This is a genomic window from Bacillus sp. R45, from assembly GCF_021729365.1.
GTDB classification, from domain to species: domain Bacteria; phylum Bacillota; class Bacilli; order Bacillales; family Bacillaceae; genus Bacillus; species Bacillus velezensis.
The window spans coordinates 95,172-151,235 of record NZ_CP091421.1; the positions used below are offsets into that span (position 1 = coordinate 95,172).

General features: G+C 45.5%; 63 protein-coding genes, 9 tRNA genes, 5 rRNA genes, 1 pseudogene and 2 other annotated features (2 of these 80 running past the window's edge). All 78 genes and pseudogenes read left to right on the top strand.

Annotation, left to right across the window (positions count from 1 at the left end; all coding sequences use genetic code 11):
* A 23S ribosomal RNA gene (locus L3V45_RS00495) occupies positions 1-596 on the top strand; it begins 2,334 nt to the left of the window's first position.
* A 50-nt stretch (positions 597-646) separates the two neighbouring features.
* A 5S ribosomal RNA gene (gene rrf, locus L3V45_RS00500) occupies positions 647-762 on the top strand.
* Positions 763-785: 23 nt separating this feature from the next.
* Positions 786-861: transfer RNA gene (locus L3V45_RS00505), tRNA-Val, on the top strand.
* A gap of 5 nt (positions 862-866) precedes the next feature.
* Positions 867-942 (top strand) — tRNA-Thr (locus L3V45_RS00510).
* 36 nt (positions 943-978) lie between these two features.
* Positions 979-1,054: transfer RNA gene (locus L3V45_RS00515), tRNA-Lys, on the top strand.
* 6 nt (positions 1,055-1,060) lie between these two features.
* Positions 1,061-1,142 (top strand) — tRNA-Leu (locus tag L3V45_RS00520).
* A gap of 24 nt (positions 1,143-1,166) precedes the next feature.
* Positions 1,167-1,241: transfer RNA gene (locus tag L3V45_RS00525), tRNA-Gly, on the top strand.
* 14 nt (positions 1,242-1,255) lie between these two features.
* Positions 1,256-1,341, top strand: a tRNA-Leu gene (locus L3V45_RS00530).
* A gap of 11 nt (positions 1,342-1,352) precedes the next feature.
* Positions 1,353-1,429 (top strand) — tRNA-Arg (locus tag L3V45_RS00535).
* 16 nt (positions 1,430-1,445) lie between these two features.
* Positions 1,446-1,522: transfer RNA gene (locus L3V45_RS00540), tRNA-Pro, on the top strand.
* Between the two features lie 4 nt (positions 1,523-1,526).
* Positions 1,527-1,602, top strand: a tRNA-Ala gene (locus L3V45_RS00545).
* Between the two features lie 166 nt (positions 1,603-1,768).
* A 16S ribosomal RNA gene (locus tag L3V45_RS00550) occupies positions 1,769-3,318 on the top strand.
* A 175-nt stretch (positions 3,319-3,493) separates the two neighbouring features.
* Positions 3,494-6,423, top strand: a 23S ribosomal RNA gene (locus L3V45_RS00555).
* 50 nt (positions 6,424-6,473) lie between these two features.
* Positions 6,474-6,589: ribosomal RNA gene (gene rrf, locus L3V45_RS00560) — 5S ribosomal RNA — on the top strand.
* The 16S, 23S and 5S rRNA genes sit together here with 9 tRNA genes alongside, the layout of an rRNA operon.
* Positions 6,590-6,816: 227 nt before the next feature.
* Complete coding sequence (gene ctsR, locus L3V45_RS00565) at positions 6,817-7,281, top strand: transcriptional regulator CtsR (protein ID WP_003156396.1); 465 nt, start codon at positions 6,817-6,819, stop codon at positions 7,279-7,281.
* A 13-nt stretch (positions 7,282-7,294) separates the two neighbouring features.
* On the top strand, positions 7,295-7,852 hold the full coding sequence (locus L3V45_RS00570; protein WP_003156397.1) for a protein-arginine kinase activator protein McsA: 558 nt from the start codon (positions 7,295-7,297) through the stop codon (positions 7,850-7,852).
* Positions 7,852-8,943: a protein-arginine kinase McsB gene (locus L3V45_RS00575; protein ID WP_003156398.1), complete on the top strand. Its 1,092-nt coding sequence runs from the start codon at positions 7,852-7,854 to the stop codon at positions 8,941-8,943. The genes L3V45_RS00570 and L3V45_RS00575 overlap by 1 nt, the downstream gene beginning before the upstream one ends.
* Positions 8,940-11,372 carry an ATP-dependent protease ATP-binding subunit ClpC gene (gene clpC, locus L3V45_RS00580; protein ID WP_007410388.1) on the top strand — a complete coding sequence of 811 codons (2,433 nt, stop codon included), beginning with the start codon at positions 8,940-8,942 and terminating at the stop codon, positions 11,370-11,372. The genes L3V45_RS00575 and clpC overlap by 4 nt, the downstream gene beginning before the upstream one ends.
* A gap of 93 nt (positions 11,373-11,465) precedes the next feature.
* A complete protein-coding gene (gene radA, locus L3V45_RS00585; RefSeq protein ID WP_014304212.1) occupies positions 11,466-12,845 on the top strand; it encodes a DNA repair protein RadA in 1,380 nt (459 codons plus the stop codon).
* A 3-nt stretch (positions 12,846-12,848) separates the two neighbouring features.
* A complete protein-coding gene (disA, locus tag L3V45_RS00590) occupies positions 12,849-13,931 on the top strand; it encodes a DNA integrity scanning diadenylate cyclase DisA (protein WP_003156401.1) in 1,083 nt (360 codons plus the stop codon).
* A gap of 113 nt (positions 13,932-14,044) precedes the next feature.
* Entirely contained in the window at positions 14,045-15,145 is a 1,101-nt protein-coding gene (locus L3V45_RS00595; RefSeq protein WP_003156403.1) for a PIN/TRAM domain-containing protein, read from the top strand.
* A 12-nt stretch (positions 15,146-15,157) separates the two neighbouring features.
* Positions 15,158-15,856, top strand: a complete 699-nt coding sequence (gene ispD / locus L3V45_RS00600; protein WP_003156405.1) for a 2-C-methyl-D-erythritol 4-phosphate cytidylyltransferase — start codon at positions 15,158-15,160, stop codon at positions 15,854-15,856.
* Entirely contained in the window at positions 15,849-16,325 is a 477-nt protein-coding gene (gene ispF, locus L3V45_RS00605; RefSeq protein WP_003156407.1) for a 2-C-methyl-D-erythritol 2,4-cyclodiphosphate synthase, read from the top strand. Before ispD ends, ispF begins: the two co-directional genes overlap by 8 nt.
* Positions 16,326-16,416: 91 nt before the next feature.
* The gene (gene gltX / locus L3V45_RS00610; RefSeq protein ID WP_003156409.1) at positions 16,417-17,868 is read left to right on the top strand and encodes a glutamate--tRNA ligase; all 1,452 of its coding nucleotides are present in this window, start codon (positions 16,417-16,419) and stop codon (positions 17,866-17,868) included.
* 2 nt (positions 17,869-17,870) lie between these two features.
* Positions 17,871-18,104: a binding site (T-box leader), on the top strand.
* Positions 18,105-18,179: 75 nt separating this feature from the next.
* Positions 18,180-18,833 carry a serine O-acetyltransferase gene (gene cysE / locus L3V45_RS00615; RefSeq protein ID WP_003156410.1) on the top strand — a complete coding sequence of 218 codons (654 nt, stop codon included), beginning with the start codon at positions 18,180-18,182 and terminating at the stop codon, positions 18,831-18,833.
* Positions 18,830-20,230, top strand: coding sequence for a cysteine--tRNA ligase (gene cysS, locus L3V45_RS00620; RefSeq protein ID WP_003156411.1), 1,401 nt, complete (start codon positions 18,830-18,832; stop codon positions 20,228-20,230). The genes cysE and cysS overlap by 4 nt, the downstream gene beginning before the upstream one ends.
* Positions 20,231-20,234: 4 nt before the next feature.
* Positions 20,235-20,666 (top strand): Mini-ribonuclease 3, encoded by a 432-nt coding sequence (locus tag L3V45_RS00625; protein WP_003156412.1) that lies wholly within the window; start codon positions 20,235-20,237, stop codon positions 20,664-20,666.
* The gene (gene rlmB, locus L3V45_RS00630) at positions 20,650-21,399 is read left to right on the top strand and encodes a 23S rRNA (guanosine(2251)-2'-O)-methyltransferase RlmB (RefSeq protein ID WP_003156413.1); all 750 of its coding nucleotides are present in this window, start codon (positions 20,650-20,652) and stop codon (positions 21,397-21,399) included. The genes L3V45_RS00625 and rlmB overlap by 17 nt, the downstream gene beginning before the upstream one ends.
* 6 nt (positions 21,400-21,405) lie before the next feature.
* The gene (gene rae1 / locus L3V45_RS00635; protein ID WP_003156414.1) at positions 21,406-21,918 is read left to right on the top strand and encodes a ribosome-dependent mRNA decay endonuclease Rae1/YacP; all 513 of its coding nucleotides are present in this window, start codon (positions 21,406-21,408) and stop codon (positions 21,916-21,918) included.
* A 62-nt stretch (positions 21,919-21,980) separates the two neighbouring features.
* Positions 21,981-22,637, top strand: coding sequence for an RNA polymerase sporulation sigma factor SigH (gene sigH / locus L3V45_RS00640; RefSeq protein ID WP_003156415.1), 657 nt, complete (start codon positions 21,981-21,983; stop codon positions 22,635-22,637).
* Between the two features lie 85 nt (positions 22,638-22,722).
* Positions 22,723-22,872, top strand: a complete 150-nt coding sequence (gene rpmG, locus L3V45_RS00645; protein ID WP_003156421.1) for a 50S ribosomal protein L33 — start codon at positions 22,723-22,725, stop codon at positions 22,870-22,872.
* Between the two features lie 32 nt (positions 22,873-22,904).
* Positions 22,905-23,084 carry a preprotein translocase subunit SecE gene (secE, locus tag L3V45_RS00650; protein ID WP_003156422.1) on the top strand — a complete coding sequence of 60 codons (180 nt, stop codon included), beginning with the start codon at positions 22,905-22,907 and terminating at the stop codon, positions 23,082-23,084.
* Between the two features lie 164 nt (positions 23,085-23,248).
* Positions 23,249-23,782 carry a transcription termination/antitermination protein NusG gene (gene nusG / locus L3V45_RS00655; RefSeq protein ID WP_003156423.1) on the top strand — a complete coding sequence of 178 codons (534 nt, stop codon included), beginning with the start codon at positions 23,249-23,251 and terminating at the stop codon, positions 23,780-23,782.
* A 167-nt stretch (positions 23,783-23,949) separates the two neighbouring features.
* Positions 23,950-24,375 (top strand): 50S ribosomal protein L11, encoded by a 426-nt coding sequence (gene rplK, locus L3V45_RS00660; RefSeq protein WP_003156430.1) that lies wholly within the window; start codon positions 23,950-23,952, stop codon positions 24,373-24,375.
* Between the two features lie 94 nt (positions 24,376-24,469).
* Positions 24,470-25,168: a 50S ribosomal protein L1 gene (gene rplA / locus L3V45_RS00665; protein WP_003156431.1), complete on the top strand. Its 699-nt coding sequence runs from the start codon at positions 24,470-24,472 to the stop codon at positions 25,166-25,168.
* A gap of 48 nt (positions 25,169-25,216) precedes the next feature.
* Positions 25,217-25,359: a sequence feature (ribosomal protein L10 leader region), on the top strand.
* Positions 25,360-25,422: 63 nt separating this feature from the next.
* Positions 25,423-25,923 (top strand): 50S ribosomal protein L10, encoded by a 501-nt coding sequence (rplJ, locus tag L3V45_RS00670; RefSeq protein ID WP_003156433.1) that lies wholly within the window; start codon positions 25,423-25,425, stop codon positions 25,921-25,923.
* A 41-nt stretch (positions 25,924-25,964) separates the two neighbouring features.
* On the top strand, positions 25,965-26,336 hold the full coding sequence (rplL, locus tag L3V45_RS00675; RefSeq protein ID WP_003156436.1) for a 50S ribosomal protein L7/L12: 372 nt from the start codon (positions 25,965-25,967) through the stop codon (positions 26,334-26,336).
* Positions 26,337-26,427: 91 nt separating this feature from the next.
* The gene (locus L3V45_RS00680) at positions 26,428-27,033 is read left to right on the top strand and encodes a class I SAM-dependent methyltransferase (RefSeq protein WP_003156438.1); all 606 of its coding nucleotides are present in this window, start codon (positions 26,428-26,430) and stop codon (positions 27,031-27,033) included.
* Positions 27,034-27,277: 244 nt separating this feature from the next.
* Positions 27,278-30,859 carry a DNA-directed RNA polymerase subunit beta gene (gene rpoB / locus L3V45_RS00685; RefSeq protein WP_003156440.1) on the top strand — a complete coding sequence of 1,194 codons (3,582 nt, stop codon included), beginning with the start codon at positions 27,278-27,280 and terminating at the stop codon, positions 30,857-30,859.
* Between the two features lie 62 nt (positions 30,860-30,921).
* Positions 30,922-34,521, top strand: coding sequence for a DNA-directed RNA polymerase subunit beta' (rpoC, locus tag L3V45_RS00690; RefSeq protein WP_003156441.1), 3,600 nt, complete (start codon positions 30,922-30,924; stop codon positions 34,519-34,521).
* Between the two features lie 168 nt (positions 34,522-34,689).
* Positions 34,690-34,938 carry a 50S ribosomal protein L7ae-like protein gene (locus L3V45_RS00695; protein ID WP_003156443.1) on the top strand — a complete coding sequence of 83 codons (249 nt, stop codon included), beginning with the start codon at positions 34,690-34,692 and terminating at the stop codon, positions 34,936-34,938.
* Between the two features lie 115 nt (positions 34,939-35,053).
* Positions 35,054-35,470 (top strand): 30S ribosomal protein S12, encoded by a 417-nt coding sequence (gene rpsL, locus L3V45_RS00700; protein WP_003156445.1) that lies wholly within the window; start codon positions 35,054-35,056, stop codon positions 35,468-35,470.
* A 40-nt stretch (positions 35,471-35,510) separates the two neighbouring features.
* Entirely contained in the window at positions 35,511-35,981 is a 471-nt protein-coding gene (gene rpsG / locus L3V45_RS00705; protein ID WP_003156447.1) for a 30S ribosomal protein S7, read from the top strand.
* Positions 35,982-36,033: 52 nt separating this feature from the next.
* Positions 36,034-38,112: an elongation factor G gene (gene fusA / locus L3V45_RS00710; protein ID WP_007410399.1), complete on the top strand. Its 2,079-nt coding sequence runs from the start codon at positions 36,034-36,036 to the stop codon at positions 38,110-38,112.
* 119 nt (positions 38,113-38,231) lie between these two features.
* The gene (gene tuf, locus L3V45_RS00715; RefSeq protein WP_003156451.1) at positions 38,232-39,422 is read left to right on the top strand and encodes an elongation factor Tu; all 1,191 of its coding nucleotides are present in this window, start codon (positions 38,232-38,234) and stop codon (positions 39,420-39,422) included.
* Between the two features lie 103 nt (positions 39,423-39,525).
* Positions 39,526-40,491, top strand: coding sequence for an alpha/beta fold hydrolase (locus tag L3V45_RS00720; protein ID WP_024084801.1), 966 nt, complete (start codon positions 39,526-39,528; stop codon positions 40,489-40,491).
* Between the two features lie 248 nt (positions 40,492-40,739).
* Positions 40,740-41,048, top strand: a complete 309-nt coding sequence (rpsJ, locus tag L3V45_RS00725) for a 30S ribosomal protein S10 (RefSeq protein WP_003156464.1) — start codon at positions 40,740-40,742, stop codon at positions 41,046-41,048.
* Between the two features lie 39 nt (positions 41,049-41,087).
* On the top strand, positions 41,088-41,717 hold the full coding sequence (rplC, locus tag L3V45_RS00730; RefSeq protein WP_003156465.1) for a 50S ribosomal protein L3: 630 nt from the start codon (positions 41,088-41,090) through the stop codon (positions 41,715-41,717).
* Between the two features lie 27 nt (positions 41,718-41,744).
* Positions 41,745-42,368 carry a 50S ribosomal protein L4 gene (rplD, locus tag L3V45_RS00735; protein WP_003156466.1) on the top strand — a complete coding sequence of 208 codons (624 nt, stop codon included), beginning with the start codon at positions 41,745-41,747 and terminating at the stop codon, positions 42,366-42,368.
* On the top strand, positions 42,368-42,655 hold the full coding sequence (gene rplW / locus L3V45_RS00740; RefSeq protein WP_003156467.1) for a 50S ribosomal protein L23: 288 nt from the start codon (positions 42,368-42,370) through the stop codon (positions 42,653-42,655). Before rplD ends, rplW begins: the two co-directional genes overlap by 1 nt.
* 31 nt (positions 42,656-42,686) lie before the next feature.
* Positions 42,687-43,520: a 50S ribosomal protein L2 gene (gene rplB / locus L3V45_RS00745; protein ID WP_003156470.1), complete on the top strand. Its 834-nt coding sequence runs from the start codon at positions 42,687-42,689 to the stop codon at positions 43,518-43,520.
* Between the two features lie 57 nt (positions 43,521-43,577).
* Entirely contained in the window at positions 43,578-43,856 is a 279-nt protein-coding gene (gene rpsS, locus L3V45_RS00750) for a 30S ribosomal protein S19 (protein WP_003156472.1), read from the top strand.
* Positions 43,857-43,872: 16 nt separating this feature from the next.
* Positions 43,873-44,214, top strand: coding sequence for a 50S ribosomal protein L22 (gene rplV, locus L3V45_RS00755; protein ID WP_003156475.1), 342 nt, complete (start codon positions 43,873-43,875; stop codon positions 44,212-44,214).
* A 3-nt stretch (positions 44,215-44,217) separates the two neighbouring features.
* Positions 44,218-44,874 carry a 30S ribosomal protein S3 gene (gene rpsC / locus L3V45_RS00760; RefSeq protein WP_003156476.1) on the top strand — a complete coding sequence of 219 codons (657 nt, stop codon included), beginning with the start codon at positions 44,218-44,220 and terminating at the stop codon, positions 44,872-44,874.
* Position 44,875: 1 nt separating this feature from the next.
* A complete protein-coding gene (rplP, locus tag L3V45_RS00765) occupies positions 44,876-45,310 on the top strand; it encodes a 50S ribosomal protein L16 (protein WP_003156478.1) in 435 nt (144 codons plus the stop codon).
* Positions 45,300-45,500, top strand: a complete 201-nt coding sequence (gene rpmC, locus L3V45_RS00770) for a 50S ribosomal protein L29 (RefSeq protein WP_003156482.1) — start codon at positions 45,300-45,302, stop codon at positions 45,498-45,500. The genes rplP and rpmC overlap by 11 nt, the downstream gene beginning before the upstream one ends.
* A gap of 22 nt (positions 45,501-45,522) precedes the next feature.
* Entirely contained in the window at positions 45,523-45,786 is a 264-nt protein-coding gene (gene rpsQ, locus L3V45_RS00775; protein ID WP_003156484.1) for a 30S ribosomal protein S17, read from the top strand.
* Between the two features lie 40 nt (positions 45,787-45,826).
* Positions 45,827-46,195 carry a 50S ribosomal protein L14 gene (gene rplN / locus L3V45_RS00780; protein WP_003156485.1) on the top strand — a complete coding sequence of 123 codons (369 nt, stop codon included), beginning with the start codon at positions 45,827-45,829 and terminating at the stop codon, positions 46,193-46,195.
* A 36-nt stretch (positions 46,196-46,231) separates the two neighbouring features.
* Positions 46,232-46,543, top strand: coding sequence for a 50S ribosomal protein L24 (gene rplX / locus L3V45_RS00785; RefSeq protein ID WP_003156486.1), 312 nt, complete (start codon positions 46,232-46,234; stop codon positions 46,541-46,543).
* Positions 46,544-46,569: 26 nt separating this feature from the next.
* Entirely contained in the window at positions 46,570-47,109 is a 540-nt protein-coding gene (rplE, locus tag L3V45_RS00790) for a 50S ribosomal protein L5 (protein ID WP_003156487.1), read from the top strand.
* Positions 47,110-47,131: 22 nt separating this feature from the next.
* The gene (gene rpsN / locus L3V45_RS00795) at positions 47,132-47,317 is read left to right on the top strand and encodes a 30S ribosomal protein S14 (protein WP_003156488.1); all 186 of its coding nucleotides are present in this window, start codon (positions 47,132-47,134) and stop codon (positions 47,315-47,317) included.
* Between the two features lie 31 nt (positions 47,318-47,348).
* Positions 47,349-47,747, top strand: coding sequence for a 30S ribosomal protein S8 (gene rpsH, locus L3V45_RS00800; RefSeq protein ID WP_003156489.1), 399 nt, complete (start codon positions 47,349-47,351; stop codon positions 47,745-47,747).
* 30 nt (positions 47,748-47,777) lie between these two features.
* On the top strand, positions 47,778-48,317 hold the full coding sequence (gene rplF, locus L3V45_RS00805; RefSeq protein WP_003156490.1) for a 50S ribosomal protein L6: 540 nt from the start codon (positions 47,778-47,780) through the stop codon (positions 48,315-48,317).
* 34 nt (positions 48,318-48,351) lie between these two features.
* Positions 48,352-48,714, top strand: a complete 363-nt coding sequence (rplR, locus tag L3V45_RS00810; protein WP_003156492.1) for a 50S ribosomal protein L18 — start codon at positions 48,352-48,354, stop codon at positions 48,712-48,714.
* A 24-nt stretch (positions 48,715-48,738) separates the two neighbouring features.
* The gene (gene rpsE, locus L3V45_RS00815; protein WP_003156493.1) at positions 48,739-49,239 is read left to right on the top strand and encodes a 30S ribosomal protein S5; all 501 of its coding nucleotides are present in this window, start codon (positions 48,739-48,741) and stop codon (positions 49,237-49,239) included.
* Between the two features lie 13 nt (positions 49,240-49,252).
* A complete protein-coding gene (rpmD, locus tag L3V45_RS00820; protein ID WP_003156497.1) occupies positions 49,253-49,432 on the top strand; it encodes a 50S ribosomal protein L30 in 180 nt (59 codons plus the stop codon).
* Between the two features lie 30 nt (positions 49,433-49,462).
* Positions 49,463-49,903 (top strand): 50S ribosomal protein L15, encoded by a 441-nt coding sequence (gene rplO / locus L3V45_RS00825; RefSeq protein WP_003156499.1) that lies wholly within the window; start codon positions 49,463-49,465, stop codon positions 49,901-49,903.
* Position 49,904: 1 nt separating this feature from the next.
* Positions 49,905-51,200 (top strand): preprotein translocase subunit SecY, encoded by a 1,296-nt coding sequence (secY, locus tag L3V45_RS00830; RefSeq protein WP_003156501.1) that lies wholly within the window; start codon positions 49,905-49,907, stop codon positions 51,198-51,200.
* A gap of 51 nt (positions 51,201-51,251) precedes the next feature.
* Complete coding sequence (locus L3V45_RS00835; RefSeq protein ID WP_007410407.1) at positions 51,252-51,905, top strand: adenylate kinase; 654 nt, start codon at positions 51,252-51,254, stop codon at positions 51,903-51,905.
* Positions 51,902-52,648 carry a type I methionyl aminopeptidase gene (map, locus tag L3V45_RS00840; protein WP_139887003.1) on the top strand — a complete coding sequence of 249 codons (747 nt, stop codon included), beginning with the start codon at positions 51,902-51,904 and terminating at the stop codon, positions 52,646-52,648. The genes L3V45_RS00835 and map overlap by 4 nt, the downstream gene beginning before the upstream one ends.
* A 64-nt stretch (positions 52,649-52,712) precedes the next feature.
* Positions 52,713-52,995, top strand: a pseudogene (locus L3V45_RS00845) (KOW domain-containing RNA-binding protein).
* Complete coding sequence (gene infA / locus L3V45_RS00850) at positions 52,973-53,191, top strand: translation initiation factor IF-1 (RefSeq protein WP_003156508.1); 219 nt, start codon at positions 52,973-52,975, stop codon at positions 53,189-53,191. The pseudogene L3V45_RS00845 and the gene infA overlap by 23 nt, the downstream one beginning before the upstream one ends.
* 33 nt (positions 53,192-53,224) lie before the next feature.
* Entirely contained in the window at positions 53,225-53,338 is a 114-nt protein-coding gene (gene rpmJ / locus L3V45_RS00855; RefSeq protein WP_003156543.1) for a 50S ribosomal protein L36, read from the top strand.
* Positions 53,339-53,360: 22 nt separating this feature from the next.
* Entirely contained in the window at positions 53,361-53,726 is a 366-nt protein-coding gene (gene rpsM / locus L3V45_RS00860) for a 30S ribosomal protein S13 (RefSeq protein WP_003156545.1), read from the top strand.
* A 20-nt stretch (positions 53,727-53,746) separates the two neighbouring features.
* Positions 53,747-54,142, top strand: coding sequence for a 30S ribosomal protein S11 (gene rpsK, locus L3V45_RS00865; RefSeq protein ID WP_003156547.1), 396 nt, complete (start codon positions 53,747-53,749; stop codon positions 54,140-54,142).
* A 176-nt stretch (positions 54,143-54,318) separates the two neighbouring features.
* Positions 54,319-55,263 (top strand): DNA-directed RNA polymerase subunit alpha, encoded by a 945-nt coding sequence (locus tag L3V45_RS00870; RefSeq protein WP_003156549.1) that lies wholly within the window; start codon positions 54,319-54,321, stop codon positions 55,261-55,263.
* Positions 55,264-55,340: 77 nt separating this feature from the next.
* Complete coding sequence (gene rplQ, locus L3V45_RS00875) at positions 55,341-55,703, top strand: 50S ribosomal protein L17 (protein ID WP_003156550.1); 363 nt, start codon at positions 55,341-55,343, stop codon at positions 55,701-55,703.
* A 131-nt stretch (positions 55,704-55,834) separates the two neighbouring features.
* Positions 55,835-56,064, top strand: the 5' portion of a protein-coding gene (locus L3V45_RS00880) for an energy-coupling factor ABC transporter ATP-binding protein (RefSeq protein WP_236837216.1). Its footprint extends 616 nt past the window's final position; the window shows 230 of its 846 coding nt (coding positions 1-230); the start codon lies at positions 55,835-55,837; its stop codon lies off the right edge, out of view.

Below are 56,064 nucleotides of genomic sequence, written 5' to 3' on the forward strand. Positions count from 1 at the left end.
GTTGGAAATCATTCGCAGAGTGTAAAGGCACAAGGGAGCTTGACTGCGAGACCTACAAGTCGAGCAGGGACGAAAGTCGGGCTTAGTGATCCGGTGGTTCCGCATGGAAGGGCCATCGCTCAACGGATAAAAGCTACCCCGGGGATAACAGGCTTATCTCCCCCAAGAGTCCACATCGACGGGGAGGTTTGGCACCTCGATGTCGGCTCATCGCATCCTGGGGCTGTAGTCGGTCCCAAGGGTTGGGCTGTTCGCCCATTAAAGCGGTACGCGAGCTGGGTTCAGAACGTCGTGAGACAGTTCGGTCCCTATCCGTCGCGGGCGCAGGAAATTTGAGAGGAGCTGTCCTTAGTACGAGAGGACCGGGATGGACGCACCGCTGGTGTACCAGTTGTTCTGCCAAGGGCATCGCTGGGTAGCTATGTGCGGACGGGATAAGTGCTGAAAGCATCTAAGCATGAAGCCCCCCTCAAGATGAGATTTCCCATTCCGCAAGGAAGTAAGATCCCTGAAAGATGATCAGGTTGATAGGTCTGAGGTGGAAGTGTGGCGACACATGGAGCTGACAGATACTAATCGATCGAGGACTTAACCAATTTGAATGTATGCTTACTGTTATCTAGTTTTGAGAGAACACTCTCAATGGTTTGGTGGCGATAGCGAAGAGGTCACACCCGTTCCCATGCCGAACACGGAAGTTAAGCTCTTCAGCGCCGATGGTAGTCGGGGGTTTCCCCCTGTGAGAGTAGGACGCCGCCAAGCCATTACACGCAAGTGTAATATACGGAGGATTAGCTCAGCTGGGAGAGCATCTGCCTTACAAGCAGAGGGTCGGCGGTTCGAGCCCGTCATCCTCCACCATATTTGCCGGCCTAGCTCAATTGGTAGAGCAACTGACTTGTAATCAGTAGGTTGGGGGTTCAAGTCCTCTGGCCGGCACCATTTTTGGACAAGATAATAACACAAGTCTTTTAAAAAGAGCCATTAGCTCAGTTGGTAGAGCATCTGACTTTTAATCAGAGGGTCGAAGGTTCGAGTCCTTCATGGCTCACCATGTTACGCGGGTGTGGCGGAATTGGCAGACGCGCTAGACTTAGGATCTAGTGTCTTATGACGTGGGGGTTCAAGTCCCTTCACCCGCATTATACAGGATAGTTATCCTGTATGCGGAAGTAGTTCAGTGGTAGAACACCACCTTGCCAAGGTGGGGGTCGCGGGTTCGAATCCCGTCTTCCGCTCCAACTATACCATCCACGCCGGGGTGGTGGAATTGGCAGACACACAGGACTTAAAATCCTGCGGTAGGTGACTACCGTGCCGGTTCAAGTCCGGCCCTCGGCATTCATTATTATGCGCCCGTAGCTCAATTGGATAGAGCGTTTGACTACGGATCAAAAGGTTAGGGGTTCGACTCCTCTCGGGCGCGCCATAATATTTTTAAAAATCGGGAAGTAGCTCAGCTTGGTAGAGCACATGGTTTGGGACCATGGGGTCGCAGGTTCGAATCCTGTCTTCCCGACCACTTCGGGGCCTTAGCTCAGCTGGGAGAGCGCCTGCTTTGCACGCAGGAGGTCAGCGGTTCGATCCCGCTAGGCTCCACCATTTATAAAAAAACATGTTGACTTTAAGAGAAACTTATTATATACTTAACAAGTTGCTTGAGAAAGTAAACAAAATGATCTTTGAAAACTAAACAAGACAAAACGTACCTGTTAATTCAAAGTTTTAAATAAATCGCACAGCGATGTGCGTAGTCAGTCAAACTACTTTATCGGAGAGTTTGATCCTGGCTCAGGACGAACGCTGGCGGCGTGCCTAATACATGCAAGTCGAGCGGACAGATGGGAGCTTGCTCCCTGATGTTAGCGGCGGACGGGTGAGTAACACGTGGGTAACCTGCCTGTAAGACTGGGATAACTCCGGGAAACCGGGGCTAATACCGGATGGTTGTCTGAACCGCATGGTTCAGACATAAAAGGTGGCTTCGGCTACCACTTACAGATGGACCCGCGGCGCATTAGCTAGTTGGTGAGGTAACGGCTCACCAAGGCGACGATGCGTAGCCGACCTGAGAGGGTGATCGGCCACACTGGGACTGAGACACGGCCCAGACTCCTACGGGAGGCAGCAGTAGGGAATCTTCCGCAATGGACGAAAGTCTGACGGAGCAACGCCGCGTGAGTGATGAAGGTTTTCGGATCGTAAAGCTCTGTTGTTAGGGAAGAACAAGTGCCGTTCAAATAGGGCGGCACCTTGACGGTACCTAACCAGAAAGCCACGGCTAACTACGTGCCAGCAGCCGCGGTAATACGTAGGTGGCAAGCGTTGTCCGGAATTATTGGGCGTAAAGGGCTCGCAGGCGGTTTCTTAAGTCTGATGTGAAAGCCCCCGGCTCAACCGGGGAGGGTCATTGGAAACTGGGGAACTTGAGTGCAGAAGAGGAGAGTGGAATTCCACGTGTAGCGGTGAAATGCGTAGAGATGTGGAGGAACACCAGTGGCGAAGGCGACTCTCTGGTCTGTAACTGACGCTGAGGAGCGAAAGCGTGGGGAGCGAACAGGATTAGATACCCTGGTAGTCCACGCCGTAAACGATGAGTGCTAAGTGTTAGGGGGTTTCCGCCCCTTAGTGCTGCAGCTAACGCATTAAGCACTCCGCCTGGGGAGTACGGTCGCAAGACTGAAACTCAAAGGAATTGACGGGGGCCCGCACAAGCGGTGGAGCATGTGGTTTAATTCGAAGCAACGCGAAGAACCTTACCAGGTCTTGACATCCTCTGACAATCCTAGAGATAGGACGTCCCCTTCGGGGGCAGAGTGACAGGTGGTGCATGGTTGTCGTCAGCTCGTGTCGTGAGATGTTGGGTTAAGTCCCGCAACGAGCGCAACCCTTGATCTTAGTTGCCAGCATTCAGTTGGGCACTCTAAGGTGACTGCCGGTGACAAACCGGAGGAAGGTGGGGATGACGTCAAATCATCATGCCCCTTATGACCTGGGCTACACACGTGCTACAATGGACAGAACAAAGGGCAGCGAAACCGCGAGGTTAAGCCAATCCCACAAATCTGTTCTCAGTTCGGATCGCAGTCTGCAACTCGACTGCGTGAAGCTGGAATCGCTAGTAATCGCGGATCAGCATGCCGCGGTGAATACGTTCCCGGGCCTTGTACACACCGCCCGTCACACCACGAGAGTTTGTAACACCCGAAGTCGGTGAGGTAACCTTTATGGAGCCAGCCGCCGAAGGTGGGACAGATGATTGGGGTGAAGTCGTAACAAGGTAGCCGTATCGGAAGGTGCGGCTGGATCACCTCCTTTCTAAGGATTTTAACGGAATATAAGACCTTGGGTCTTATAAACAGAACGTTCCCTGTCTTGTTTAGTTTTGAAGGATCATTCGATTCTTCGAGATGTTGTTCTTTGAAAACTAGATAACAGAAGTAATTCACATTCAATTAGTAATGCAAGATATCACGTAGTGATTCTTTTTAACGGTTAAGTTAGAAAGGGCGCACGGTGGATGCCTTGGCACTAGGAGCCGATGAAGGACGGGACGAACACCGATATGCTTCGGGGAGCTGTAAGCAAGCTTTGATCCGGAGATTTCCGAATGGGGAAACCCACCACTCGTAATGGAGTGGTATCCATATCTGAATACATAGGATATGAGAAGGCAGACCCGGGGAACTGAAACATCTAAGTACCCGGAGGAAGAGAAAGCAAATGCGATTCCCTGAGTAGCGGCGAGCGAAACGGGACCAGCCCAAACCAAGAGGCTTGCCTCTTGGGGTTGTAGGACACTCTGTACGGAGTTACAAAGGAACGAGGTAGATGAAGAGGTCTGGAAAGGCCCGCCATAGGAGGTAACAGCCCTGTAGTCAAAACTTCGTTCTCTCCTGAGTGGATCCTGAGTACGGCGGAACACGTGAAATTCCGTCGGAATCCGGGAGGACCATCTCCCAAGGCTAAATACTCCCTAGTGACCGATAGTGAACCAGTACCGTGAGGGAAAGGTGAAAAGCACCCCGGAAGGGGAGTGAAAGAGATCCTGAAACCGTGTGCCTACAAGTAGTCAGAGCCCGTTAACGGGTGATGGCGTGCCTTTTGTAGAATGAACCGGCGAGTTACGATCCCGTGCAAGGTTAAGCAGAAGATGCGGAGCCGCAGCGAAAGCGAGTCTGAATAGGGCGAATTGAGTACGTGGTCGTAGACCCGAAACCAGGTGATCTACCCATGTCCAGGGTGAAGTTCAGGTAACACTGAATGGAGGCCCGAACCCACGCACGTTGAAAAGTGCGGGGATGAGGTGTGGGTAGGGGTGAAATGCCAATCGAACCTGGAGATAGCTGGTTCTCTCCGAAATAGCTTTAGGGCTAGCCTCAAGGTAAGAGTCTCGGAGGTAGAGCACTGATTGGACTAGGGGCCCCTACCGGGTTACCGAATTCAGTCAAACTCCGAATGCCGATGACTTATCCTTGGGAGTCAGACTGCGAGTGATAAGATCCGTAGTCGAAAGGGAAACAGCCCAGACCGCCAGCTAAGGTCCCAAAGTATACGTTAAGTGGAAAAGGATGTGGAGTTGCTTAGACAACCAGGATGTTGGCTTAGAAGCAGCCACCATTTAAAGAGTGCGTAATAGCTCACTGGTCGAGTGACTCTGCGCCGAAAATGTACCGGGGCTAAACGTATCACCGAAGCTGCGGACTGTTCTTCGAACAGTGGTAGGAGAGCGTTCTAAGGGCTGTGAAGCAAGACCGGAAGGACTTGTGGAGCGCTTAGAAGTGAGAATGCCGGTATGAGTAGCGAAAGAGGGGTGAGAATCCCCTCCACCGAATGCCTAAGGTTTCCTGAGGAAGGCTCGTCCGCTCAGGGTTAGTCGGGACCTAAGCCGAGGCCGAAAGGCGTAGGCGATGGATAACAGGTTGATATTCCTGTACCACCTCCTCACCATTTGAGCAATGGGGGGACGCAGGAGGATAGGGTAAGCGCGGTATTGGATATCCGCGTCCAAGCAGTTAGGCTGGGAAATAGGCAAATCCGTTTCCCGTGAAGGCTGAGCTGTGATGGCGAGCGAATTATAGTAGCGAAGTTCCTGATTCCACACTGCCAAGAAAAGCCTCTAGCGAGGTGAGAGGTGCCCGTACCGCAAACCGACACAGGTAGGCGAGGAGAGAATCCTAAGGTGATCGAGAGAACTCTCGTTAAGGAACTCGGCAAAATGACCCCGTAACTTCGGGAGAAGGGGTGCTCTGTTAGGGTGCAAGCCCGAGAGAGCCGCAGTGAATAGGCCCAGGCGACTGTTTAGCAAAAACACAGGTCTCTGCGAAGCCGTAAGGCGAAGTATAGGGGCTGACGCCTGCCCGGTGCTGGAAGGTTAAGAGGAGCGCTTAGCGTAAGCGAAGGTGCGAATTGAAGCCCCAGTAAACGGCGGCCGTAACTATAACGGTCCTAAGGTAGCGAAATTCCTTGTCGGGTAAGTTCCGACCCGCACGAAAGGCGCAACGATCTGGGCACTGTCTCAACGAGAGACTCGGTGAAATTATAGTACCTGTGAAGATGCAGGTTACCCGCGACAGGACGGAAAGACCCCGTGGAGCTTTACTGCAGCCTGATATTGAATGTTGGTACAGCTTGTACAGGATAGGTAGGAGCCTTGGAAACCGGAGCGCCAGCTTCGGTGGAGGCATCGGTGGGATACTACCCTGGCTGTATTGACCTTCTAACCCGCCGCCCTTATCGGGCGGGGAGACAGTGTCAGGTGGGCAGTTTGACTGGGGCGGTCGCCTCCTAAAAGGTAACGGAGGCGCCCAAAGGTTCCCTCAGAATGGTTGGAAATCATTCGCAGAGTGTAAAGGCACAAGGGAGCTTGACTGCGAGACCTACAAGTCGAGCAGGGACGAAAGTCGGGCTTAGTGATCCGGTGGTTCCGCATGGAAGGGCCATCGCTCAACGGATAAAAGCTACCCCGGGGATAACAGGCTTATCTCCCCCAAGAGTCCACATCGACGGGGAGGTTTGGCACCTCGATGTCGGCTCATCGCATCCTGGGGCTGTAGTCGGTCCCAAGGGTTGGGCTGTTCGCCCATTAAAGCGGTACGCGAGCTGGGTTCAGAACGTCGTGAGACAGTTCGGTCCCTATCCGTCGCGGGCGCAGGAAATTTGAGAGGAGCTGTCCTTAGTACGAGAGGACCGGGATGGACGCACCGCTGGTGTACCAGTTGTTCTGCCAAGGGCATCGCTGGGTAGCTATGTGCGGACGGGATAAGTGCTGAAAGCATCTAAGCATGAAGCCCCCCTCAAGATGAGATTTCCCATTCCGCAAGGAAGTAAGATCCCTGAAAGATGATCAGGTTGATAGGTCTGAGGTGGAAGTGTGGCGACACATGGAGCTGACAGATACTAATCGATCGAGGACTTAACCAATTTGAATGTATGCTTACTGTTATCTAGTTTTGAGAGAACACTCTCAATGGTTTGGTGGCGATAGCGAAGAGGTCACACCCGTTCCCATGCCGAACACGGAAGTTAAGCTCTTCAGCGCCGATGGTAGTCGGGGGTTTCCCCCTGTGAGAGTAGGACGCCGCCAAGCTATCATTACGGTAAAGGCAGCTCATCATGAGCTGCCTTTTTTGTGTTTTTCTGCATACGTTATATAGTATGAGAAAAGTAACGATATGGCTTTTTGCAAAAGCAGGTTTTATGCTTGTGTAAAGTGGAAATAATAGAGATAGAGCGATACAGTTGAAAAATTTTGCGAAACACCTTATAGTAAGATTAAAGTCAAATATAGTCAAAGTCAATAAAGGAGGGGGTTGAGTGGGACATAATATTTCTGACATCATTGAACAGTACTTGAAACAAGTATTAGATCAAAATGGCAAAGAAATTTTAGAGATCAAACGCAGTGAAATCGCTGATAAATTTCAATGTGTTCCTTCCCAAATAAATTATGTCATCAACACCAGATTTACAAGTGAAAGAGGATATATTGTTGAAAGTAAACGGGGAGGCGGCGGTTATATTCGTATTATCAAAATTAAAATGAATAACGAAGTCGTCCTCATCAATAATATTATTTCGCAGATTCATACCCACTTGTCCCAGGCAGCCTCTGATGACATTATTCTCAGACTGTTAGAGGACGGAGTTATTTCGGAAAGAGAAGCTAAAATGATGGTGAGTGTAATGGATCGTTCAGTTCTATATATTGATTTGCCCGAACGGGATGAACTAAGAGCCAGAATGATGAAAGCAATGCTCACATCTTTAAAACTAAAGTAAGCGGGTGAAAAGATTGATTTGTCAAGAATGCAATGAGAGACCGGCCACTTTTCACTTTACGAAAGTTGTTAATGGAGAAAAGCAAGAAGTTCATATTTGTGAACAATGTGCAAAAGAAAATAGCGATTCATACAGTATAAGTGGAAACCAAGGGTTCTCGATTCATAATTTATTATCAGGGCTGCTGAATATGGAGTCCTCATTTCAAAACACCGGTTCTCAAATGTTCGGCTACTCAGAGCAAGGCACAGCTTGTAAGAAATGCGGTATGACGTTTCAGCAGCTGAGAAAAACAGGGCGTTTCGGCTGTGCGGAATGTTACGATACGTTCTACAGCCAAATTACGCCGATCTTGCGAAAAGTTCACAGCGGGAATACGGTGCATGCCGGGAAAATTCCAAAACGAATAGGCGGAAACCTGCATGTAAGACGGCAAATGGAAATGTTAAAAAAAGAACTTGAATCTTTAATACACCACGAAGAGTTTGAAAGAGCAGCGGAGGTCAGGGATCAGATCCGATCGTTAGAGCAGGAATTAAAAAGTACAGACAGTGAGGGGGAACAAGGGTAATGTCGCTCAAGCATTTTATTCAGGACGCACTAAGCAATTGGATGAAGCAAAAGGGACCTGAAAGTGACATTGTACTCAGCAGCCGTATACGGTTGGCCCGAAACTTTGAAAATATAAAGTTTCCCGCCCGGTATACGAATGAAGAAGCCTCATCCATCATTCAGCAATTCGAAGATCATTTTTCAGGTAAGGAACTGCCTGATATCGGTCAATTTCATTTAATCAGAATGAGTGAAGCTCAGCCTTTGGAAAAACGGGTGCTGATGGAGAAACATCTGATCAGCCCGAATTTAACAGAATCTCCTTTTGGCGGCTGTCTGCTTTCTGAAAATGAAGAAGTCAGCATTATGTTAAATGAAGAAGATCATATCAGAATTCAATGCCTCTTCCCCGGCTTCCAGCTTCTCAATGCCATAAAAGCGGCAAACCAGGTTGATGACTGGATTGAGGAGAAAGTGGATTACGCCTTTGGAGAGAAGAGAGGGTACTTAACAAGCTGTCCTACAAATGTAGGGACGGGACTAAGGGCTTCAGTCATGATGCATTTGCCGGGCCTTGTATTAACTAGGCAAATGAATCGAATTATACCGGCAATTAACCAATTAGGCTTAGTTGTTAGAGGAATTTACGGTGAAGGCAGCGAAGCATTAGGAAATATCTTTCAAATTTCAAATCAAATCACACTCGGAAAATCAGAACAGGACATTGTAGATGATTTAAACAGTGTGGCTGCCCAGCTGATTGAGCAGGAACGTTCAGCCCGAGAAGCGCTTTACCAAACTTCGAAAATTGAATTGGAGGACCGGGTATTCAGATCTTACGGCGTTTTATCCAACTGCCGTATGATTGAATCAAAGGAAACGGCGAAATGCCTTTCTGACGTTCGGCTGGGGATAGACCTTGGGATCATCAAAGGGCTATCAAGCAATATACTTAATGAACTGATGATTTTGACACAGCCGGGTTTTCTCCAGCAATATTCGGGCGGTGCATTACGGCCGAACGAAAGAGACGCGAGAAGAGCGGCGCTTATCAGGGAAAGGCTGCATTTAGAAATGAGTGCAAATAGACAGGAGGATGATTCGATATGATGTTTGGAAGGTTTACAGAGCGAGCTCAAAAGGTATTGGCACTGGCACAGGAGGAAGCACTGCGCTTAGGCCATAACAATATTGGAACTGAACATATCTTATTAGGTCTGGTTCGTGAAGGAGAAGGGATTGCGGCTAAAGCACTCCAAGCACTCGGACTCGGTTCGGATAAAATTCAGAAAGAAGTGGAGAGCTTAATCGGACGGGGACAGGAAATGTCTCAAACGATTCATTATACGCCAAGAGCAAAAAAAGTCATTGAGCTCAGCATGGATGAAGCCAGAAAGCTAGGACATTCTTATGTGGGAACAGAACACATACTTCTCGGATTGATCCGTGAAGGAGAAGGCGTGGCGGCGAGAGTTCTGAATAATCTCGGTGTCAGCTTGAATAAAGCGAGACAGCAAGTGCTGCAGCTTCTGGGAAGCAATGAGACGGGGTCTTCTGCATCCGGTACCAACAGCAATGCAAACACGCCGACGCTTGACAGTCTGGCGCGTGATTTAACTGCGATTGCGAAGGAAGACAGTCTTGATCCGGTTATCGGGCGAAGCAAAGAAATTCAGCGTGTTATTGAGGTATTAAGCCGCAGAACGAAAAATAATCCCGTTCTTATCGGAGAACCGGGTGTAGGTAAAACTGCGATTGCTGAAGGCCTCGCACAGCAGATCATCAATAATGAAGTGCCGGAAATTTTACGTGATAAACGCGTAATGACGTTAGACATGGGTACGGTTGTAGCCGGTACGAAATACCGCGGAGAATTTGAAGACCGCTTGAAAAAAGTAATGGATGAAATACGTCAGGCCGGCAATATTATTTTATTCATTGACGAACTGCATACACTGATCGGAGCGGGGGGAGCAGAAGGTGCGATTGATGCATCGAATATCTTAAAACCTTCACTGGCCCGCGGAGAGCTTCAATGCATCGGTGCCACAACGCTTGATGAATACCGTAAATATATCGAAAAAGACGCGGCTCTCGAGCGCCGTTTCCAGCCGATTCAGGTGGATCAGCCGTCAGCCGATGAAAGCATTCAAATTTTAAAAGGGCTCCGTGACCGCTATGAAGCGCATCACCGCGTATCCATTACCGATGAAGCGATCGAAGCCGCGGTTAAATTGTCCGACCGTTATATTTCTGACCGCTTCCTTCCGGATAAAGCGATCGATTTAATTGATGAAGCCGGTTCAAAAGTGCGTCTCCGTTCTTTCACAACGCCTCCGAACTTAAAAGAGCTTGAGCAGAAACTCGATGAAGTTCGCAAGGAAAAAGACGCTGCCGTTCAGAGCCAGGAGTTTGAAAAAGCGGCTTCCCTTCGTGATACGGAGCAGCGCCTGAGAGAACAGGTGGAAGACACGAAAAAAACCTGGAAAGAAAAACAAGGCCAGGAGAACTCCGAAGTTTCTGTAGAGGATATCGCGATGGTTGTATCCAGCTGGACCGGGGTGCCCGTATCTAAAATTGCCCAAACGGAAACAGATAAGCTTCTCAATATGGAAAGCATTCTGCATTCCCGCGTCATCGGCCAGGATGAAGCCGTTGTAGCCGTGGCAAAGGCTGTCAGACGTGCAAGAGCCGGACTGAAGGACCCGAAACGTCCGATTGGTTCATTCATCTTCTTAGGCCCTACAGGCGTTGGGAAGACAGAGCTGGCAAGAGCGCTGGCGGAATCCATTTTCGGTGATGAGGAAGCGATGATCAGAGTGGATATGTCCGAATACATGGAGAAACACTCGACTTCACGTCTTGTCGGTTCTCCTCCGGGATATGTCGGCTATGATGAAGGCGGCCAGCTGACAGAAAAAGTGAGAAGAAAACCTTACTCTGTCGTATTGCTTGATGAAATTGAAAAAGCACACCCTGATGTGTTTAACATTCTCCTGCAAGTGCTTGAAGACGGACGCTTGACTGATTCAAAAGGACGCACTGTGGATTTCCGCAACACGATCCTGATTATGACGTCAAACGTCGGGGCGAGCGAGCTGAAGCGCAACAAATATGTGGGCTTCAATGTCCAGGATGAATCACAAAACCATAAAGACATGAAAGACAAAGTCATGGGAGAGCTGAAGCGTGCCTTCAGACCTGAGTTTATCAACCGGATTGACGAAATTATCGTCTTCCACTCCCTTGAGAAAAAACATCTTACAGACATCGTGTCGCTTATGTCTGATCAGTTAACAAAACGTCTGAAAGAACAAGATCTCTCTATCGAGCTGACGGATGCTGCCAAAGCAAAAGTAGCAGAAGAGGGCGTCGATTTGGAATACGGCGCACGCCCGTTAAGAAGAGCGATTCAAAAGCATGTGGAGGACCGGTTATCAGAAGAACTCCTCAGAGGCAATATTGATAAAGGCCAGCACATTGTTCTTGATGTTGAGGACGGCGAATTTGTCGTAAAAACAACTGCTAAAACGAACTAATATAGTGACAAACATGAGGCATACGTAAGCGAGTGTATGCCTCACTTTGTTATATAGAGAAATATTCGATAAGGAAGAGGTCTTACAACATATATGGCTAAATCAAAAACAAAATTCATCTGCCACTCATGCGGTTATGAATCCGCAAAATGGATGGGAAAGTGCCCGGGCTGCGGGGCTTGGAATACAATGGTGGAAGAAACCATAAAAAAAGCGCCGGCGAATCGGCGGGCGGCTTTCTCCCACTCCGTTCAAACCGTCCAGAAACCATCACCCATTACATCAATTGAAACATCAGAAGAACCCCGCGTTCAAACAAAGCTCGAAGAATTCAACAGAGTGCTTGGCGGCGGCGTTGTGAAAGGCTCGTTAGTATTGATCGGCGGCGATCCCGGGATCGGAAAATCCACGCTCCTTCTCCAAGTATCCGCACAATTAGCAGATACGGCCGGCAGCGTGCTTTACATTTCAGGGGAAGAATCCGTGAAGCAAACGAAGCTGCGCGCCGACAGACTTGGCATCAACAGCCAAATGTTACATGTTTTATCTGAAACCGATATGGAGTATATTTCGTCTGCTATACAAGAGATGAAACCCGCATTTGTTGTCGTAGACTCCATTCAGACCGTTTACCAAAGTGATATCACCTCGGCTCCCGGCAGTGTATCACAAGTAAGAGAGTGTACGGCCGAATTGATGAAAATCGCGAAAACAAACGGCATACCTATTTTTATCGTCGGACACGTCACAAAAGAAGGATCGATCGCAGGGCCGAGATTGCTTGAGCACATGGTCGATACCGTTCTATACTTTGAAGGAGAGCGGCATCATACATTCCGTATTTTGCGGGCCGTAAAAAACCGTTTCGGCTCAACAAATGAAATGGGCATCTTTGAAATGCGGGAAGAGGGGCTTACGGAAGTGCTCAACCCTTCTGAAATTTTCTTGGAAGAGCGTTCTGCCGGGGCATCGGGTTCGAGTATCGTTGCGTCAATGGAAGGAACGAGACCGATTCTGGTTGAAATCCAGGCGCTCATATCACCGACCAGTTTTGGAAACCCGCGCCGCATGGCTACAGGCATTGACCACAACAGGGTATCGTTAATTATGGCTGTGCTTGAGAAGCGGGTGGGTCTTTTGCTTCAAAATCAAGATGCATATTTAAAAGTCGCCGGCGGGGTCAAACTGGATGAACCGGCGATTGATTTGGCAGTAGCCGTCAGCATTGCCTCAAGCTTCAGAGATACACCGCCGAATCCCGCAGATTGCTTTATCGGTGAAGTGGGACTGACAGGAGAAGTCCGCAGGGTGTCAAGAATCGAACAGCGCGTAAAAGAAGCGGCGAAACTCGGCTTCAAGCGCATGATCATACCTGAGGCGAATGCAGACGGGTGGACAATACCAAAAGGGATTGAGGTTGTCGGAGTAGCAAATGTTGCAGAAGCGCTTCGTACTTCATTAGGAGGATCATAATAGATGGAAAAAGAGAAAAAAGGGGCGAAACAAGAGCTTGACCTGTCTGCAATTCTGCAGTTCGTTGCACCGGGCACCCCGCTCAGAGCCGGGATAGAGAATGTACTTCGGGCAAATACAGGCGGCCTGATTGTTGTCGGATACAATGATAAGGTAAAGCAAGTCGTGGATGGCGGTTTTCATATTAATACATCATTTGCGCCCGCTCACTTATACGAGTTGGCCAAAATGGACGGTGCCATTATTTTAAGTGATTCCGGCCAGAAAATTCTTTATGCGAATACGCAGCTTATGCCGGAGGCGACCATTTCTTCTTCAGAAACGGGAATGAGGCACCGTACGGCGGAACGGGTGGCGAAGCAGACCGGCTGTCTCGTCATCGCCATTTCTGAGCGCAGAAATGTCATTACGTTATATCAGGACAGCATGAAGTACACACTAAAGGACATAGGTTTTATTTTAACAAAGGCAAATCAGGCCATTCAAACGCTCGAGAAGTATAAAACCATTTTAGACAAAACAATTACGGCTCTAAACGCATTAGAGTTTGAGGAGCTTGTGACATTCAGTGACGTGCTGTCTGTCATGCATCGGTATGAAATGGTGCTCCGAATAAAAAATGAAATCAATATGTATATTAAAGAACTCGGAACGGAAGGCCACTTAATCCGTCTGCAGGTGATTGAACTGATTACGGACATGGAAGAAGAGGCGGCACTTTTCATCAAAGACTATGTCAAAGAAAAAATCAAAGATCCGTTCGTGCTGTTAAAAGAGCTCCAGGATATGTCCAGCTATGATCTGCTGGATGATTCCATTCTGTTTAAACTGCTTGGATACCCGGCTTCTACGAATCTTGATGATTATGTGCTCCCGAGAGGCTACAGGCTGCTGAACAAAATTCCGCGTCTGCCGATGCCGATTGTTGAAAATGTGGTTGAAGCGTTCGGATTTTTGCCCAGCATAACGGAAGCCACTGTAGAAGAGCTTGATGATGTCGAGGGTATCGGCGAAGTGCGCGCCCAAAAAATCAAAAAAGGCTTAAAACGCCTTCAGGAAAAACACTATATAGATAGACAGCTTTAAGTATCGCTTAAACCTGTCGGAATCCGGGTATATTATTGTTAGTTTTTGTTTATTCTGAATTTGTAGGCTCTGACAGTCTGCTGAAAAAATGCTACTTAAAAGGAGGTGGAGGTATGTTAAAACGAATAGTTCAGGCGTTCTTCATTATTGTGGGCGGCGTTGTCGGGATCTTTTTAATACCTGAATTGTTTGTGCTGTCAAATATACAGGACATACCTTTAATAACAAACGCATATACGTCTGCTGCAATTGGTGCTATTATCTTTTTTCTCATCAGTATATGGACGACAGAATATGTGATTAATTGGGTAAAATGGATTGAAGATTCTTTGCTGAGAGCTCCGGTGCCGGATCTGTTATTCGGGAGTCTCGGATTGGTTTTTGGACTTATCATCGCATACCTCATTGTAAACGTGATTCCGTTGGACAATATTCCGTACCGTATATTCAGCACCATCATTCCGGTCTTTCTGGCTTTCTTTCTCGGTTATCTGGGCTTCCAAGTCGGATTTAAGAAAAAGGATGAACTGATCAGTCTTTTCTCCATTTCTGCAAGAATGCAGAAGAAAAAGGGAAGTGCTGATGAGGAGCAGGAAGAACAGGATAAAAGGCTGAAAATCTTGGATACAAGTGTTATTATTGATGGGAGAATTGCAGATATTTGTCAGACGGGCTTTTTAGAAGGCGTCATTGTCATTCCTCAATTTGTGCTGGAGGAATTACAGCATATCGCTGATTCTTCAGATGTTTTAAAACGTAACAGAGGACGCCGCGGACTGGATATCTTGAATCGCATTCAAAAGGAACTGGATATTACGGTTGAAATTTATGAAGGCGACTTCGAAGACATTCAGGAGGTTGACAGCAAGCTTGTCAAACTTGCGAAGCTGACATCCGGTGTCGTTGTGACGAATGATTTTAATTTAAATAAAGTATGCGAGCTTCAAAAGGTTGCGGTACTGAATATTAATGACCTTGCAAACGCGGTGAAGCCGGTTGTGCTTCCGGGCGAAGAGATGAATGTGCAGGTGATTAAGGACGGGAAAGAGCATAATCAAGGTGTGGCTTACTTGGATGACGGCACGATGATTGTTGTGGAAGAAGGCCGCAATTATATAGGGAAACATATTGATGTGCTCGTAACCAGCGTACTGCAGACAGCGGCGGGACGAATGATTTTTGCCAAGCCCAAGCTGCTTGAGAAAGCTCTTTAAGAGGGAGTTCATATGGAGTATGTTGTCGTTATTCCGGCTGCCGGACAAGGAAAACGGATGAAGGCCGGGAAAAATAAGCTGTTCATCAGCTTAAAAGGTGCGCCCGTTATTATACACACACTGCGGGTTTTTGAAAGCCACGCACCCTGTCAGAAAATAATCCTGGTGATAAACGAGAGTGAACGGGAAGATTTTCGCCAGCTGCTGGCCCAATTTCCGATTCAGACGGAAATTGAGCTTGTTACCGGAGGTGCGGAGCGTCAGCACAGTGTATACGAAGGACTGAAAGTGATTGATAAGGAATCGGTCGTCCTTGTTCATGACGGAGCGCGCCCGTTTGTCACACATCAGCATATCGATAAGCTCGTTGAAACAGCAGAGGAGGCGGGAGCGGCTGTCCTGGCTGTTCCTGTGAAAGACACGATAAAACGGGCGGAAGGCTCCCGGGCTGCGGAGACCTTTGATCGTTCAAGCTTGTGGGCCGTTCAAACGCCGCAAGCTTTTCGTCTTTCTTTATTGAAGACGGCGCATATGGAAGCGGAAAACAAAGGCTTCTTAGGTACGGATGACGCCAGCCTCGTCGAGCGTCTTGATGGATATCAGGTGAGTATCGTTGAAGGCAGCTATACCAATATTAAGCTGACAACGCCGGATGACCTGATATTTGCGGAAGCAATCATGAAAGCGGAAAGTGGGAATCATAATGTTTAGAATCGGACAAGGATTTGATGTGCATCAATTAACGGAAGGCCGTCCGCTCATCATCGGCGGAATTGAAATTCCTTATGAAAAGGGACTGCTCGGACATTCAGATGCTGATGTATTGCTGCATACAGTCGCAGACGCGTGTCTCGGAGCGGCAGGTGAAGGAGATATCGGCAAGCATTTCCCGGATACTGATCCGGAATTCAAGGATGCTGATTCTTTTAAGCTGCTTCAGCATGTCTGGAACATTGTAAAAGAAAAAGGGTACGTACTCGGAAATATAGACTGCACGATTATTGCGCAAAAGCCGAAAATGGCGCCGCATATTGATGCTATGAGAAAACGGATAGCGGAAGGCCTTGAGGCGGACGTCTCTCAAGTAAACGTAAAAGCGACGACGACTGAAAAGCTCGGGTTTACCGGAAGAGCCGAAGGAATTGCCGCTCAGGCAACCGTTCTGATTCAAAAAGCCTGATCATTGTTTTGATGCCGGGTCTATTTGGTGGTAGAATAGATACATATATTCGGCTAGAGGCTACAGACGAGATGAAAGGAAGTATTTGAACATGGGAAATGAAGTACGCGTTCGTTATGCACCGAGTCCGACCGGACATTTGCATATCGGTAACGCCAGAACGGCGCTTTTTAACTATTTATTTGCCCGCAGCCAAGGCGGAAAGTTTATTATCCGGATTGAGGATACGGACAAAAAGCGAAATATTGAAGGCGGAGAGCAAAGTCAGCTCAATTATTTGAAATGGCTCGGCATGGACTGGGATGAAAGTGTGGATGTCGGCGGAGAATACGGCCCGTACCGCCAGTCTGAGCGTAACGACATTTACAAAGAGTACTATGAAGAGCTTCTTGAAAAAGGGCTTGCTTATAAATGTTTCTGTACGGAAGAAGAACTTGAAAAAGAACGTGAAGAGCAAATCGCCCGCGGGGAAATGCCGCGCTATTCCGGCAAACACAGAAACCTGACTCAGGAAGAGCAGGAGCAGTTTTTAGCCGAAGGCAGACAGCCGAGCATCCGTTTCCGCGTGCCGGAAGGGAAAATCATCTCATTTAACGATATCGTAAAAGGCGAGATTTCTTTTGAATCAGACGGCATCGGCGACTTTGTCATCGTCAAAAAAGACGGAACACCGACGTATAACTTTGCCGTCGCGATTGACGATTACTTAATGAAAATGACGCACGTGCTCCGCGGTGAGGATCACATTTCAAATACACCGAAACAGATCATGATTTTCCAGGCATTCGGCTGGGATATTCCTGTCTTCGGACATATGACGCTTATCGTAAACGAAAGCCGCAAAAAATTAAGTAAACGTGATGAATCAATTATCCAGTTTATTGAGCAGTATGATGAGCTGGGTTACCTGCCTGAAGCGCTGTTTAACTTTATCGGACTTCTCGGCTGGTCTCCCGTCGGTGAAGAAGAGCTTTTCACAAGAGAACAATTCATTGAAATTTTTGATGTAAATCGTTTGTCTAAGTCACCGGCTCTGTTTGATATGCATAAACTGAAATGGGTCAACAACCAATACGTCAAAGCGCTGGATCTTGATCAAGTGGTTGAGCTGACCCTGCCGCACCTGCAAAAAGCAGGAAAAGTCGGCACTGAGCTTTCTGCCGAAGAACAGGAATGGGTTCGTAAATTAATCTCTCTTTACCATGAGCAATTGAGCTACGGCGCTGAAATTGTCGAGCTTACTGATTTGTTCTTTAAAGATGAGATCGAGTATAATCAAGAGGCAAAAGCCGTTCTGGAAGAAGAACAGGTGCCTGAAGTGCTCAGCGTATTTGCTGCGAAGCTTGAAGAGCTTGAAGAATTTACGCCTGAGCTGATCAAAGCCTCAATCAAAGCTGTTCAGAAAGAAACAGGCCATAAAGGCAAAAAGCTGTTCATGCCGATTCGTGTAGCGGTTACCGGTCAGACACACGGTCCGGAGCTTCCGCAGGCCATTGAGCTGATCGGCAGAGAAACAGCCGTCAGACGCCTGAAAAGCATTTAAATATACGATTGTTGACAGGGAAGAGTATAAAACAATGACCATTACAGAAAGAATCTTCATCGGCTGAGAGAGATTCATGCGTCATGTTTTAGAAGTGCGCCCTTAAGACCTTTGAAGAACATTTCTGCGGAAATCAGTATTTAAAGGCGGCCGCCGCCGTTACCGGCTTTTAAGTTGGGAAAACAGTGACTTGTTTTTCAAACAGAGTGGAACCGCGCGGTAAAAGCGTCTCTGTCATGTTTACATGCAGAGGCGCTTTTTTTTATAGGCGGAAAAACAGACTGGAGCGGGGAGAGAATGGGGGGAAGCATGTGTTTTTTAAAATGCTAAAAGAAGACATAGATACAGTGTTCGATCAAGATCCGGCAGCAAGAAGCTATTTCGAAGTTGTTTTAACTTATTCTGGTTTACATGCTATATGGGCGCATCGGATTGCACATGCTTTATATAAACGGAGATTTTTCTTCCTGGCGCGCCTGATATCACAGATTGCCCGTTTCTTTACCGGAATTGAAATCCATCCCGGCGCGACCATCGGGAGAAGGTTTTTCATTGACCACGGTATGGGGGTCGTCATAGGGGAAACGTGTGAAATCGGCAATAACGTGACGGTATTCCAAGGTGTCACTCTCGGGGGAACGGGAAAAGAAAAGGGGAAGCGGCATCCGACCATAAAAGATGATGCTTTAATTGCAACCGGAGCGAAGGTGCTCGGCTCTATTACGGTCGGGCAGGGTTCTAAAGTAGGGGCCGGCTCCGTTGTGCTTCGTGATGTTCCCGACTTTTCGACCGTTGTCGGCATACCGGGGAAAGTCGTCATTCAGAACGGAAGAAAAATCAAACGCGATCTCAATCACCAAGACTTGCCCGATCCGGTTGCTGACCGGTTTAGAGCATTGGAGCAGCAGATTTTTGAACTGCAGGCTGAACTGGAAGATAAAAAAGAAAGGATCAACCAAAAATGACCATTACACTTTATAATACATTGACACGGAAAAAGGAAACATTTGTTCCTCTTGAGGAAGGCAAAGTAAAAATGTACGTGTGCGGACCTACTGTATACAACTATATTCATATCGGAAACGCTCGTCCGGCGATTGTGTATGATACCGTACGCAACTATTTGGAGTATAAAGGATACGATGTTCAATACGTATCGAATTTCACCGATGTTGACGACAAACTGATTAAAGCGGCCAACGAGCTCGGCGAGGACGTCCCGACCGTTTCTGAACGGTTCATTAAAGCGTATTTTGAAGACGTGGGCGCCCTCGGATGCCGGAAAGCGGATCTTCACCCCCGGGTCATGGAAAACATGGACGCCATTATTGAATTTGTCAGCGAGCTGATTAAAAAAGGCTACGCTTATGAATCAGAAGGCGACGTCTATTTCAAAACAAGGGCCTTCGAAGGCTACGGCAAGCTATCTCAACAATCAATTGATGAACTCAGATCAGGCGCGCGTATTCGTGTCGGCGAGAAGAAAGAGGATGCGCTGGACTTTGCGCTTTGGAAAGCTGCTAAGGACGGAGAAATTTCATGGGATAGCCCTTGGGGAAAAGGCCGCCCGGGCTGGCATATTGAATGCTCCGCAATGGTGAAAAAGTATTTGGGTGACGAAATCGATATTCACGCCGGCGGTCAGGACCTGACATTCCCGCACCATGAAAACGAAATCGCGCAATCTGAAGCATTAACAGGCAAGACATTCGCAAAATACTGGCTTCACAACGGATATATCAATATCGATAATGAGAAAATGTCAAAATCGCTCGGCAACTTTGTTTTGGTGCACGATATCATTAAGCAATATGACCCGCAGCTTTTGAGATTTTTCATGCTGTCCGTTCATTACCGCCACCCGATCAACTATTCGGAAGAGCTGCTTGAGAAAACAAAAAACGCGTTTAACCGCCTCAAGACGGCATACAGTAATTTAAACCATCGTTTGATTAGCAGCACGAATCTGACTGACAATGATGAGGAATGGCTCGCTAAAATCGAAGAGCACCGCACTGCGTTTGAAGAAGCAATGGATGATGATTTTAATACGGCGAATGCGATTTCCGTTTGGTTTGATCTGGCGAAGCTCGCCAATTACTACATGCAGGAAGACAATACGGCGGATCACGTCATTAAAGCCTTTATCAGCATGTTTGACAGAATCGGATCTGTTCTCGGACTTACGCTCGGCGAAGAAGAGCTTGTCGACGAAGAGATTGAAGAGTTGATTGAGAAGAGAAATGAAGCCCGCCGCAATCGCGATTTCGCTTTGTCAGACCAGATTCGCGATCAGCTGAAAAGCATGAATATCATTCTTGAAGATACAGCCCAGGGAACTCGCTGGAAGCGGGGAGAATAAGCGGATGCTTCAATTTGAACAAATCAAAGATTCAAAGCAGTTAAACGGTCTTGCGCTTGCTTATATGGGTGATGCCATTTTTGAAATATACGTCCGGCATCACCTGCTTAAGCAGGGCTTTACGAAACCGAATGACCTTCATAAGAAGGCGAGCCGGATTGTATCGGCAAAATCACAAGCAGACATATTGTTCCGCCTTCAGGACGAATCCTTTTTCACGGAGGAAGAGGAAGCCGTGCTGAGAAGAGGCAGAAACGCGAAATCAGGGACGACGCCTAAAAACACAGATGTACAGACGTACCGCCATAGTACAGCTTTTGAGGCTTTACTCGGATACCTTTTTCTTGAGAAAAGAGAAGAAAGACTGAATCAGCTGATTGCTGAGGCTATACAAGTCGGGACGTCAGGGAGGAAAACAAATGAGTCAGCAACATGATTACGTCATAGGAAAAAACGCTGTGATTGAGACGTTAAAGTCAGATCGCAAGCTGTATAAGTTATGGATGGCGGAAAACACAGTAAAAGGACAGGCGCAGCAAGTTATGGAGCTTGCTAAAAAGCGCGGCGTCACCATTCAATTTGTACCGAGGAAAAAACTCGATCAGATGGTGGAGGGGCAGCATCAGGGTGTTGTCGCCCAGGTGGCGGCATATGAATATGCACAATTAGACGAATTATATAAAAGAGCGGAAGAGAGAAACGAACAGCCTTTCTTTCTCATATTGGACGAGCTGGAAGACCCTCATAATCTCGGTTCCATCATGAGAACGGCTGACGCTGTCGGTGCACACGGCATTGTGATTCCGAAACGCAGAGCGGTCGGACTGACATCGACGGTCGCAAAAGCTTCGACCGGTGCGATTGAACACATTCCCGTCGTGAAGGTGACCAACCTTGCCCGGACACTTGATGAAATGAAGGAGCGGGGGATTTGGGTCGTCGGAACGGATGCATCCGCCCGGGAAGACTACCGCTCTATGGACGGCAAGATGCCTTTGGCGCTCGTTATCGGAAGCGAAGGCAGAGGAATGGGCCGGCTTGTGAAAGAGAAATGTGATTTTCTCATTAAACTTCCGATGGCCGGAAAAGTCACGTCTCTGAATGCGTCGGTAGCGGCCGGCCTTCTCATGTATGAAGTCTACCGGAAGCGCAATCCTTTAGGGGAATAAAGACAGATGGACATCCTGTTAGTAGACGGATACAACATGATTGGAGCTTGGCCGCAGCTAAAGGATTTAAAAGCGAACAGTTTTGAAGAAGCGAGAGATGTACTGATCCAGAAGATGGCGGAATATCAGTCCTACACGGGAATCAGAGTCATTGTGGTGTTTGACGCACATCTGGTAAAAGGCATAGAGAAAAAACAAACGAATCACAGAGTCGAAGTGATTTTTACAAGGGAGAATGAGACGGCGGATGAGCGGATCGAGAAGCTTGCCCAGGCGCTGAATAATATTGCGACACAGATTCATGTCGCAACCTCCGATTATACGGAGCAGTGGGCGATTTTCGGACAAGGGGCTCTCCGTAAATCCGCCCGGGAGCTTCTGAGGGAAGTGGATACGATAGAACGGCGGATTCAAAGGCGGGTTTCAAAGATCACTTCTGAAAAACCACCGGGTAAAATCGAGCTGTCCGAAGAGGTTTTGAAAACGTTTGAAAAGTGGCGCCGAGGCGGTCTGGATTAGGTTGACGCTTTTTCGCCCATTAATGTATAATATTTCTATCTACGTGCGCCGGGGGGATCGCAGTGAATCTACAGAACAGCAAGGGAAAGTTCAACAAAGTGCAATTTTGCCAGTTGGAGGACGAGCAGGTCATTGAAAAGGTTCATGTTGGGGATAGTGATGCGTTAGATTACTTGATTACGAAGTACCGTAATTTTGTACGGGCGAAAGCAAGGTCTTATTTTTTAATAGGGGCCGACAGAGAAGATATTGTACAGGAAGGGATGATAGGCTTATATAAGTCTATCCGAGACTTTAGAGAAGACAAGCTTACTTCATTTAAAGCTTTTGCAGAATTATGCATTACCCGCCAGATTATTACCGCAATAAAGACAGCTACCCGTCAGAAACACATTCCTTTAAATTCCTATGTTTCTTTAGACAAACCTATTTTTGATGAAGAATCTGACAGAACACTGCTTGATGTCATTTCAGGCGCTAAAACGTTAAATCCTGAAGAGATGATTATTAATCAGGAAGAATTTGATGATATCGAAATGAAAATGGGAGAACTGCTGAGCGATCTGGAGAGAAAGGTGCTTGTTCTGTACTTGGACGGAAGAAGTTACCAGGAAATTTCAGATGATTTAAACCGACACGTAAAATCAATCGATAATGCCCTGCAGCGCGTGAAGCGCAAGCTTGAAAAGTATTTGGAAATAAGAGAAATCAGTCTGTAGCGGGTATCTGTGTCATATTGACAGAATTTTTCTGACTGTGCTATTTTATTAAGATAAATGATTGTTTAGGAAAAGGTGTAACGACATGAGAAAAAAGATTACGCTGGCATGCAAAACATGCGGAAATCGTAATTATACGACAATGAAAAGCTCTGCATCAGCGGCTGAGCGGTTAGAAGTTAAGAAGTACTGCAGCACTTGCAATTCACATACAGCTCATTTAGAAACAAAATAGTGTTCGCTTTTTAAATTGTGGAGGTCTTTTACATGCGCATGATGAGTTTCTTTAAAGATGTTGGGAAAGAAATGAAAAAGGTTAGCTGGCCTAAAGGCAAAGAGTTAACGCGCTATACGATCACGGTGATTTCAACGGTTATCTTTTTTGTTATCTTTTTTGCCCTCCTTGATACAGGAATTTCTCAATTAATTCGTTTAATAGTTGAATAATGATCAGCAATACGTGCTATAATAGATCATAATATCGTTTGCCAAAACCCGTTCAGCGGGTTTTTTATTGTGTTGAAAAAAGGATTCATAGGCTCTGAGCCTATTTTTTGTTTTACACTTCATTTTTAAATGCGGGGAGGGAAGGACTGCAGAGTCCTGATAGAATGGAAAAGAATTGGTATGTTGTTCATACGTATTCCGGTTATGAAAACAAAGTAAAAGCGAACCTTGAAAAACGTGTGGAATCAATGGGAATGCAGGATAAAATTTTCCGCGTTGTCGTCCCTGAAGAGGAAGAGACTGATATTAAGAACGGCAAGAAAAAAGTAGTCAAAAAGAAAGTGTTCCCGGGTTATGTGCTTGTTGAAATCGTCATGACTGATGATTCCTGGTATGTGGTCCGCAACACGCCGGGCGTTACCGGATTCGTCGGATCAGCCGGTTCAGGCTCAAAGCCGACTCCGCTTCTTCCTGGCGAAGCAGAAACCATCTTAAAGCGGATGGGCATGGATGAGCGGAAAACCGACATTGATTTTGAATTGAATGAGACAGTCAAAGTCATAGACGGACCTTTCGCCAACTTTACAGGATCAATTGAAGAGATTGATTATGATAAGAGCAAAGTGAAAGTATTCGTTAACATGTTCGGCCGTGAAACGCCGGTTGAGCTGGAATTTACCCAGATCGACAAATTGTAATGTGAAAAAACTTGAAATTGCTATATATTAATGATAATATAGCAAAGGTACGTCTTGGACTAATCCAAGGCAGCTAGCTTGATATTTCGTCATTCATATAAAGAATGAAACCTTGAGTGGGAGGGTTTACCCTATTACCACATCACGGACTTAAGGAGGTGTGTCTCGTGGCTAAAAAAGTAGTAAAAGTTGTAAAATTGCAAATTCCTGCTGGAAAAGCTAACCCAGCGCCGCCAGTTGGACCTGCACTAGGTCAAGCCGGTGTAAATATCATGGGATTCTGTAAGGAGTTTAACGCTCGTACAGCTGACCAAGCTGGTTTAATCATTCCTGTTGAAATTTCGGTTTACGAAGACCGTTCATTTACATTTATTACAAAAACTCCGCCTGCTGCAGTATTGCTTAAAAAAGCAGCTGGAATTGAGTCTGGTTCTGGTGAACCAAACCGTAATAAAGTGGCAACCGTTAAGCGCGATAAGGTTCGCGAAATCGCTGAAACGAAAATGCCTGACTTAAACGCAGCAGACGTTGAAGCGGCAATGCGCATGGTTGAAGGTACTGCCCGCAGTATGGGTATCGTTATCGAGGATTAATTTGTTTCTTGTCGGGTTGCGAGTTTTCACAAGTTCGCAACCCTTATTCGTGGGAGGTTATTCCGCTATAACCACATAAGGAGGAAATTTTAAAATGGCTAAAAAAGGTAAAAAGTACGTTGAAGCTGCGAAGCTTGTAGACCGTGCGAAAGCTTACGACGTCGCTGAAGCAGTGGCGCTTACTAAAAAAACAAACACAGCTAAATTCGACGCTACAGTTGAAGTTGCTTTTCGTTTAGGGGTTGACCCTCGTAAAAACGATCAGCAAATCCGCGGTGCAGTTGTACTTCCTAACGGAACTGGTAAAACTCAGCGCGTGCTTGTATTCGCTAAAGGCGAAAAAGCAAAAGAAGCTGAAGCTGCCGGTGCAGACTACGTCGGCGATTCTGATTACATCGCGAAAATCCAGCAAGGCTGGTTCGAATTCGATGTAATCGTTGCGACTCCTGACATGATGGGTGAAGTCGGTAAAATCGGCCGTGTGCTTGGACCAAAAGGTCTTATGCCAAACCCTAAAACAGGAACTGTTACATTCGAAGTAGAAAAAGCAATCGGCGAAATCAAAGCTGGTAAAGTAGAATACCGCGTTGACAAAGCTGGTAACATCCATGTTCCGATCGGAAAAGTTTCTTTCGAGGATGAAAAACTTGTTGAGAACTTCACAACAATGTATGATACAATCCTGAAAGCAAAACCGGCTGCGGCTAAAGGTGTTTACGTGAAAAACGTTGCCGTTACTTCTACTATGGGCCCTGGTGTCAAAGTAGACGCTTCTACTTTCAACGTAAAATAATATTTGACTTTAGATCAGCATTCTGATATGATTCAAAATGTTGTAAAATATAATATGTCATTTATACCGTAGACAGCAGGGGCCGTTGAGGCTTAATATCCTGCCGAGGTGTATATATATCACAGCTATTACGTTACGTATGCTTGTATATACAGCCTCCATGTCCACATGGAGGCTTTTTATATGAAATCGTCGTCACAGTCGTGATCACCTAGCGGTATAAGTGTTACACAAAATCTACAGGAGGTGTAACCATGAGCAGCGCAATTGATACAAAAAAAGTTGTTGTTGAAGAGATTGCTTCTAAACTGAAAGAAAGCAAATCAACGATCATCGTTGACTACCGCGGACTTAACGTTTCTGAAGTAACTGAACTCCGTAAACAGCTTCGCGAAGCTAACGTAGAGTTCAAAGTGTACAAAAACACAATGACTCGCCGTGCGGTTGAACAAGCTGAACTTGATGGTTTGAATGATGTCTTAACTGGACCGAATGCGATCGCATTCAGTACTGAAGATGTTGTCGCTCCGGCAAAAGTTCTTAACGAGTTCGCGAAAAATCACGAAGCTCTGGAAATCAAGGCGGGCGTTATCGAAGGAAAAGTATCTTCTGTTGAAGAAGTGAAAGCTCTTGCTGAACTTCCTTCACGCGATGGCTTACTTTCTATGTTGCTTAGCGTACTTCAAGCTCCAGTTCGCAACCTTGCACTTGCAGCTAAAGCAGTTGCAGACCAAAAGGAAGAACAAGGCGCTTAATCTGATTTTACCCTAAAATAAAACAAATGGAGGAATTTCAAATGGCTTTAAATATCGAAGAAATCATTGCTTCCGTTAAAGAAGCAACTGTACTTGAATTGAACGACCTAGTAAAAGCAATCGAAGAAGAATTTGGCGTAACTGCTGCTGCTCCTGTAGCTGTAGCTGGCGGAGCTGCTGCTGGCGGAGCTGCTGAAGAGCAAAGCGAATTCGACCTTATCCTTGCTGGTGCAGGTTCTCAGAAAATCAAAGTTATCAAAGTTGTTCGTGAAATCACTGGTCTTGGCTTGAAAGAAGCTAAAGAACTTGTTGACAACACTCCAAAACCACTTAAAGAAGGTATTGCGAAAGAAGAAGCTGAAGAGCTTAAAGCTAAACTTGAAGAAGTTGGCGCTTCTGTAGAAGTTAAGTAATCTTCACTTGCCTGTAGGGGAAGCTCGCTTTTATGAGGCGGGCTTTTTCTTTGCTTTTCTTTAAGTGCAATTAAAAAAGGAGGTTCTAATAATGAGTGAACACTATTATTCAGAAAAACCTTCAGTTAAAAGCGATAAACAGACATGGTCATTTACACTGCGGAACAGATCTTATACATTCACAAGTGACAGCGGCGTTTTCTCGAAAAAGGAAGTTGATTTCGGTTCGCGTGTCTTAATTGAAGCGTTTGAAGAGCCGGAGATCGATGGTGACTTCCTGGATGCAGGCTGCGGTTACGGCCCGATCGGTCTGTCGCTCGCCGGTGCATTTACAGACCGGACCGTGCACATGATTGACGTGAATGAAAGAGCCGTAGAGCTGTCAAATGAAAATGCAGAAAAAAACGGAATAAAAAACGTTCGGATTTATCAGAGTGATTTATTTTCAAATATTGATTCTGCTCAAACATTTGCTTCTATTCTTACAAACCCCCCAATCCGCGCCGGAAAAAAAGTTGTCCATGCCATTTTTGAAAAAAGCGCTGAGCATTTAAGGGCTTCAGGTGAATTGTGGATCGTTATACAGAAAAAACAGGGCGGGCCTTCTGCCATTGAAAAACTGAAGGAGCTTTTTGACGAAGTTTCTGTGGTTCAAAAAAAGAAAGGCTATTATATCATAAAAGCAAAAAAAGTTTGACTTGAATTTTCAGCTATGTTAATATTGTAAAATGCCAATGTATATATTTTGCATGATATGCTCAAATAATCATAGTGCATGTATAAATTATACAAACATGGAAATGCTAATAAAATCGGTATTTGTTTTTGGATGTGGTTTTCTTAATTAGAAACCCTTTTTTCTTTTGTCTTGTAAAAGTATTTCTTTATCGTAAGAGATGCTTATTACACATATAATACGCATGATTTGAGGGGTGAATCAGTTGACAGGTCAACTAGTTCAGTATGGACGACACCGCCAGCGCAGAAGCTATGCTCGCATTAGCGAAGTGTTAGAATTACCAAATCTCATTGAAATTCAAACCTCTTCTTATCAGTGGTTTCTTGATGAGGGTCTTAGAGAGATGTTTCAAGACATATCACCAATTGAGGATTTCACTGGTAACCTCTCTCTAGAGTTCATTGACTACAGTTTAGGAGATCCTAAGTATCCCGTTGAAGAGTCAAAAGAACGTGATGTGACTTACTCAGCTCCGCTAAGAGTGAAGGTTCGTTTAATTAACAAAGAAACTGGAGAGGTAAAAGACCAGGATGTCTTCATGGGTGATTTCCCTATTATGACAGATACCGGTACTTTTATCATCAACGGTGCAGAACGTGTTATCGTATCTCAGCTTGTTCGGTCTCCAAGTGTATATTTCAGTGGTAAAGTAGACAAAAACGGTAAAAAAGGTTTTACCGCGACTGTCATTCCAAACCGTGGCGCATGGTTAGAATACGAAACTGATGCGAAAGATGTTGTGTATGTCCGCATTGATCGCACACGTAAGTTGCCGGTTACGGTTCTTTTGCGTGCTCTCGGCTTCGGTTCCGACCAAGAGATTCTCGATCTCATTGGTGAGAACGAATATCTCCGCAATACACTGGATAAGGACAACACCGAAAACAGTGACAAAGCGCTTCTTGAAATCTATGAGCGCCTTCGTCCCGGAGAGCCGCCTACAGTAGAAAACGCAAAAAGCTTGCTGGATTCCCGTTTCTTCGATCCGAAGCGATACGACCTTGCGAATGTAGGACGCTATAAAATTAATAAAAAGCTTCATATCAAGAACCGCCTGTTTAACCAGCGCCTTGCAGAAACACTGGTGGATCCGGAAACCGGTGAAATTCTCGCTGAAAAAGGGCAGATTCTTGACAGAAGAACACTTGATAAAGTATTGCCATACTTAGAAAATGGAATCGGCTTCAGAAAACTTTATCCTAACGGCGGCGTTGTCGAGGATGAAGTGATGCTTCAATCCATTAAAATCTATGCTCCTACTGATGCAGAAGGAGAGCAGACGATCAATGTGATCGGCAATGCTTACATCGAAGAGGCGATTAAAAACATTACGCCTGCTGATATTATTTCTTCTATCAGCTACTTCTTCAACCTCCTGCACGGAGTGGGCGACACTGATGATATCGACCACCTCGGAAACCGCCGTCTGCGTTCTGTAGGTGAGCTCCTGCAAAACCAATTCCGTATCGGTTTAAGCCGGATGGAACGTGTCGTACGTGAAAGAATGTCTATTCAAGACACGAATACAATTACGCCGCAGCAGCTGATTAACATCAGACCTGTTATTGCGTCTATTAAAGAGTTCTTCGGAAGCTCACAGCTTTCTCAATTCATGGATCAGACGAACCCGCTTGCTGAATTGACGCACAAACGCCGTCTGTCAGCTCTCGGACCGGGCGGTTTGACGCGTGAGCGCGCAGGTATGGAAGTACGTGACGTTCACTACTCTCACTACGGCCGTATGTGTCCGATTGAAACGCCTGAGGGCCCGAACATCGGTTTGATCAACTCATTGTCATCATTTGCGAAAGTAAACCGCTTTGGTTTCATTGAGACGCCATACCGACGCGTTGATCCTGAAACAGGAAAAGTAACGCCTAGAATCGACTACCTGACTGCTGATGAAGAGGATAACTATGTCGTAGCCCAAGCGAATGCTAAGCTGAGCGATGACGGTTCTTTCTTGGATGACAGCATCGTAGCGCGTTTCAGAGGGGAAAACACCGTTGTAGCCCGCAACCGCGTGGATTACATGGACGTATCTCCTAAACAGGTTGTTTCTGCTGCGACAGCATGTATTCCGTTCTTGGAAAACGATGACTCGAACCGCGCCCTCATGGGAGCGAACATGCAGCGTCAGGCTGTGCCTTTGATGCAGCCGGAAGCTCCGATCGTCGGAACGGGTATGGAATACGTATCCGGTAAAGACTCCGGTGCAGCCGTTATTTGTAAACACCCCGGTATCGTAGAACGGGTGGAAGCGAAAAACGTATGGGTGCGCCGCTATGAAGAAATTGACGGCCAAAAAGTAAAAGGCAACCTGGATAAGTACAGCTTGCTGAAATTTGTCCGCTCCAACCAAGGTACGTGCTACAACCAGCGTCCGATTGTAAGTGTCGGCGATGAAGTAGTCAAAGGAGAAATCCTTGCTGACGGACCTTCAATGGAGCTTGGTGAACTTGCTCTCGGCCGCAACGTAATGGTCGGCTTCATGACATGGGACGGTTACAACTATGAGGATGCCATCATCATGAGTGAACGCCTTGTGAAAGATGATGTATACACATCTATTCACATTGAAGAATATGAATCAGAAGCACGTGATACAAAGCTTGGGCCGGAAGAGATCACCCGCGATATTCCAAACGTAGGGGAAGACGCGCTTCGCAACCTTGATGACCGCGGAATTATCCGTATCGGTGCGGAAGTCAACGACGGAGACCTTCTCGTAGGTAAAGTAACGCCTAAAGGTGTAACTGAGCTTACGGCTGAAGAACGCCTTCTTCATGCGATCTTTGGAGAAAAAGCGCGTGAAGTCCGTGATACTTCTCTCCGTGTGCCTCACGGCGGCGGCGGAATTATCCACGACGTAAAAGTCTTCAACCGTGAAGACGGCGACGAACTTCCTCCGGGAGTGAACCAGCTTGTACGCGTATATATCGTTCAGAAACGTAAGATTTCTGAAGGTGATAAAATGGCCGGACGTCACGGAAATAAAGGGGTTATCTCGAAGATTCTTCCTGAAGAAGATATGCCTTACCTTCCTGACGGCACGCCGATCGATATCATGCTTAACCCGCTGGGTGTACCATCACGTATGAATATCGGTCAGGTATTAGAACTTCACATGGGTATGGCTGCCCGCTACCTCGGCATTCACATCGCGTCACCTGTATTTGACGGCGCGCGTGAAGAAGATGTGTGGGAAACACTTGAAGAAGCAGGCATGTCAAGAGACGCTAAAACAGTTCTTTATGACGGCCGTACGGGAGAACCGTTCGACAACCGTGTATCAGTCGGAATCATGTACATGATCAAACTGGCACACATGGTTGACGATAAACTTCATGCCCGTTCTACAGGTCCTTACTCACTTGTTACGCAGCAGCCTCTCGGCGGTAAAGCCCAATTCGGCGGACAGCGTTTCGGTGAGATGGAGGTTTGGGCGCTTGAAGCTTATGGCGCAGCTTACACGCTTCAAGAAATCCTGACTGTGAAGTCCGATGACGTGGTCGGACGTGTGAAAACATATGAAGCCATCGTCAAAGGCGACAATGTTCCAGAGCCTGGTGTTCCGGAATCATTCAAAGTATTGATCAAAGAGCTTCAAAGCTTAGGTATGGACGTAAAAATCCTCTCAGGCGATGAAGAAGAAATAGAAATGAGAGATCTAGAAGACGAGGAAGATGCGAAACAGGCTGACGGCCTTGCATTATCAGGTGATGAAGCGCCGGAAGAAACAGCATCTCCAGACGTTGAACGTGACGCAGTAACGAAAGAATAGTCTCTGATTGATAAAGGCAAGTGACATCGGTTAATCCGAAGATAAAAAGGGAGGTAGGCCCCTTGCTAGATGTGAACAATTTTGAGTATATGAACATCGGTCTTGCTTCACCGGATAAAATCCGTTCATGGTCTTTTGGTGAAGTGAAAAAGCCTGAAACGATAAACTATCGTACGTTGAAACCTGAAAAGGACGGCCTGTTCTGCGAACGCATTTTCGGACCGACTAAGGACTGGGAATGTCATTGCGGCAAGTACAAGCGGGTTCGTTATAAAGGCGTAGTTTGTGACCGTTGCGGAGTTGAAGTAACGCGGGCTAAAGTCCGTCGTGAGAGAATGGGGCATATTGAACTGGCTGCCCCGGTTTCTCACATTTGGTATTTCAAAGGTATTCCGAGCCGTATGGGTCTTGTATTGGATATGTCACCGCGTGCGCTGGAAGAAGTTATTTACTTTGCTTCTTACGTCGTAACTGATCCGGCCAATACACCGCTCGAAAAGAAACAGCTTTTATCTGAAAAGGAATACCGTGCGTATCTGGATAAGTACGGAAACAAATTCCAAGCCTCTATGGGTGCGGAAGCCATTAATAAACTTCTGCAGGACATCGACCTTGTCAAAGAAGTTGATATGTTAAAAGAAGAGCTGAAGACTTCTCAAGGACAGCGCCGTACACGTGCGATCAAACGCCTTGAAGTGCTTGAAGCCTTCCGTAATTCAGGAAACAAGCCGTCTTGGATGATTCTCGACGTGCTTCCGGTTATTCCGCCTGAATTAAGACCGATGGTTCAGCTTGACGGCGGACGTTTCGCAACGTCTGACCTGAACGACCTTTACCGTCGTGTCATCAACCGTAATAACCGTTTAAAACGTCTGTTAGACCTCGGCGCGCCAAGCATCATCGTTCAGAACGAAAAACGTATGCTTCAGGAAGCGGTCGACGCTCTGATTGACAACGGACGCCGCGGCCGTCCGGTTACCGGACCGGGTAACCGTCCGCTTAAATCTCTTTCTCACATGCTGAAAGGGAAACAAGGGCGTTTCCGTCAGAACCTTCTCGGTAAACGTGTAGACTACTCAGGCCGTTCCGTTATCGTCGTAGGCCCGCATCTGAAAATGTATCAGTGCGGTTTGCCGAAGGAAATGGCGCTTGAGCTCTTCAAGCCTTTCGTCATGAAAGAGCTTGTTGAAAAAGGCCTTGCTCACAATATCAAGAGCGCAAAACGCAAAATCGAACGCGTGCAGCCTGAAGTATGGGATGTACTTGAATCTGTCATTAAGGAGCATCCGGTCTTACTGAACCGTGCCCCTACTCTTCACAGATTAGGTATCCAGGCTTTCGAACCGACGCTTGTTGAAGGACGCGCCATCCGTCTTCACCCGTTAGTATGTACAGCTTATAACGCTGACTTTGACGGTGACCAAATGGCGGTTCACGTACCTTTATCAGCTGAGGCTCAAGCTGAGGCGCGCATTCTGATGCTTGCGGCCCAAAACATCTTGAACCCTAAAGATGGTAAACCGGTTGTTACGCCGTCTCAGGATATGGTATTAGGAAACTACTACCTGACGCTTGAGCGCGCCGGAGCAGTCGGCGAGGGTATGGTTTTCAAAAATACGGACGAAGCGCTTCTTGCTTATCAAAACGGTTATGTTCACCTTCATACGAGAGTAGCTGTTGCAGCGAACTCCCTTAAGAATGTGACATTTACTGAAGAACAGCGTTCAAAATTGTTAATTACAACTGTCGGTAAGCTCGTCTTCAATGAAATTCTTCCGGAATCATTCCCTTACATGAATGAACCAACGAAGAGCAACATTGAAGAGAAGACACCTGACCGTTTCTTCTTAGATAAAGGTGCTGACGTAAAAGCTGTGATTGCTGAGCAGCCGATCAACGCACCGTTTAAAAAAGGCATTTTGGGTAAAATCATCGCGGAAATCTTTAAACGATTCCATATCACGGAAACGTCTAAAATGCTTGACCGCATGAAAAACCTCGGTTTCAGATATTCAACGAAAGCCGGCATCACAGTAGGGGTTTCTGATATCGTCGTTCTCGATGATAAACAGGAAATCCTTGAAGAAGCACAAAGCAAAGTGGATAATGTTCTGAAACAGTTCAGACGCGGTTTAATCACCGAAGAAGAACGTTATGAAAGAGTCATTTCAATTTGGAGTTCAGCGAAAGATGTTATCCAAGGCAAACTGATGAAATCATTAGACGAAGTCAACCCGATCTACATGATGAGTGATTCAGGAGCCCGTGGTAACGCATCTAACTTTACACAGCTTGCGGGTATGCGCGGTCTGATGGCCAACCCGGCTGGACGAATCATTGAATTGCCGATTAAATCAAGTTTCCGTGAAGGTCTGACAGTATTGGAGTACTTTATCTCCACTCACGGTGCGCGTAAAGGTCTTGCCGATACCGCCCTGAAAACAGCTGACTCAGGTTACCTTACACGCCGTCTTGTTGATGTTGCGCAGGATGTTATCATTCGTGAAACAGATTGCGGAACAGACCGCGGTATTCTTGCAAAACCGCTCAAAGAAGGCACGGAAATCATCGAGCGTCTGGAAGAGCGTCTGATCGGACGTTTCGCCAGAAAACAGATCAAACATCCTGAAACGGGTGCTGTGCTCATTAACGAAAATGAATTGATCGATGAAGATAAAGCGCTGGAAATCGTTGAAGCCGGAATCGAAGAAGTGTGGATCCGTTCTGCGTTCACATGTAACACTCCTCATGGTGTATGTAAACGATGCTACGGACGAAACCTTGCAACCGGAACTGATGTTGAAGTCGGCGAAGCAGTAGGTATTATCGCCGCTCAATCTATCGGTGAGCCTGGAACACAGTTAACGATGCGTACGTTCCACACAGGCGGGGTTGCCGGAGACGATATCACACAAGGTCTTCCGCGTATCCAAGAGCTTTTCGAAGCGCGTAATCCGAAAGGTCAAGCGACGATTTCTGAGATTGACGGTACAATTGCCGAAATCAATGAAGTCCGCGACAAACAGCAGGAGATTGTTGTTCAGGGCGCTGTTGAGACCCGTTCATACACGGCACCTTACAACTCACGCCTGAAAGTGACTGAGGGTGATCAGATTACCCGCGGTCAAGTGCTGACGGAAGGTTCAATCGATCCGAAAGAACTTCTTAAAGTCACTGACCTGACAACGGTTCAGGAATATCTTCTGCATGAGGTTCAGAAGGTTTACCGTATGCAGGGGGTTGAAATCGGCGATAAACACGTAGAAGTAATGGTTCGCCAGATGCTTCGCAAAGTCCGTGTAATCGATGCCGGAGATACTGATGTTCTCCCTGGCACATTGCTTGATATTCACCAATTTACAGAAGCGAACAAAAAAGTGCTGCTTGAAGGCAATCGACCTGCTACAGGCCGTCCTGTCCTTCTCGGTATCACGAAAGCTTCACTTGAGACGGATTCATTCTTGTCTGCCGCATCATTCCAGGAAACAACACGCGTTCTTACAGATGCTGCGATTAAAGGCAAGCGTGATGAACTTCTCGGCCTGAAAGAGAATGTCATCATCGGTAAACTGGTTCCGGCCGGTACAGGTATGATGAATTACAGAAAAGTAAAACCTGTTTCAAACGTTCAGCCTTCGGAAGATATGGTTCCGGCTGAATAACAGAAACTGCTGCAGGAAAGGCTGTTTCGACAGCTTTTCCTCAGTATTACAATTATTCTGGCGGGGGACTGCACTAAAAAATGTCATACGTTGTTGACATCCGTCCCGCAGAGTGATAATATAACCAAGGTGCTCGAAATAAAACCTGTTACTTTGGAGGATATGTTTATGTCTTATGATAAAGTATCACAGGCCAAATCAATTATTATTGGTACGAAGCAAACAGTGAAAGCTCTAAAACGAGGTTCAGTGAAGGAAGTCGTCGTGGCAAAAGACGCGGATTCAGTTCTTACGGCTGGCGTTATCCAGCTTGCAAAGAACCAAAATACCGCTGTCTGTATGGTGGATTCCATGAAAAAGCTCGGCAAAGCCTGCGGAATTGAAGTGGGAGCAGCAGCTGTTGCCATTATGTTATAGCGTACTTTTTGTTTTTATATAAGATATCAATCTTATGTAAAGACATTGTTTTTTGCCTAATGATGAACCACCTGGGTATGTGGGTTATAAAACGTAATGAAGGGAGGAACACAACATGCCTACAATTAATCAGCTAATTCGCAAGGGACGCGTGAGCAAAGTTGAAAACTCTAAGTCACCTGCACTAAACAAAGGATACAACAGCTTTAAAAAAGAGCACACTAACGTATCTTCTCCACAAAAACGCGGGGTATGTACTCGTGTCGGTACAATGACACCGAAAAAACCGAACTCAGCACTTCGTAAATATGCTCGTGTTCGTTTGACTAACGGAATCGAGGTTACTGCCTACATTCCTGGTATCGGTCACAACCTGCAAGAGCACAGCGTTGTACTGATCCGCGGCGGACGTGTAAAAGACTTACCGGGGGTACGCTACCACATCGTTCGTGGCGCGCTTGATACTGCCGGAGTTGAAAACCGTGCGCAAGGCCGTTCTAAATACGGTACGAAACGTCCTAAAGCAAAGTAATAACAATAAATCATTAAAACTATGAAGGGAGGATATTCAGATGCCACGTAAAGGTCCTGTAGCAAAAAGAGATGTTTTACCTGATCCGCTTTACAACTCTAAGCTGGTATCCCGCCTGATCAACAAAATGATGATCGACGGTAAAAAAGGTAAATCTCAAACAATCCTATACAAGTCATTCGATATCATTAAAGAACGCACTGGCAATGATGCAATGGAGGTTTTCGAACAAGCATTGAAAAACATCATGCCTGTACTTGAAGTAAAAGCACGCCGTGTAGGTGGAGCTAACTACCAAGTGCCTGTAGAAGTTCGTCCTGAACGCCGTACAACTCTTGGTCTTCGCTGGTTGGTTAACTATGCGCGTCTTCGCGGAGAAAAAACAATGGAAGAGCGCCTGGCTAACGAAATTCTTGATGCAGCTAACAACACTGGTGCTGCCGTTAAGAAACGTGAAGACACTCACAAGATGGCAGAAGCGAACAAAGCATTTGCTCACTACCGCTGGTAGGATTCATATAATCAAAATAATAATTCCCTAATAAGGAAGGAGAAATTACCCAATGGCAAGAGAGTTCTCCTTAGAAAAAACTCGTAATATCGGGATCATGGCTCACATCGATGCCGGTAAAACGACTACTACAGAACGGATCTTGTTCTACACAGGCCGTATCCACAAAATTGGCGAAACTCACGAAGGTGCTTCGCAAATGGACTGGATGGAGCAGGAACAAGAACGCGGTATCACAATCACTTCTGCAGCAACGACTGCACAGTGGAAAGGTTACCGTGTAAACATCATCGATACACCGGGACACGTAGACTTCACAGTTGAAGTTGAACGTTCACTCCGTGTACTTGATGGTGCGGTTGCCGTACTTGATGCTCAATCAGGTGTTGAGCCTCAGACAGAAACAGTATGGCGCCAAGCAACAACTTACGGAGTACCGCGCGTTGTATTTGTTAACAAAATGGACAAAATCGGCGCAGACTTCCTTTACTCTGTAGGCACTTTAAGAGACCGTCTTCAAGCTAACGCTCACGCAATTCAATTGCCGATCGGCGCTGAAGACAACTTCGAAGGTATCATCGACTTAGTAGAAAACGTTGCGTATTTCTACGAAGATGACCTTGGAACTCGTTCAGATGCGAAAGAAATCCCTGAAGAGTACAAAGAGCAAGCTGAAGAGCTTCGCAGCAGCCTGATTGAAGCTGTAGCTGAGCTTGATGAAGAGCTTATGGAAAAGTACCTTGAAGGTGAAGAAATCACTATCCCTGAACTGAAAGCTGCTATCCGTAAAGGTACACTGAATGTTGAATTCTACCCTGTACTTGTTGGTTCTGCTTTCAAAAACAAAGGTGTTCAGCTTGTACTTGATGCTGTTCTTGACTACCTTCCTGCGCCAACTGATGTTGCTGCAATCAAAGGTGTACGTCCTGATACAGATGAAGAGATCGTTCGTCATTCTTCTGATGAAGAGCCGTTCTCTGCACTTGCATTTAAAGTTATGACTGACCCTTATGTCGGTAAGCTGACATTCTTCCGCGTATATTCCGGTACACTTGATTCCGGTTCATATGTAAAGAACTCTACAAAAGGCAAGCGTGAGCGCGTAGGACGTATCCTTCAAATGCACGCTAACAGCCGTGAAGAGATCTCTACTGTTTACGCTGGAGACATCGCAGCTGCTGTAGGTCTAAAAGATACTTCTACTGGAGATACTCTATGTGATGAAAAGGATCTTGTAATCCTTGAATCAATGGAATTCCCAGAGCCTGTTATCGACGTAGCGATTGAGCCTAAATCAAAAGCTGACCAAGATAAAATGGGTATCGCTTTAGCGAAACTTGCTGAAGAAGATCCTACATTCCGTACACAAACTAACCCTGAAACGGGTCAAACAATCATCTCTGGTATGGGTGAGCTTCACCTTGATATCATTGTTGATCGTATGAAGCGTGAGTTCAAAGTTGAAGCTAACGTTGGTGCTCCTCAAGTTGCGTACCGTGAGACATTCCGTACCGGTGCAAAAGTTGAAGGTAAATTCGTACGTCAATCAGGCGGACGCGGTCAGTTCGGTCACGTTTGGATCGAATTTGAACCGAACGAAGAAGGCGCTGGCTTTGAATTCGAAAACGCAATCGTCGGTGGTGTTGTTCCTCGTGAATACATCCCAGCCGTACAAGCAGGTCTTGAAGACTCTCTTGAAAATGGTGTCCTAGCCGGATTCCCGCTAATCGACATCAAGGCGAAACTTTTTGATGGATCTTACCATGATGTTGACTCAAACGAAATGGCGTTTAAAGTCGCTGCTTCTATGGCATTGAAAAATGCAGTCAGCAAATGTAACCCAGTTCTTCTTGAACCAATCATGAAAGTTGAAGTTGTTATTCCTGAAGAATACATGGGAGACATCATGGGTGATGTTACTTCTCGTCGCGGACGCGTAGAAGGTATGGAAGCTCGCGGTAACGCTCAAGTTGTGCGTGCGATGGTACCTCTTGCTGAAATGTTCGGTTACGCTACTGCCCTTCGTTCTAACACGCAAGGACGCGGTACGTTCACAATGTTCATGGATCACTACGAAGAAGTGCCGAAGAGCATCGCTGAAGAAATTATCAAAAAAAATAAAGGCGAATAATTGATTTTGCCACTTAACTCAAGTATAACTACTATTGTAAGATGAGGAAGTGAGAGCTTGCTTTCACTTTCTATCACTCTATACATTACTAATTAAAAGCTCTTAAGGAGGATTTTAGAATGGCTAAAGAAAAATTCGACCGTTCCAAATCACATGCCAATATCGGTACAATTGGACACGTTGACCATGGTAAAACAACATTAACTGCTGCTATCTCAACAGTACTTCATAAGAAATCTGGTAAAGGTACAGCTATGGCGTACGATCAAATTGATGGTGCTCCAGAAGAACGTGAGCGCGGTATCACAATCTCTACTGCACACGTTGAGTACGAAACTGACACTCGTCACTATGCACACGTTGACTGCCCAGGACACGCTGACTATGTTAAAAACATGATCACTGGTGCTGCGCAAATGGATGGAGCTATCCTTGTAGTATCTGCTGCTGATGGCCCAATGCCACAAACTCGTGAGCACATCCTTCTTTCTAAAAACGTTGGTGTACCATACATCGTAGTATTCCTTAACAAATGCGACATGGTAGACGACGAAGAGCTTCTTGAGCTTGTTGAAATGGAAGTTCGCGATCTTCTTAGCGAATACGACTTCCCTGGTGATGATGTACCAGTTGTTAAAGGTTCTGCTCTTAAAGCTCTTGAAGGCGATGCTGAGTACGAAGAAAAAATTCTTGAACTTATGGCTGCAGTTGATGAGTACATCCCAACTCCAGAACGCGACACTGAAAAACCATTCATGATGCCAGTTGAGGACGTATTCTCAATCACTGGTCGTGGTACAGTTGCTACTGGCCGTGTAGAACGCGGACAAGTTAAAGTCGGTGACGAAGTTGAAATCATCGGTCTTCAAGAAGAAAACAGCAAAACAACTGTTACAGGTGTTGAAATGTTCCGTAAGCTTCTTGACTACGCTGAAGCTGGAGACAACATCGGTGCACTTCTTCGCGGTGTAGCTCGTGAAGACATCCAACGTGGACAAGTACTTGCTAAACCAGGTACAATCACTCCACACAGCAAATTCAAAGCTGAAGTTTACGTTCTTTCTAAAGAAGAGGGTGGACGTCATACTCCATTCTTCTCTAATTACCGTCCTCAGTTCTACTTCCGTACAACTGACGTAACTGGTATCATCAATCTTCCAGAAGGCGTAGAAATGGTTATGCCTGGAGATAACACTGAAATGATCGTTGAACTTATCTCTACAATCGCTATCGAAGAAGGAACTCGTTTCTCTATTCGTGAAGGCGGACGTACAGTTGGTTCAGGCGTTGTTTCTACAATCACTGAGTAATCGACTCGTTCAATAATGCGGGGTCCCTTATGGGGCCTCGTTTTTTTGTTTCCCCGCTGATTCCATGTATAATAGAACGTATACAAATTTTAGGAGCAGACCGATGAACGATAACTTCAAGAAAACCAATCGTATTTCAATGCTTCAGCAATTGCAGATTAATGGCAGTGAACAAACCATTATGATTAATGGTGATGACAGGAGTAGTCCGCTGCTTTTGTTTTTGCACGGCGGTCCCGGCACGCCTCAAATCGGTTATGCGAGAAAATACCAGAATGAGCTGGAAAAGCATTTCACCGTTGTGAACTGGGATCAGAGAGGGGCGGGTCTCTCTTATTCAAAGGAAATTCCGGGTTCATCTATGACTTTGGATCAGCTGACAGCCGATACTATTCATCTGACCGAACGCTTATGCAAGCAATTCAGCAGGAGAAAAATATATATCGCCGGCTATTCGTGGGGTTCAGTTTTGGCGCTTCAAGTTCTTCAAGAGAAACCTGATTTGTATTATGCGTATATCGGTATCAGTCAGGTGGTTAATATTCAAAAGGAAGAAACGGAAGCCTACCGGCTGATGATGGAATGGAGCAGGCAACACAAACATATCCTGCTGGGCAAGACGCTGAGCTTTATCGGAGCACCTCCATGGGAGAAACAGCTGCAGCGAACGCTGTTTCTGCTTTGTATTGAGATGAGGGGAGGGGGCTTTACCCATCATCCGATCGGCGCTCTTAAAGCAGGGGGGCGAATGCTGTTTGGTGAACCGTACGGTGTGAGAGGGAGCTTCTTAGCCGCACGGGGACAAATGTTCAGCTTGAAACACCTGTGGGAGGATCTCATTTCCTTTGATGCCGGGGAATCAGTTTCTTCTATTGTAATACCGTGCTGTTTTATGTCAGGGAGATACGATTTGACGGTTCCGGGGACGACGTCTTATGAATATTATCAGAAGGTTGATGCGCCGTATAAAGAATGGCATTGGTTTGAGAACTCAGCCCATTCGCCTCACTTGGAGGAACCGGATCGCTTTGCCGAAGTTGTCAGCCGGTTCGCATCGTTCCATCTCTGAAAGAAAACAGTCATATCCTTGATTAATCATGGTATCACCTGTATAATAATCAAAGTGTGAAAACCACAAGGTTCTTTAAATAAACCTTGCAACATGCGTCTATTTTCTGTATAATAGTGTATGTTGGTCTTTGACTGCGATGAAGTGAGAGGTTGCTGACACACCCGGCCGCTTTGCCATGGCAAGGTGATCAGGTTTTTCTCACGGAGAACTGTCTAACGTGATGTAGGCGAAAAGGAGGGAAAATAATGGCAAAACAAAAAATTCGTATTCGTTTAAAAGCATATGATCATAGAATCCTTGATCAATCTGCAGAGAAGATTGTTGAAACGGCAAAACGTTCTGGTGCCAGCGTATCTGGTCCGATTCCGTTGCCGACTGAAAAATCAGTTTACACAATCCTTCGTGCGGTGCACAAATACAAAGATTCTCGTGAGCAATTTGAAATGCGTACACATAAACGTTTAATCGACATTGTGAACCCAACACCACAAACTGTTGATGCTCTCATGCGATTAGACTTACCATCTGGTGTCGATATCGAAATCAAACTTTAATTCTAAAATATAGAATGATCTTAATAGGAGGTGTGACGAATGACCAAAGGAATCTTAGGAAGAAAAATTGGTATGACGCAAGTATTCGCAGAGAACGGTGATCTTATCCCGGTAACTGTTATTGAAGCAGCTCCAAACGTTGTTCTTCAAAAGAAAACAGCTGAAAATGATGGCTATGAAGCGATCCAGCTTGGTTTTGACGATAAGCGCGAAAAGCTTTCAAACAAACCGGAAAAAGGACACGTTGCAAAAGCGGAAACTGCTCCTAAGCGCTTCGTTAAAGAATTACGCGGCGTGGATATGGATGCGTATGAAATTGGTCAGGAAGTCAAGGTTGAAATTTTCTCTGCAGGAGAAATCGTAGATGTAACAGGAGTATCTAAAGGTAAAGGTTTCCAAGGTGCAATCAAGCGCCACGGACAATCTCGCGGACCTATGTCTCACGGTTCACGCTACCACCGTCGCCCTGGTTCAATGGGACCTGTAGATCCTAACCGTGTATTCAAAGGTAAACTATTACCTGGACGCATGGGCGGAGATCAAATCACTGTCCAAAACCTTGAAGTCGTAAAAGTAGATGCTGAGCGCAATCTTCTTTTGATTAAAGGTAACGTACCTGGTGCGAGAAAAGCTTTAATCACTGTTAAAAGTGCTGTTAAATCTAAATAAGTCTCTTAGGAAAGGAGGAAATTGATCATGCCAAAAGTAGCATTATACAACCAAAACGGTTCTACTGCTGGTGATATCGAATTAAACGCTTCTGTATTTGGAATTGAGCCAAATGAGAGCGTAGTATTCGACGCTATTCTTATGCAAAGAGCTTCCTTACGTCAAGGATCTCACAAAGTAAAAAATCGTTCTGAAGTACGCGGCGGAGGTCGCAAACCATGGCGTCAAAAAGGTACAGGTCGTGCCCGTCAAGGTTCAATCCGTTCACCGCAATGGCGCGGAGGTGGTGTCGTATTCGGCCCAACACCACGCAGCTATTCTTACAAATTACCTAAAAAAGTTCGCCGCTTGGCAATCAAATCAGTATTGTCTTCTAAAGTGAACGACAACAACATTATTGTTCTTGAAGATCTTACTCTTGATACGGTTAAAACAAAAGAAATGGCAGCTGTCCTTAAAGGATTATCTGTTGAGAAAAAAGCTTTAATCGTAACTGCGGATGCAAACGAAGCAGTATCTCTTTCTGCACGCAACATCCCTGGAGTTACAGTTGTTCAAGCTAACGGAATCAACGTGTTAGACGTTGTCAACCACGAGAAGCTTCTGATTACAAAAGCTGCGGTTGAAAAAGTAGAGGAGGTGCTTGCATAATGAAAGATCCTCGTGATGTTCTTAAGCGCCCCGTCATTACTGAACGTTCTGCTGATTTAATGACTGAAAAGAAATATACTTTTGAAGTTGATGTAAGAGCTAATAAAACAGAAGTGAAAGATGCAGTTGAAAGTATCTTTGGAGTGAAAGTTGACAAAGTCAACATCATGAACTACAAAGGGAAATCAAAACGTGTCGGCCGCTATACTGGTATGACTAGCCGTCGCAGAAAAGCGATCGTAAAACTTACTGCAGACAGCAAAGAAATCGAAATTTTTGAAGCTTAATTATCTGTAAAAAGAAGGAGGGAAATTCAAAATGGCGATTAAAAAGTATAAACCGACCTCTAACGGACGTCGTGGCATGACAACTTCAGACTTTGCTGAAATCACGACTGACCAGCCGGAAAAATCCTTGCTTGCGCCCCTTCACAAAAAAGGCGGACGTAACAACCAAGGTAAATTGACTGTACGTCACCAAGGTGGCGGACACAAACGCCAATACCGTGTTATCGACTTCAAACGCGATAAAGATGGTATACCTGGACGCGTTGCTACAGTTGAGTACGATCCAAACCGTTCAGCTAACATTGCACTAATCAACTATGTAGACGGAGAAAAACGTTACATTCTTGCTCCAAAAGGAATTCAAGTAGGTACTGAAATCATGTCCGGCCCTGAAGCTGACATCAAAGTAGGTAACGCACTTCCGCTTATCAACATCCCTGTTGGTACAGTTGTGCATAACATTGAATTAAAACCTGGTAAAGGCGGACAGCTTGTACGTTCAGCTGGTACATCTGCTCAGGTTCTTGGTAAAGAAGGCAAATACGTTCTTGTACGTCTTAACTCTGGTGAAGTTCGCATGATCCTTTCTGCTTGCCGCGCTTCTATCGGTCAAGTAGGTAACGAGCAGCACGAACTTATCAACGTTGGTAAAGCAGGACGCTCTCGCTGGAAAGGCATCCGCCCTACAGTCCGCGGTTCTGTAATGAACCCTAACGATCACCCGCACGGTGGTGGTGAAGGTCGCGCGCCAATCGGACGTAAATCACCAATGTCTCCTTGGGGCAAACCGACTCTTGGATTCAAGACACGTAAGAAAAAGAACAAATCTGATAAATTTATCGTACGTCGTCGTAAAAATAAATAACGGGGTTGTCTACGGTTCATTTCGGACCGTAGTGCAATCACGAAGGGAGGTTCCAAAATGGCTCGCAGCTTGAAAAAAGGACCATTTGTCGATGGACACTTGATGACAAAAATCGAGAAATTAAATGAAACGGACAAGAAACAAGTTGTAAAAACTTGGTCTCGCCGTTCAACTATTTTCCCACAATTTATCGGTCACACTATCGCAGTATATGACGGACGTAAACACGTGCCTGTATTCATTTCTGAAGACATGGTAGGCCACAAGTTGGGCGAATTCGCACCGACTCGTACTTACAAAGGCCACGCCAGTGACGATAAAAAAACAAGACGCTAAGAGAGGAGGCTTTTAAATGCAAGCTAAAGCTGTTGCAAGAACAGTCCGTATTGCTCCTCGTAAAGCACGTCTAGTAATGGACCTGATTCGAGGTAAGCAAGTAGGCGAAGCAGTATCTATCTTGAACCTAACTCCGAGAGCTGCTTCTCCGATCATCGAAAAAGTTTTAAAATCTGCTATCGCAAATGCTGAGCACAACTACGAGATGGACGCTAACAATCTGGTTATTTCTCAGGCATTTGTTGACGAAGGCCCAACGTTAAAAAGATTCCGCCCGCGTGCTATGGGACGTGCGAGCCAAATCAACAAACGTACGAGCCACATTACAATCGTTGTATCAGAAAAGAAGGAGGGATAAGTAGTGGGTCAAAAGGTAAATCCAGTCGGTCTTCGTATCGGAGTCATTCGTGATTGGGAATCTAAGTGGTACGCTGGTAAAGATTACGCTGACTTCCTGCACGAAGATTTAAAAATTCGTGAATTCATTAGCAAACGCCTTTCTGACGCTTCTGTTTCTAAAGTAGAAATCGAGCGTGCAGCAAACCGCGTTAACATTACGATCCACACTGCTAAGCCTGGTATGGTAATCGGTAAAGGCGGATCTGAAGTTGAAGCACTTCGTAAAGCCCTTAACAGCCTTACTGGCAAGCGTGTACACATTAACATTCTTGAAATCAAAAGAGCAGATCTTGATGCTCAGCTTGTAGCTGACAACATCGCTCGTCAACTAGAAAACCGTATTTCTTTCCGCCGTGCGCAGAAACAACAAATCCAACGCACTATGCGTGCTGGAGCACAAGGTGTGAAAACAATGGTTTCCGGCCGTCTTGGCGGAGCTGATATCGCTCGTTCTGAATACTACAGTGAAGGAACTGTTCCATTGCACACTTTACGTGCTGACATCGACTATGCAACATCTGAAGCTGACACAACTTACGGTAAGCTTGGTGTAAAAGTCTGGATCTATCGTGGAGAGGTTCTTCCTACTAAGAAGAAAACTGAGGAAGGAGGAAAATAATATGTTATTACCAAAACGCGTTAAATATCGCAGAGAGCATCGCGGAAAAATGCGCGGTCGCGCTAAAGGCGGTACTGAAGTACATTTTGGTGAGTACGGTATCCAGGCTCTTGAAGCTTCTTGGATCACGAACCGCCAAATCGAAGCTGCACGTATTGCGATGACTCGTTACATGAAACGTGGCGGTAAAGTTTGGATTAAAATTTTCCCTTCAAAACCTTACACTGCTAAACCGCTTGAGGTACGGATGGGTTCCGGTAAAGGGGCTCCTGAAGGCTGGGTAGCTGTTGTAAAACCGGGCAAAGTTTTATTTGAAATTTCTGGTGTGTCTGAAGAGGTAGCTCGTGAAGCTCTTCGTCTTGCATCTCACAAATTGCCAATTAAAACGAAGTTCGTAAAACGTGAAGAAATTGGTGGTGAATCAAATGAAAGCTAATGAAATTCGTGACCTTACCACTGCTGAAATTGAACAAAAAGTAAAGTCTCTTAAAGAAGAACTTTTCAATCTTCGCTTTCAATTAGCGACAGGACAACTTGAAAATACTGCTCGCATTCGTGAAGTGCGCAAAGCTATCGCGCGCATGAAAACTGTGATTCGTGAAAGAGAAATTGCTGCCAACAAATAATCACTGAGGGGAGGTCGTGAGCATGAGCGAACGTAACCAACGCAAAGTTTACCAAGGCCGTGTTGTTTCTGACAAAATGGATAAAACCATCACTGTTGTTGTTGAAACATACAAAAAGGATCCTATTTACGGTAAACGCGTAAAATACTCAAAGAAATTCAAAGCACATGATGAAAATAACCAAGCTAAAATCGGAGACATCGTAAAGATCATGGAAACTCGTCCATTATCTGCAACTAAGCGTTTTCGTCTAGTAGAAGTTGTCGAAGAAGCTGTTATTATCTAATAAAGTTCGGAATTCTTTTTCCGAAGGGAGGTAACAAATAATGATTCAACAAGAGACTCGTTTAAAAGTTGCTGACAACTCCGGTGCGCGTGAGGTACTTACTATTAAAGTTCTTGGCGGTTCTGGACGTAAAACGGCTAACATTGGTGATGTAATTGTTTGCACGGTTAAACAAGCAACACCAGGAGGCGTTGTCAAAAAAGGTGAAGTCGTAAGAGCTGTTATCGTTCGCACAAAAAGCGGAGCACGCAGATCTGACGGATCATACATCAGCTTCGATGAGAATGCATGTGTTATCATCCGTGACGACAAGAGCCCGCGTGGAACTCGTATCTTCGGACCGGTTGCCCGTGAATTACGTGAAAACAACTTCATGAAAATTGTTTCTCTGGCTCCAGAAGTTATCTAATGAAATAAATGCCTTACTCAAGGAGGTGCGATCAGGATGCATGTGAAAAAAGGCGATAAAGTAATGGTTATCTCTGGTAAAGATAAAGGCAAACAAGGTACGATCCTTGCTGCTTTCCCTAAAAAGGACCGCGTTCTAGTTGAGGGCGTAAACATGGTGAAGAAGCACTCTAAACCAACTCAAGCAAACCCTCAAGGCGGTATTTCTAATCAAGAGGCGCCAATTCATGTATCAAACGTTATGCCGCTCGATCCTAAAACAGGTGAAGTGACTCGCGTAGGATACAAAGTGGAAGATGGCAAAAAAGTTCGTGTTGCAAAAAAATCTGGGCAAGTCTTAGATAAATAGTATTTAAAGGAAGGGAGGTCTATCTCATGAACCGCCTTAAAGAAAAGTACAATAAAGAAATTTCACCTGCTTTAATGACGAAGTTCAACTACGACTCTGTTATGCAGGTGCCAAAAATCGAAAAAATCGTAATCAACATGGGTGTCGGTGATGCTGTTCAAAACGCAAAAGCAATCGACAGTGCTGTTGAAGAATTAACGTTTATCGCAGGTCAAAAACCTGTCGTTACTCGTGCGAAGAAATCAATTGCTGGATTCCGTCTTCGTGAGGGAATGCCTATCGGTGCGAAAGTAACTCTTCGCGGAGAGCGCATGTATGATTTCCTTGATAAACTTATTTCTGTATCTTTACCGCGTGTACGTGACTTCCGCGGGATTTCTAAGAAATCTTTCGACGGTCGCGGAAACTACACTCTTGGTATCAAAGAACAGTTAATCTTCCCTGAAATTGACTACGATAAAGTAACAAAGGTTCGCGGAATGGACATCGTTATCGTAACGACTGCTAACTCTGACGAAGAGGCTCGTGAGCTATTAACTCAAGTAGGTATGCCGTTCCAGAAATAATCAATGAAAGGGAGGCGAAATCGTGGCTAAAAAGTCAATGATTGCGAAACAACAACGTACACCAAAGTTTAAAGTGCAAGAGTACACTCGCTGTGAACGCTGCGGACGTCCGCACTCAGTCATTCGTAAATTTAAACTTTGCCGTATTTGTTTCCGTGAGCTTGCATATAAAGGACAAATTCCTGGCGTGAAAAAAGCCAGCTGGTAATCCCCAAGAATGGGAAGGAGGTAATTATATAATGGTTATGACAGATCCAATTGCAGATATGCTGACTCGTATTCGCAATGCAAACATGGTACGTCATGAGAAGCTTGAAATTCCTGCTTCTAAATTGAAAAGAGAAATTGCTGACATTTTAAAGCGTGAAGGTTTCATTCGTGACGTTGAGTTCGTAGAAGACAGCAAACAAGGTATCATCCGCGTTTTCTTGAAATACGGACAAAACAACGAGCGCGTTATCACTGGTCTTAAAAGAATCAGCAAACCAGGTTTGCGTGTATACGCTAAATCAAATGAAGTACCTCGCGTACTTAACGGTCTTGGAATCGCGATTATTTCTACATCACAAGGTGTTTTAACGGACAAAGAAGCCCGTGCAAAACAAGCTGGTGGAGAAGTTCTAGCATACGTTTGGTAAGAAGTTTAACAAGAATGGAGGTGTTTTAGTATGTCTCGTGTAGGTAAAAAACTGCTTGAGATCCCTTCTGGAGTTACAGTAACGCTGAACGAAGGCAACACTGTAGCTGTAAAAGGACCAAAAGGAGAATTAACTCGTACTTTCCATCCTGATATGGAAATCAAAATTGAGGACAACGTGCTTACAGTTACTCGTCCTTCTGATCACAAAGAGCACCGTGCGCTGCATGGTACGACTCGCAGTCTGCTTGGAAACATGGTTGAAGGCGTATCTAAAGGATTTGAAAGAGGTTTGGAATTAGTCGGTGTCGGTTATCGTGCGGCTAAATCCGGAAACAAACTTGTTTTAAACGTTGGATACTCTCACCCTGTTGAGATCGTTCCTGAAGAGGGCATCGAAATCGAAGTTCCTTCTCAAACTAAAGTAGTTGTAAAAGGTACAGACAAAGAGCGTGTAGGAGCTATCGCTGCTAACATCCGCGCTGTACGTTCTCCAGAGCCTTACAAAGGTAAAGGAATCCGCTACGAAGGTGAAGTTGTTCGCCGTAAAGAAGGTAAATCTGCTAAGTAAGACCGCTTAAAGTGAAGAAAGGAGTGACCTAAGGATGATTACGAAAACTAGCAAAAATGCTGCTCGTCAAAAAAGACATGCCCGTGTTCGTGCTAAACTTTCAGGCACAGCTGAAAGACCTCGTCTGAATGTGTTCCGTTCAAACAAACACATTTATGCTCAAATCATCGATGATGTAAATGGCGTTACACTTGCTAGTGCCTCTACTCTCGATAAAGATTTGAACGTGGAAAGCACTGGTGACAGCGCTGCTGCTGCTAAAGTCGGTGAACTCGTTGCGAAACGTGCTTCTGAGAAAGGTGTTTCTGACGTAGTATTTGACCGCGGCGGATACTTATACCATGGACGTGTAAAAGCTCTGGCCGATGCAGCTCGTGAAGCCGGACTGAAATTTTAATAAAAAAAGGAGGGACACATGATTATGCGTCGTATTGACCCAAGCAAATTAGAGTTAGAAGAACGCTTAGTTACGGTTAACCGCGTAGCGAAAGTTGTTAAAGGTGGTCGTCGTTTCCGTTTCGCAGCTCTAGTCGTTGTCGGTGACAAAAACGGTCACGTAGGTTTCGGTACTGGTAAAGCACAAGAAGTACCTGAAGCAATCCGCAAAGCTGTTGAAGATGCGAAAAAGAATTTGATTGAAGTACCAATGGTTGGAACTACGATTCCACACGAAATCATCGGACGTTTCGGTGCAGGCAATATCTTGTTGAAACCTGCTTCTGAAGGTACTGGAGTTATCGCTGGAGGCCCTGTACGTGCGGTACTTGAGCTTGCTGGCGTTGCTGATATCCTTTCTAAGTCTTTAGGTTCTAACACACCGATCAACATGATCCGTGCAACACTTCAAGGTTTAAGTGAGCTTAAACGTGCCGAAGAGGTTGCGAAGCTTCGTGGAAAATCTGTAGAAGAACTGTTAGGATAAGGAGGGAACATTAATGGCTAAATTAGAAATTACCCTCAAACGCAGTGTAATCGGTCGCCCGGAAGATCAGCGCGTTACTGTAAGAACACTTGGTTTAAAGAAAACAAACCAAACTGTCGTTCATGAAGATAACGCTGCGATCCGCGGTATGATTAATAAAGTATCTCATCTAGTTTCTGTTAAAGAACAATAAAAATAAATTATAGGCTAAGGAGGTGTCCTAATGAAACTTCATGAATTAAAGCCTTCAGAAGGTTCACGTAAAGTACGCAATCGCGTAGGTCGTGGTATTGGTTCTGGTAACGGTAAAACAGCTGGTAAAGGTCACAAAGGTCAAAACGCTCGTTCTGGCGGCGGTGTACGCCCTGGATTCGAGGGGGGACAAATGCCTTTATTCCAACGTCTTCCTAAGCGCGGTTTTACAAACATCAACCGTAAGGAATACGCTATTGTGAACGTAGACAAATTGAACGGTTTTGCGGAAGGAACGGAAGTCACTCCTGAACTTCTTCTTGAGACTGGTGTTATTAGCAAACTTAATGCAGGAGTAAAGATTCTTGGCAACGGTAAATTAGAGAAAAAATTAACTGTAAAAGCCAATAAATTCTCTGCTTCTGCGAAAGAAGCTGTTGAAGCTGCTGGCGGTACAGCTGAGGTGATCTAACTTGTTTAAGACAATCTCCAACTTTATGCGTGTGAGTGATATTCGGAATAAAATCATTTTTACATTACTCATGCTTATCGTCTTTCGCATAGGTGCGTTTATCCCTGTGCCATATGTAAATGCTCAGGCGTTGCAGACACAAAGTTCGATGGGGGTTTTTGATCTCCTTAACACATTTGGCGGCGGTGCGCTTTATCAGTTCTCCATTTTTGCGATGGGAATTACGCCTTACATCACTGCTTCGATCATCATTCAGCTGCTTCAGATGGATGTTGTGCCGAAGTTTACCGAGTGGTCTAAGCAAGGTGAAGTCGGCCGCCGTAAATTAGCTCAGTTCACGAGATATTTTACGATTGTGCTTGGTTTTATCCAGGCATTAGGTATGTCTTACGGGTTTAACAACCTGGCAAACGGTATGCTGATTGAAAAATCCGGCATATCGACATATCTGATTATTGCTTTAGTACTCACTGGAGGAACTGCTTTTTTAATGTGGCTGGGAGAACAAATTACTTCCAATGGAGTAGGTAACGGAATTTCGATCATCATCTTCGCGGGGATTGTGGCTAGTATTCCGAAAACTGTTGGGCAGATTTATGAGACTCAATTTGTCGGCAGCAGCGATCAGCTGTTTATTCATATTGTGAAAATCGCTTTACTGGTGATTGCGATTTTAGCCGTTATTGTTGGTGTTATTTTCATTCAGCAGGCTGTACGCAAAATCGCGATTCAATATGCAAAAGGGCAAGGTCGTTCACCTGTTGGCGGAGGCCAGTCAACTCACCTTCCGCTTAAAGTGAATCCGGCAGGGGTTATTCCGGTAATCTTTGCGGTTGCGTTCCTTATTACGCCGCGTACTATCGCGTCATTTTTCGGAGAAAACGATGTGACAAAGTGGATTCAAGCCAACTTTGACAATACACATCCGGTGGGCATGACGGTTTATGTCGCATTAATTATCGCCTTTACGTACTTCTATGCTTTTGTGCAGGTAAACCCTGAACAAATGGCTGATAACCTAAAAAAACAGGGTGGCTATATCCCGGGGGTTCGTCCAGGGAAAATGACTCAAGATAGAATTACGAGCATTTTGTATCGACTTACGTTTGTGGGTTCTATATTCTTAGCCGTGATTTCCATTCTTCCTATCTTTTTCATTCAATTCGCTGGATTGCCTCAAAGTGCACAGATTGGCGGAACATCATTGTTAATTGTCGTCGGGGTAGCCTTGGAGACAATGAAGCAGCTGGAGAGCCAGTTAGTGAAACGTAATTACCGAGGATTTATGAAAAATTAGAGGACTGGTTTTAACCATTCCTCTAAATAAGAGAGGACGGGGGAAATCCGAATGAACTTAGTCTTAATGGGACTTCCTGGAGCCGGTAAAGGCACACAGGGAGAACGAATTGTTGAGGATTATGGGATACCTCATATCTCAACGGGAGATATGTTCCGTGCTGCTATGAAAGAAGAAACACCACTCGGACTCGAAGCAAAGTCTTATATTGATAAAGGCGAGCTCGTACCGGACGAAGTCACAATCGGCATTGTCAAAGAAAGACTCGGCAAAGATGATTGTGAAAGAGGTTTTCTTCTGGACGGATTTCCGCGAACAGTCGCTCAGGCTGAAGCTCTTGAAAACATTCTTGAGGAATACGGCAAGCCGATTGATTATGTCATTAACATTAAAGTAGACAAAGACTCTTTAATGGAACGTTTGACTGGACGCAGAATTTGCAGTGTTTGCGGCACAACCTATCATTTGGTTTTCAATCCGCCGAAAACGCCGGGTGTTTGTGATAAAGACGGAGGAGACCTTTATCAACGGGCAGATGATAATGAGGAGACCGTCTCAAAACGGCTTGAGGTCAACATGAAGCAGACTCAGCCTTTACTCGATTTTTATTCTGAGAAAGGGTATCTTGTCAACGTCAATGGCCAGCAGGACATTAACGACGTGTACAAAGATGTGAAAGAGCTTCTTGGAGGATTGAGCAAATGATTATCTGTAAGACCCCTCGTGAGCTTAACATCATGCGGGAAGCAGGGCGAATCGTGGCTTTGACTCATGAAGAGATGAAAAAGCACATTAAACCAGGAATCTCGACAAAAGAATTGGATCAAATTGCCGAACGTTTTATTGAGAAGCAGGGTGCAATCCCATCTTTTAAGGGGTATAATGGGTTTCGCGGGAGCATCTGTGTATCAGTTAATGAAGAACTCGTTCACGGAATTCCCGGTAAAAGGGTTTTGCGTGACGGTGACATTATCAGCATTGATATCGGTGCTAAATTAAATGGTTATCATGGTGACTCTGCTTGGACATATCCGGTAGGAAACATCAGTGATGATGATAAACGACTGCTGGAAGTGACAGAGGAGTCTTTATATAAAGGCTTGAAGGAAGCAAAACCAGGTGAACGTTTGTCGAATATTTCCCACGCAATACAAACGTATGTCGAAAATGAGCAGTTTTCAGTTGTTAGGGAGTATGTCGGACATGGTGTTGGTCAAGACTTGCATGAGGATCCGCAAATTCCTCATTACGGTCCGCCAAACAAAGGACCTAGGCTGAAGCCTGGTATGGTTCTCGCTATAGAACCGATGGTTAACGCTGGCAGCCGGTATGTGAAAACATTGGCTGATAACTGGACGGTTGTAACGGTAGATGGGAAAAAGTGTGCTCATTTTGAACATACGATTGCGATTACGGAAACGGGTTTTGATATACTGACAAAAGTCTAGATGATGAAATGAATTCCATGACACATGTTTTTCATTCCGCACCTGGGCAGATTGTAGGTTTACAATTGGTCGGAAGAAAAACCGGCTAGCTGCTGTCATCGGAAGGAAGATTCATCATCGTGTACTAAAGCAGACGGAGAAAAGCGTACATTTCATTCTCCTTAGAAAAAGAATATCAATCATTCACCCTTTATGATTGCGTATCTCCGGAAGTTCAGAACAGTATAAACGAAACAGGGCGTGTGACAAACGGATAACTGAGATTTTCTCTTTTGAAATTTGTCAGAGAGCAAGTTACTGATTTGAAGAAGGGAGAACACTTGAATGGCGAAAGACGATGTAATTGAAGTGGAAGGTACGATTGTCGAAACACTGCCAAACGCGATGTTCAAAGTTGAACTCGAAAATGGCCATACGGTTTTGGCTCACGTATCTGGTAAAATCCGCATGCACTTCATTCGCATTTTACCTGGAGACAAAGTTACGGTAGAATTATCTCCATATGACTTAACTCGTGGCAGGATTACGTACCGTTACAAATAAAGCACTCCGGAAACTGAAGGAGGTTGGAAACACATGAAAGTGAGACCATCAGTTAAACCAATCTGCGAGAAATGTAAAGTTATTCGCAGAAAAGGAAAAGTAATGGTGATCTGTGAAAATCCAAAGCATAAACAAAAACAAGGATAATTAATAAGGAGGTGCCCAGAGAATGGCTCGTATTGCTGGTGTAGATATCCCACGTGACAAACGTGTTGTTATTTCTTTAACATATGTCTTCGGAATTGGCCGCACAACGGCTCAGCAAGTCTTGAAAGAGGCTGGTGTTTCTGAAGATACTCGTGTGCGTGATCTTACTGAAGAAGAACTTGGTAAAATCCGTGATGTTATTGACAAACTGAAAGTAGAAGGTGACCTTCGCCGTGAAGTTTCTCTTAACATCAAGCGTCTGATCGAAATCGGAAGCTACCGCGGAATCCGCCATCGCAGAGGTTTGCCTGTTCGCGGACAAAACTCTAAAAACAATGCGCGTACTCGTAAAGGTCCGCGTCGTACTGTAGCTAACAAGAAAAAATAAGTAAGGGAGGTACCTAAACAATGGCTGCTGCTCGTAAACAAAACACGCGTAAACGTCGCGTGAAAAAGAATATTGAGTCAGGAATCGCTCATATTCGTTCAACTTTCAACAACACGATCGTTACGATCACTGATACTCATGGTAATGCTATTTCTTGGTCAAGTGCCGGAGCTCTAGGATTCAGAGGTTCTCGTAAATCGACTCCTTTTGCTGCGCAAATGGCTGCTGAAACAGCTGCTAAAGGTTCAATCGAACATGGACTTAAAACTCTTGAAGTAACTGTTAAAGGACCAGGTTCTGGCCGTGAAGCTGCAATCCGTGCTTTACAAGCTGCCGGACTTGAAGTTACAGCTATCAGAGACGTAACTCCTGTTCCTCATAATGGATGCCGTCCACCAAAACGTCGCCGCGTGTAATTTGTTTGTATAGATTTTGTGTCCCTGTCAATAATGGGTTATGATACAGTTATTTATGAAACGAATGCACCGACTCGTTGCCTGAGCACATACGGGACTAAACAATGGGGAATTTCGGATGGAATCTCATATGATTCTATTCGAGGTTTCGACGTTTTGAAGGAGGGTTTTAAGTAATGATCGAGATTGAAAAACCAAAAATCGAAACGGTTGAAATCAGCGACGATGCCAAATTTGGTAAGTTTGTCGTAGAGCCGCTTGAGCGTGGATATGGTACAACTCTGGGTAACTCCTTACGTCGTATCCTCTTATCCTCACTCCCTGGTGCCGCTGTAACATCGATCCAGATAGATGGTGTACTGCACGAATTCTCGACAATCGAAGGCGTTGTGGAAGATGTTACAACGATAATCTTGCACATTAAAAAGCTTGCATTGAAAATCTACTCTGATGAAGAGAAGACGCTTGAAATTGATGTACAGGGCGAAGGAACTGTCACAGCAGCTGATATTACACACGACAGCGATGTTGAAATCCTTAATCCGGATCTTCATATCGCGACTCTTGGTGAGAATGCGAGTTTCCGAGTTCGCCTTACTGCACAAAGAGGACGTGGGTATACACCTGCTGATTCGAACAAAAGAGACGATCAGCCAATCGGCGTGATTCCGATCGATTCAATCTTTACGCCAGTTTCTCGTTTATCTTATCAGGTAGAAAACACTCGTGTAGGCCAGGTTGCAAACTATGACAAACTTACACTTGATGTTTGGACTGACGGAAGCACTGGACCGAAGGAAGCAATTGCTCTCGGTTCAAAGATTTTAACTGAACACCTTAATATATTCGTCGGTTTAACTGACGAAGCTCAGCATGCTGAAATCATGGTTGAAAAAGAAGAGGATCAAAAAGAAAAAGTTCTTGAAATGACGATTGAGGAACTTGATCTTTCTGTCCGTTCTTACAACTGCTTGAAGCGTGCGGGCATTAACACGGTTCAAGAACTTGCGAACAAGACGGAAGAAGATATGATGAAAGTTCGCAACCTGGGACGCAAATCACTTGAAGAAGTGAAAGCGAAACTTGAAGAACTTGGACTCGGCCTTCGCAAAGACGATTGATCTAGTTTCCATGTGAACTAGGATTTTCGTGTGTTTTTTAATTAGAAACAGCATTCCATTAAAGGAGGGGACATCACATGTCATACAGAAAACTAGGACGTACGAGTTCACAGCGTAAAGCTATGCTTCGTGATCTTACAACAGATTTGATCATCAACGAAAGAATTGAAACAACTGAAACACGTGCGAAAGAACTTCGCTCTGTTGTTGAAAAGATGATCACTCTTGGTAAGCGCGGTGACTTGCATGCTCGTCGTCAAGCTGCTGCATACATTCGCAACGAGGTTGCTAATGAAGAAAATAACCAAGATGCACTTCAAAAATTATTCTCTGACATTGCAACTCGTTACGAGGAGCGCCAAGGCGGATACACACGTATTATGAAGCTTGGTCCTCGCCGTGGTGACGGTGCACCAATGGCAATCATCGAATTGGTTTAATCACATATTTTTGTGTATCTAAAGAAGGGCGGGACAGTTTCTAACTGGATCTATGCCCTTTTTTTAGATATCAGAACTTTTTATCATGAGACAGAAAAGCAGAGCTATAGCTGAGAGGAGGTCAGGCGCCCGTGGATCAAAAACAGCTTATATCCGTAAAAGACATTCTATTCCGCTACCGCAAAGATGCAGAAAGACCGGCGCTGGACGGTGTGAGTCTGGAGGTATATGAAGGAGAATGGCTTGCTATCGTAGGTCACAACGGTTCAGGGAAGTCGACTTTGGCCAGAGCGCTGAACGGGCTGATTTTGCCTGAGGCCGGAGAAATTGATGTCGGCGGCATCAAGCTGACTGAGGATAC

Bases quoted from the DNA above. Each gene is read 5' to 3' on its own strand.
- L3V45_RS00575 (WP_003156398.1), top strand. From the start codon at position 7,852: ATGTCGCTCAAGCATTTTATTCAGGACGCACTAAGCAATTGGATGAAG.
- clpC (WP_007410388.1), top strand. From the start codon at position 8,940: ATGATGTTTGGAAGGTTTACAGAGCGAGCTCAAAAGGTATTGGCACTG.
- radA (WP_014304212.1), top strand. From the start codon at position 11,466: ATGGCTAAATCAAAAACAAAATTCATCTGCCACTCATGCGGTTATGAA.
- disA (WP_003156401.1), top strand. From the start codon at position 12,849: ATGGAAAAAGAGAAAAAAGGGGCGAAACAAGAGCTTGACCTGTCTGCA.
- L3V45_RS00595 (WP_003156403.1), top strand. From the start codon at position 14,045: ATGTTAAAACGAATAGTTCAGGCGTTCTTCATTATTGTGGGCGGCGTT.
- ispD (WP_003156405.1), top strand. From the start codon at position 15,158: ATGGAGTATGTTGTCGTTATTCCGGCTGCCGGACAAGGAAAACGGATG.
- ispF (WP_003156407.1), top strand. From the start codon at position 15,849: ATGTTTAGAATCGGACAAGGATTTGATGTGCATCAATTAACGGAAGGC.
- gltX (WP_003156409.1), top strand. From the start codon at position 16,417: ATGGGAAATGAAGTACGCGTTCGTTATGCACCGAGTCCGACCGGACAT.
- cysS (WP_003156411.1), top strand. From the start codon at position 18,830: ATGACCATTACACTTTATAATACATTGACACGGAAAAAGGAAACATTT.
- L3V45_RS00625 (WP_003156412.1), top strand. From the start codon at position 20,235: ATGCTTCAATTTGAACAAATCAAAGATTCAAAGCAGTTAAACGGTCTT.
- rlmB (WP_003156413.1), top strand. From the start codon at position 20,650: ATGAGTCAGCAACATGATTACGTCATAGGAAAAAACGCTGTGATTGAG.
- rae1 (WP_003156414.1), top strand. From the start codon at position 21,406: ATGGACATCCTGTTAGTAGACGGATACAACATGATTGGAGCTTGGCCG.
- rpmG (WP_003156421.1), top strand. From the start codon at position 22,723: ATGAGAAAAAAGATTACGCTGGCATGCAAAACATGCGGAAATCGTAAT.
- secE (WP_003156422.1), top strand. From the start codon at position 22,905: ATGCGCATGATGAGTTTCTTTAAAGATGTTGGGAAAGAAATGAAAAAG.
- nusG (WP_003156423.1), top strand. From the start codon at position 23,249: ATGGAAAAGAATTGGTATGTTGTTCATACGTATTCCGGTTATGAAAAC.
- rplA (WP_003156431.1), top strand. From the start codon at position 24,470: ATGGCTAAAAAAGGTAAAAAGTACGTTGAAGCTGCGAAGCTTGTAGAC.
- rplJ (WP_003156433.1), top strand. From the start codon at position 25,423: ATGAGCAGCGCAATTGATACAAAAAAAGTTGTTGTTGAAGAGATTGCT.
- rplL (WP_003156436.1), top strand. From the start codon at position 25,965: ATGGCTTTAAATATCGAAGAAATCATTGCTTCCGTTAAAGAAGCAACT.
- L3V45_RS00680 (WP_003156438.1), top strand. From the start codon at position 26,428: ATGAGTGAACACTATTATTCAGAAAAACCTTCAGTTAAAAGCGATAAA.
- L3V45_RS00695 (WP_003156443.1), top strand. From the start codon at position 34,690: ATGTCTTATGATAAAGTATCACAGGCCAAATCAATTATTATTGGTACG.
- rpsL (WP_003156445.1), top strand. From the start codon at position 35,054: ATGCCTACAATTAATCAGCTAATTCGCAAGGGACGCGTGAGCAAAGTT.
- rpsG (WP_003156447.1), top strand. From the start codon at position 35,511: ATGCCACGTAAAGGTCCTGTAGCAAAAAGAGATGTTTTACCTGATCCG.
- fusA (WP_007410399.1), top strand. From the start codon at position 36,034: ATGGCAAGAGAGTTCTCCTTAGAAAAAACTCGTAATATCGGGATCATG.
- tuf (WP_003156451.1), top strand. From the start codon at position 38,232: ATGGCTAAAGAAAAATTCGACCGTTCCAAATCACATGCCAATATCGGT.
- L3V45_RS00720 (WP_024084801.1), top strand. From the start codon at position 39,526: ATGAACGATAACTTCAAGAAAACCAATCGTATTTCAATGCTTCAGCAA.
- rpsJ (WP_003156464.1), top strand. From the start codon at position 40,740: ATGGCAAAACAAAAAATTCGTATTCGTTTAAAAGCATATGATCATAGA.
- rplC (WP_003156465.1), top strand. From the start codon at position 41,088: ATGACCAAAGGAATCTTAGGAAGAAAAATTGGTATGACGCAAGTATTC.
- rplD (WP_003156466.1), top strand. From the start codon at position 41,745: ATGCCAAAAGTAGCATTATACAACCAAAACGGTTCTACTGCTGGTGAT.
- rplW (WP_003156467.1), top strand. From the start codon at position 42,368: ATGAAAGATCCTCGTGATGTTCTTAAGCGCCCCGTCATTACTGAACGT.
- rplB (WP_003156470.1), top strand. From the start codon at position 42,687: ATGGCGATTAAAAAGTATAAACCGACCTCTAACGGACGTCGTGGCATG.
- rpsS (WP_003156472.1), top strand. From the start codon at position 43,578: ATGGCTCGCAGCTTGAAAAAAGGACCATTTGTCGATGGACACTTGATG.
- rplV (WP_003156475.1), top strand. From the start codon at position 43,873: ATGCAAGCTAAAGCTGTTGCAAGAACAGTCCGTATTGCTCCTCGTAAA.
- rplP (WP_003156478.1), top strand. From the start codon at position 44,876: ATGTTATTACCAAAACGCGTTAAATATCGCAGAGAGCATCGCGGAAAA.
- rpmC (WP_003156482.1), top strand. From the start codon at position 45,300: ATGAAAGCTAATGAAATTCGTGACCTTACCACTGCTGAAATTGAACAA.
- rpsQ (WP_003156484.1), top strand. From the start codon at position 45,523: ATGAGCGAACGTAACCAACGCAAAGTTTACCAAGGCCGTGTTGTTTCT.
- rplN (WP_003156485.1), top strand. From the start codon at position 45,827: ATGATTCAACAAGAGACTCGTTTAAAAGTTGCTGACAACTCCGGTGCG.
- rplX (WP_003156486.1), top strand. From the start codon at position 46,232: ATGCATGTGAAAAAAGGCGATAAAGTAATGGTTATCTCTGGTAAAGAT.
- rplE (WP_003156487.1), top strand. From the start codon at position 46,570: ATGAACCGCCTTAAAGAAAAGTACAATAAAGAAATTTCACCTGCTTTA.
- rpsH (WP_003156489.1), top strand. From the start codon at position 47,349: ATGGTTATGACAGATCCAATTGCAGATATGCTGACTCGTATTCGCAAT.
- rplF (WP_003156490.1), top strand. From the start codon at position 47,778: ATGTCTCGTGTAGGTAAAAAACTGCTTGAGATCCCTTCTGGAGTTACA.
- rplR (WP_003156492.1), top strand. From the start codon at position 48,352: ATGATTACGAAAACTAGCAAAAATGCTGCTCGTCAAAAAAGACATGCC.
- rpsE (WP_003156493.1), top strand. From the start codon at position 48,739: ATGCGTCGTATTGACCCAAGCAAATTAGAGTTAGAAGAACGCTTAGTT.
- rpmD (WP_003156497.1), top strand. From the start codon at position 49,253: ATGGCTAAATTAGAAATTACCCTCAAACGCAGTGTAATCGGTCGCCCG.
- rplO (WP_003156499.1), top strand. From the start codon at position 49,463: ATGAAACTTCATGAATTAAAGCCTTCAGAAGGTTCACGTAAAGTACGC.
- L3V45_RS00835 (WP_007410407.1), top strand. From the start codon at position 51,252: ATGAACTTAGTCTTAATGGGACTTCCTGGAGCCGGTAAAGGCACACAG.
- map (WP_139887003.1), top strand. From the start codon at position 51,902: ATGATTATCTGTAAGACCCCTCGTGAGCTTAACATCATGCGGGAAGCA.
- infA (WP_003156508.1), top strand. From the start codon at position 52,973: ATGGCGAAAGACGATGTAATTGAAGTGGAAGGTACGATTGTCGAAACA.
- rpmJ (WP_003156543.1), top strand. From the start codon at position 53,225: ATGAAAGTGAGACCATCAGTTAAACCAATCTGCGAGAAATGTAAAGTT.
- rpsM (WP_003156545.1), top strand. From the start codon at position 53,361: ATGGCTCGTATTGCTGGTGTAGATATCCCACGTGACAAACGTGTTGTT.
- rpsK (WP_003156547.1), top strand. From the start codon at position 53,747: ATGGCTGCTGCTCGTAAACAAAACACGCGTAAACGTCGCGTGAAAAAG.
- L3V45_RS00870 (WP_003156549.1), top strand. From the start codon at position 54,319: ATGATCGAGATTGAAAAACCAAAAATCGAAACGGTTGAAATCAGCGAC.
- rplQ (WP_003156550.1), top strand. From the start codon at position 55,341: ATGTCATACAGAAAACTAGGACGTACGAGTTCACAGCGTAAAGCTATG.